Origin of the sequence: Enterobacter sp. V89_11, from assembly GCF_029967775.1 — a bacterium.
Classification (GTDB): Bacteria; Pseudomonadota; Gammaproteobacteria; order Enterobacterales; family Enterobacteriaceae; genus Enterobacter; species Enterobacter ludwigii.
This window is the reverse complement of sequence record NZ_JASCAN010000002.1, coordinates 57,672-112,369: the sequence shown is the minus strand read 5'-3', so window position 1 is coordinate 112,369 and position 54,698 is coordinate 57,672. Positions and strand designations below refer to the sequence as shown.

The window sequence follows — 54,698 nt, the reverse complement described above, 5'->3', positions numbered from 1 at the left end:
TTTGCGCACCTGATGTGCAAATTCCTGCTCATAAAAATCGTTCGTAAGGTTTTCTTTGCCAGCCATAAACAGGATGTCCCGCTGGAAAAAGATCGCCGCATAGCCGAAAAGCTGTCGAATTTCATTCCGGTTATTATCGTTTATTACGTCCTGCAGTTTATGCCCAATATGCCAGCATCGCTGGTGACGGCAATAAATACCATTTGTGGGATTCTATTCTTTATTTTTCTGTCGATTTTCTTCAATGAGATGCTGGATATTGTCAATAGCTCATATTTACGCAAGACGAAGCGTAAAAATCACTCTATCAAAGGCTATATCCAGATAGGGAAAATATTTATTCACGTCATTGCCGCGATCATGATCCTTGCCGTCATGTCGAATAAATCCCCCGCGATTATTATTTCCAGCCTCGGTGCCGTGGCGGCCGTGCTGATGTTAGTCTTTCAGCATACCCTGCTTTCGCTCGTTGCCAATATCCAGCTTTCGTCAAATGACGTCCTGCAGTTGGGGGACTGGATTGAAATGCCCGATAAGAACCTGAGTGGCGAAGTGACCGACATTGCGCTGCACACCATTACTATCCGTAACTGGGATAACACGATCTCGCGTATCCCGACCAAAAACTTTCTGACCGAAACGTATACCAACTGGCAGGCCATGTTTTCGTCAGGCGCACGCCGGATTATGCGCAGCACCACGATCGATCAGCACTCCGTTACATTTCTCACGCAGGAAACGTTGGCCCCGATGCTGGCCCTGCGCGGCACGAATGAACCACTGGCAAAACTCATCGACGGGCGTGATCCCCTGGGCGTACCGGACAGTTGGTTTATGGATAATGGCCTGACAAATTTAACGCTTTTTCGGCACTACCTGATGGCCTGGCTCGCCGATCGGCCTGATATTATCAAAGATATGTATATTGTGGTTAGAACGCTGAAGCCTACGCCGTCGGGTATTCCCCTGGAAATTTATTGCTTTACCTCTTCCGTACTGTGGATGGAGTATGAAAATACTCAGTCAGCGATATTTGAATACATCACCGCTGTCGCTGGTCAGTTCTCGCTCCGCTTATATCAGTATCCGGCAGGACATGATTTCTGGCGTTTATCACAGGAACACAGCCTTCGGGACCGCACCCCACCTCCGGGTGAAGGTTAAGCTTTTTTTGAAAACAGGCCGGTCAAACGGAATAATAGACAGCCTATCACCATCCTGAAGCCATAAAAAAACCCGCACTCGGCGGGTTTTTTATTATCGGTGAAGCTTAACTGCTCAGACTCGCGTCTTCATCGCTATCGTAAGGCTCACCGACAATGTGCGCGACTTACAGCGGAGAAACGTTACCCGCTGCTGGGCCTTTAGCGCCATTTTCAATGGTGAAGGACACTTTCTGGCCTTCATCAAGAGATTTGTAGCTGTCGCTCTGAATAGCAGAGAAGTGTACGAATACATCTTTGCTGCCGTCGTCAGGAGTGATAAAGCCAAAACCTTTATCAGAGTTAAACCATTTTACTAAACCAGTCATTTTATTAGACATAGATAATTCCTTATTTTTTGAGCCACTAAGCGCGGCGATGATGGCCTGTATTTAGAGAGTAACTTATTTGGCACTTAGGAGGAGGCTCACGAAGAAGAGTATCTATTGATAACACCTGAACTGAGGACTGCTTTACTAAACTGCTTTAATAAGGTCTGTATTCCAAACCGATGACGCTATTTAGGCACAGAAAAATTTTTTAAGCAAAGTTTTTATTTTTTATTATAACCACTTAAACACCCGGACGGCTGAATGGCTATGAAAATTAAGGCGCTGGAGCAGCGTATTCACGCCCTGTTTAGCTAAAGCATACTTCCCCTTTTGAGGGTGGATACCCGTCTGATGATGGGTCATCGTATGCGCGTGACTGCTCAACCAGAGGCTGATCTCGTGTGGCATGGGGTTACATCGCGCAGACGACTTACCACCTGGATTTCTGATGCAAGGCTGAAGTCTGATGTGAAAAGGTAATACGCCCTCGCTAAGTAGCTCATAATGCTTAAAATTCATGCCTATAGCGCACAAAGTGAAATAGATTTTCGTTCGAAGCCACTTATCATAGGTATTTTGAATGAAAGTGGTGGTGTTAATGTCTGTGCTCAAAAGCTTTTTCTTCTTTCTCTTCGCGTCAGCAGCCTGCACTGTGCCCGTGCTTTGCCTGTGGGCGGATATCTATTTATTTAATCTGGATATACCGGAGATATCGCTGACCGAAATTGTGCAGGAAACAGTTTTAGGGGGCATCGTATTTATACACTTCCTGCTGGCGAAGAAATGGGCATTCATGCGCTATTGCAACATCCTGATTGGCGGCTTTTTCCTCTCCATGCTGATTAGAGAACTGGATGCATTTTTCGATCTTCTGGCTCACGGAAGTTGGGTATGGTTTGCACTGCTTTCCGCCGTTTGTGCTTTGCTTTATCCCGTTATCCATTATCGTCTTACCCTTACGCAACTGGCAGACTATACCCGTACCCCGTGGTACGGCGTGATGCTCAGTGGTCTGTTGGCAGTCCTGGTCTTCTCCCGGCTGTTTGGAATGCACGGGTTATGGTACGCGATACTTGATCAAAGCTACGTCAGGGTGGTCAAAAATGTCGTGGAGGAAGGCAGCGAGTCATTCGGGTATATGCTCTGCCTTATAGCATCTGTAGGGTACTACTGCTCTTTCCGGTCGCTCCCCCACCAGAAATGATTCTGGTATTCGGAGGAGGGATAAACACTACTGGTAAACGAAGCACCGGGGTGTAAAACCGGAAACCTCGATGTTGGCTATGCAAGCTTTGCCAGCGCCTCGCTGATGCTTTTTGCTCCGCCGTAAAGATCGTGGCCGCTAATAATGTGCTCAGTGCTGTCAACCGTAACCAACAGCAGTGGAACCCCTCTGAAACCTTTTTGATTCATAAGACGCTTTACGTCAGCGATCCTGTCGTCTGTCAGGCTGCGAAGCCCGTCATCGGCATCAAGCCGCCCGACAAAGTCGTTAGGGTTAAGGTCAAGGTGATTTTCCCGAGCCCAGGCAATGCCGACCTCTTCCACTACGTTACTTTGCGCGGTATCACGCCCCAGTACATAGCGGGCATGTTGCAGTGCACGAAGCAGCCCTGCTTCTGCCGCCGGGCTGATTTCATGGAAAGCCGTGAGTGCCCGGTTCATAAATGTCGAATCAAAGCGCGCACCTGAGTTCAGGAGCTGGTGATAACGCTCACTGAATGGCTGGCCGGTCAGCGAAGCAATCCGCTGATCGTTTGTCCACGCATATTCTGCCCATTGGGGGGTGATGTCCCTGGCTCCCTCATCACAAAATAGACCACTGGGCATTAACGTGAGTTTTTCGCTGTAATGTTGCGCCAGGTAGTTCAGGGCAGGCGAGCTGGCATAGCACCAGCCGCAAAGTGGGTCAAAAAAATACTGTAGATTGTCAATGCGCATGCGGTATCCCCCTGGTAAGTATCAGCACTCATCATAATGAGATTCCTCAATGCGAAAAACAGCCCTCCAGTAAATTCAGTGTTTCATGGAGCGGACGAATGGACAGAATGTCCCTGCCCGCCTCTCAATTAGGATAGGTCATCGGCGTCCGGTTTCTGCGCACGGTGGATCTTGTCACGGATCTTATCAACTGATGCTTTGATGTCAGCAATGATGTCGGCATCCATCCCAAGGGTATCCACGATACAGCGCGTGATAGTGCTGGTCTCGCGTTTCAGCGCCTCACCCTTCTCCGTTAGGTGGATAAGCACTTCGCGCTCATCCTTCGGATTGCGTGTCCGGGTGATCAACCCCGCAGTCTCCAGCCGCTTCAGTAAAGGGGTCAGCGTGCTGGACTCAAGAAAAAGAATTCCACTCAGTTCCTTCACTGTTCGCCCATCCTGATTCCACAAGGTGACCATTACCAGATACTGGGGATAGGTCAGGCCAAGCTTATCGAGCATGGGACGATAGAGCTGGGTAAAAGCATGTCCCGCTGAGTAAAGAGAGAAACAGAGCATACCGTGCACATCGGGCAGGGAATCCTCGGAAGTAGTGTGTTTAGTCATATGTCCTCCAGTCCCCCTAAAATAATTTGCATACGATTTAATTGCAAGCGATTGACAAAGACAAAAAGGGCTGTCATATTTATTTGCACACAAACAAGTCGTACACAAACTAATAGCACAACACATGACAGGAGAACGAAATGACAACTTTCACCACCACAGACGGAACCGGCATTTTCTACAAAGACTGGGGTTCAGGTCAGCCTATCCTCTTCGCTCATGGATGGCCGTTATCGTCTGATGCCTGGGATCAGCAGATGCTGTTTTTCAGCCAGAAGGGTTTCCGGGTCATCGCACACGACCGTCGCAGCCACGGGCGTTCGGACCAGACTTTCCACGGTAACAATATGGATCAGTATGCGGACGATCTCGCTGAGCTGATTGAGGCGCTGGATCTGAAGGATCTGATTTTAGTGGGTCACTCAACAGGGGGCGGCGAAGTTGCACATTATATCGGTCGTCATGGTACCTCACGTGTGGCTAAAGTCGTTCTGGTCGGCGCTGTCCCTCCTCTGATGCTCCGGACGGATGCCAATCCTGACGGCACCCCGATGGAGGTGTTTGATGCCATCCGCGAAGGCACGGCCAAAAACCGCTCACAGTTTTACTTCGACCTGACGGTTCCGTTCTATGGATTCAACCGTGACCATGTCCCCACCAATGACGGGTTGCGGGAAAACTTCCGCAGAATCGGCCTGCAGGGCGGTATTAAAGGGCAATATGACTGCGTCCATGAGTTCTCTGAAGTCGATTACACACACGACCTGCAGCAGATTGATCGCCCCACCCTGATTATTCATGGCGACGACGACCAGATTGTCCCCATTAAGGCATCCGCACACCGCGCCGCTGAGATCGTCGCGAATGCGACGCTGACGATATATGCCGGCGGTTCACATGGACTGGCGGAGACAGAAGCCGATCGCTTTAACGCTGACGTACTGGCCTTTATTCGCAGCTAACAAGGTGGCCTGTTCCAGACAGGCCGCAACCATCATACGCATAGCCTTTAAACTGAATTGAAAAGAGGAACGATCATGTCCAAATTTGCTGCCTCCCTTGCCGTTGCCACCGTTTTGCTGTCTGCCAGCGCTATCGCAGAAACCGCTAAGCCGACTGTTGTCCTGGTTCATGGTGCCTTTGCCGACTCTTCTAGCTGGAATGGCGTTACCCAAATCCTGCAAAAGGACGGGTATAACGTCGTCGCTGCGGCGAATCCGCTGCGCAGTGTTTCGACTGATGCGGCTTACGTCTCTTCCGTGGTGAACAATATTAAGGGGCCGGTCGTCCTTGTCGGCCATTCCTATGGTGGCCAGGTCATTACGAACGCGGCCCGTGATACAAACAATGTGAAATCGCTGGTGTATGTCGCCGCATTTGCTCCGGATGCCGGTGAAGCGGCGGCCGACCTGGCCGGAAAATTCCCTGGCGGCACGCTTGGTCAGGCGCTCGCCGCACCGGTGAAGCTGGCTGATGGTAGCGTCGATCTCTCCATCGACCAGGCGAAGTTCCACCAGCAATTCGCGCATGACGTTTCAGCTAAAGAGGCGGCGCTGATGGCCGCAGGGCAAAGACCGATTACCGAAGCGGCTTTAACTGAAAAGTCAGGGGCACCTGCCTGGAAAAAACTGCCCTCTTACTTCATTTACGGTGACGGCGACAAGAATATCCCCGCCCAGGGTTTGCGATTCATGGCTGAACGCGCGGGCTCAAAACACACCGTGGTGATCAAGGGCGCATCCCATGTCGTGATGGTTTCTCATCCGCAGGACGTTGCCACACTTATTGAGGAAGCGGCGAAGTAAACATCGCTCTTCCCCTGAACGCCATCCCTCGTCTGAGGGATGGCCGTATAAGTAATGCCTCGTATGTTCCTGCCGGTATCCGTGAAAATGACATCAGCGGTATTCTTAATAATCCCAGGGACCCGGGATGCAACGGAACGTATCGCCGTCGACAGCAACATGGCAGACAGACGGGAATGAGAGATGAGTAGCGATCAATGACTCCCTGTTATCTGCCAGTTCCTGCAGCAGACGAATGCGAATCTGTGCCGCTTCTTCGGGATAATGGTCGAAACCATTGAACCAGTCAGGATGTTCAAACCCAACCTGGAAAATGGCATCGCCGGCAAAGGTGAGTCGTTCCCCCTCAGAGGCCAGCCTTACCACGCTGTGTCCGGGAGTATGCCCGCCTGTACGAACGACACGCACGCCGGGAGCAACCTCGTATTCCTCTTCGAATGTGTGCAGTTGAGTCTGGTACGCTTGCAAAAATTGGGTAGCGGTTTGGCGCAGTGCTTCCGGGAAACCTGGCGGCATGGATACCTGTGAAAAATCGGGGTCACGCCAAAATTCCACCTCAGCAGCAGCGACATGAATGCGAAGGTCTGACCGCATGCGCGCTTTCACACCCTCAATAAGCAGCCCACCAACGTGATCCATATGCAGATGTGTGATAATCACATCCGTGACGCTGGCAAGATCTATCCCCGCTGACGCCAGGCGGTTAACCGTTCGCCCGGCGCGGGGTAAATCAGGGAAAGCCTCCCCCATCCCTGCATCAACCAGGATCGTCCGGTCACCGCTATGCACGAGAACCACATTTAATGCCCAGTCGAGAAAATCGGCAGGCAGAAACTTATCTTCAAACCAGTGGGTACGTTCGGAGGCCTCCGCGTTATGACCCAACATGGGTCCAGGTAATGACAACACGCCGTCACTGATCACCAGAACATCAATCTTACCGACCTGTAGTGCATAACGTGATGGCACCATTTCATAAACGGCTTCCACATGCGAGGTACCATTAACAGGTGCTAACGACGCTGCATCATTCTTAGATATCGCCATATTTCCTCCAGACAACATAATTAATCGATTTAAGGGTATACACACCGTAGAAATGACTTTTTCCCCTCTGTTATTTCCCATCATCAAAAATAAACATGCAGACAGAACACAATGAAACAGGGTTAAAACATCGCTATACTCTTATTATGCCCACTGTTATTAACAGGTATACTCATGAAAAATCATGACATTCCTCTTGACGATGCCGTTCATAAAATGGCTCAGGTATTAAAGAACCGACCTGAATTAGGCATAGACAGTGGAGATGCGCTGCAAATTCGCTGTTATCACTGGCCGCATGGGCCATTGCATGAAACTATCCCGCCACTCGATCAACATGTGATTATTGCTCACGTTGGACATATGCAGCGTGTTGAGCGAAAAACAGAAAATAAAATCGTTAAAAACACGATCCGGAAAGGCGCCATCACGACAATTCCTCAGGGAAGTACATCTCGCTGGGATATTGCTGGTCTTGTAGATGTTATGCATTTATATATTCCTGATAATATTTTCGCCGATCTTCTGAATCAAATGGAGATACCCACTGCAGAGTTACTCTTACGCACAGCGCATTTTGATGAAACGGCATCAAAAATTACGCTGGCCGTTGCGGAAATCATTTCGGACAATAACAAAATTAACCAACTGCTCTGCGAGCACTTAACGCTGTCATTAATATTACAGTTAATAAAAAACCACTCCAACACGCTGACAGCCGCAGGTCAGTCGCAAGGAGTATTGTCTTCGCGCGCATTAAAAATGGCGCTGGAAAAACTGGATAACAGCCCCATAGGGGATGTCACGATTAAATCACTGGCTCTTGAGCTGGGAGTTTCCTCAGCTCATTTCTGCCGTGCCTTTAAAAACAGTACCGGCTTAACCCCGTACGGGTGGCTTAAGCAGCGCGTAATGGAACGCGCTTTCCACGAGTTACAACACTCCGATAAACTGATTACAGAAATTGCCATTGAAAGCGGCTATGGCTCGCAAAATGCATTTACCCAGGCCTTCAGAAAAATAACAGGCTTGACCCCTGGTCAATGGCGTGAAAAAAAGAACACACGTTGATGCTGCCAGCCGCCAGGCAGCATCAATAGAGATGCCCTGTTACGGAACAATAATATAATCAGGGTTAGCAACAGAAAACATTTTCTCTCTGTCGGGTTCTGGCGGATAAATCCACTGAGTATTAATTTCCTGCTTTATTTTTTTCGCTTCCATGCCCTGGTACATAACCTGATGATCCCAGCCTTCCGTGTAGATCGCCCCCCATTTGCCCAGATCAAGACAGGTAACATATTTTGGCTGGCTGTAAGGATGCAGCGGTAATCCCAGTATTTCTGCTGCCGCGTTATGACCGGCGACGCGCCCCAGGCTCATCGCATGCTGGCAGGACATGACGTTATAATTACCTTCATCATCCGTAGGGACTTTTACAGTATCGCCGGTAACGAAGATACCCCTGGCGGCAGGTGCCCGCAGATACGCATCCCCTATAACACGACCCAGATTATCGTGGTCGCCCGGGATGAGAGCGGCTAACGCGCTGGCCCGCATTCCCGCCGTCCATATCACCGTTTTGCTGGGGATAAATTCATCGTCCGAAAGCATCACCCCCTCAGCGTTGATTGCGCGCACTCTGACGCCCGTTCGAACAGTCACGCCATTACTGGCCAGCGCCTGATTGATGATCTCACAGGCATCCTCGCCCATCACCTGACCAATTTTGTTCGAACTATCCACAATAATAACCTGCAAATGGCGCTCCGAACCCAAGAGGTCTCTGAGGCGTTCCGGCATTTCAGTGGCGGTCTCAAGCCCGGTCAGGCCCCCACCGGCGACAACAACAGTATTTCGTGCGGGAGAATCAGGCTCTGAAGCTAACGACATGAGGTGTTGCTCCAGTTCATGAGCAGCATTCAATGAGTTCACGTCAAAACTGTATTCCGTGATCCCCGGCAGTTCTGGGTGAAATGCCTGGCTTCCGGTGGCCAGTACAAAACTGTCAAAATTAACCGAGGTTTCACTACTCTCTTTTTTTACCGAGATCGTTTTATTTTCTGCATCAATACCGGTGACATAACCGGCAATATAGTGCACACCCGCAGCCTCAAGAACATGCAGAATAGAGGGTGCCATATTTTCAAGCACGGCTTCATACAATCTTGGACGAATGGTTAATGCAGGTTCCGGTGAAACCAAAAAAATCTCAATCCGATCATTTGCCTTTTCCATTTGTACCAGCCTTGCTGCTGAAATGGCGGCCCACATACCTGCAAAACCCGAACCGGCAATAATAATACGTTTTTTCATAGCGATACCTGTTAACAGCGGATGATGAAAATGTCGTTACCGCACCAAGAGTAGTGAAAGTCAAACCTGCCTGCTCTAGCAAAATTGATGTGCTTTAATCAAATTTGATGTTTTTTTTATCAGCGCTGCACGCGCCGCTAAATTTGCCCCATCCCGCCATCGACAGACAGGTCGATACCCGAAATAAAACTGCTTTCATCCGATGCAAGAAACAGCGCTGCCGCGGCCACCTCGTCAGGTTTACCTAAACGACCTAACGGAATACGACTTGCGATGCTGGCGTCAAAAATCTCGCGATCGCTCAGGGAAACGCCCATTTTACTGATAATCGGTGTGGCGACGGGTCCTGGGCTCAGGCAATTCACGCGGATCCCACGGCCTTTAAGGTCGGTCGTCCAGCTGCGGGCAAAAGATCGCAGCGCGGCTTTTGAGGCGGCATAGATATTGTGTCCATCGAACCCTTTATAATGCGCAATGGAGGACGTTAATATTATCGAGCCACCGTCGGACATTAACGGGAGGGCCTGTTGCACGGCGAAAAACGTCCCTTTTACGTTGATATCAAACTGAGTATTAAAATCATCTTCGGTGGAGGCCGGGAAATCGGAAAGCACAATAACACCGGCATTTGCAAACATCACATCCAGCTTGCCGTATTTTTCGTTAATAATGCGAAAGAGGTTTTCATGGCTTCGTATGTCACCGATATCGTGTTGTATTGACAGTGCATTATCGTCACCGAGTTCATTCATCGCCTGCTGCAGGGTTTCTGCATTCCTGCCAGTGATAATCACCTTTGCACCTTCTTCAATAAACCGTTTGGCCGTGGCCAGCCCGATACCGCTACTGCCACCGGTAATTAACGCGACTTTATTGTCTAACTGTTTCATGATGATATTTCCTGTTATTACTGCTCAGACAGAGCGATCACTCGTAGGCGTGAATACGCGTGGCAAGTGTATTTCTGCGTTCATTAAGTAATTCGATAAGCGTGTCCAGTGCCCGAAGTTTTTCTCTGTGCTGCGCCAGACACTGGATAAAACGCGCATCATCCATGTCGCTTACCTGAGAAAACTTTTCCAGCTCTGCAATCTGTCGGGTACTGAACCCACATTTTAAAAGCGAGATTATCCATCTCACTTTCTCGACGTCTTTCGCGTCGTAATTCCGATAACCGTTGTCCAACCGCTGAGAAACAATCAGTCCTTTAGCTTCATAATGTCTGAGCACTCGGGTGCTGACGCCAGTGAGCGCCGCCAGTTCAGATGGTCGCATACCTTTCTCCTCGTCATAGATGCACTCTACAACATTGACACTAGTGTCAATGTAAAGAGCATAGCGTTAGCTGGAATGTAAGCAGATATTTCCTGAGACAGGCAAAATTAACTCCGCCAACGAAGATTGCAGCAATCTTGATTTTGCCTTGACCGTTTATTGATTAACGGTCGGGATAATCAGCCTGTTCAGACAGAACTGCCCGGCGCTGACAGCGCCCTCTGATGAGATTGCAAGGAGAAACAATAATGGGCTTCAGACATTCGCTTTTTGGATGGGAACGTTCAAACTTCACGCATTACCAGGCGGCTTATTATAAGTACGGCGGCAGTGTTAATACTCACCCCGACATTATCAATTTCTTTATGCAGAAGAAGGAAAAAGAATTCGCATTCTGGCATTACCGACGCGATGGCGAGGTCACCGCAGCGTACTTTACCAGTGATGAAAATACCTTCGGCCTGAATGTCTGGCGCGATTACCCGGTATCTTATGATGAAATTATTATCCCCATGGCTGCCGATCAAAAAATCGTTCTGCCAGTAAAAACAAACCGGCTGTCTTCATCGCTGCGTGGGAATATAATAAATGCCACCTATGCTTTTCGTGAAAAACGTAAGGTTTGCCTGATTAAAACGTCTTTCTCAGGTAAAACGGTGAAAAAAAGAAATGGCGAGCTAAAAAAAATGCTGGCTGCGGGCGGAGAATGCATACCGCTCAGAGAGATGTCACCGGCGGATATTGCTGATATTTACGTGCATCTTTTCAGGCTGCGTTTTGCTGACAGCGTCAGATGCTATAACAGGAAAAACATCACTGAACTGTTAACCGCCCTGCCACATATGGTCACCGGCAATGTACTTTTCTTTGAAGGTGCTCCCGTTGCGATAGATCTCGTACTGTGTGCCCGTAGTGAAAAAAGCCTGTATTTTGATGTTCCTAACGGAGGGATTGATCCGTCGATCACCGCATTCAGCCCAGGAAGTCTGCTCATGTGGAAAAATATTGTTGATGCACGAGAAGTGTGTCGCAATGAAAATAAGGCAATGCAATTTTCAATCGGATTGTATGATAAAAAATGGGACTATAAACTGCTTTGGGCCGAAACCCGGCCTACAGGTAAATCACTGGTTCTTTGAACTGTATTCGCCGCCCTGCCCTCAACAATTATTTATCTCTTTTCGGCGCATCCAATAAAACAATAATGATAACCTGAAATATGACAATCACCGGTGCGATGTACAGTAAAAAACATCCACATCGTACCATTTTACGAAAGGCAGAAAGCAGTGAGAGAAGTAATTCAGGTGACATGGTAAACCCCCGTTTACCATGTATTTAAACTCAATTTTTACAAGATTCAGTTCACCCTTTGTTAAGGAACCGTCAATGCTGTTCCTTTTCGCTTAGCGGTATCGTCATCGTGAACGATAGCCCTCCGCTGGCATTCCGTTCTGCAAAGACAGTACCGCGATGCGCCTCGCATATCGCTCGGGCAATAGAGAGCCCAAGCCCGGAACCACCGGTATGTCGTGAACGGGACTGCTCCTCACGCACAAACGGTGAAAATATGGTTTCAAGCAGTGCGTCCGGGACTGCCGGACCGTTGTCGCGGAAAATAACGGATACCTTTTTATCGCTGACATGATAACGAATATCCAGGATGCCCCCTTCCGCAGCGTAGCGCAGAGCATTGTCCATCAGGATCAAAAAGACCTGGCCTATCCGGTACGGATCAACCCGACAGGTCACAGATTCCCCCTCATGGTAGATAATGTTCACTCCCACCCTTTGGGCTGAAGGCATCGTCCATGCCACTTTCTCACGGATTATCTGGTCCAGGCTGGTTGATACCAGGCTCAAATTCAGCTGGTTGGCATCAGCCAGTTTTAACAGATGCAGATCGTCAACCAGTCTGTTTAAATCATTCATCTGCTGCATGATCATGTTCAACTGGGCCTGACTGGGTTCAAATACGCCGTCCATAATGCCCTGCAGACGACCGATGGCAGCCGTCAGCGGCGAGCGCAATTCATGTGCCATGATCACATGCGATTTTTTCAAATCTTTCTCGTAGCGTTCCAGCTGCATCGACATCCCGTTAAAGTTCTCGCTGAGGCTACGCAATTCAAGCGGCAGATTGTCCGGCACGGGCACGCGGGTCCCAAACCCGCCTTCAGCAACAGACCGTGCCGCACCGGCAAGCCGGCTAATATGATGGGAAATGGGTCGCGCTGTTTTCAGCGTAAGCATAAAAATAATCGGTATGAATATCAGAACCAGGATGCCAAGAATCACCCAGTCCTTAATCCCCATCGTCGGATCTGAGTAGGACAGCCCATACCAGGTGTCGATAATTTCATGATAGCGGTTGATGTTCTGTTCAGGGTGCTTGCTCAGAACTGAGAGTTCAGCCCTGACGGCCTCTGGCATCCGGTAGGCGTGCCATTTGTTTTCAACAAAAAATCGCACCCACATAAAAAAGGCGATAAGAATAATACTTCCGACTGCCAGGGATATCAGCCGCTTGCATATCCAGTTCCACAGCGTACTCGGTTCGCCTCGTGGAGATAACGTAAACTTTTTCATGCATTTGCAAATCGGTAGCCGATCCCTCGTACGTTTATCAGCAATTCAGTCTGCCCCGCTGACTCGAGTTTTTTTCGCAAGTTATAGATATGCGTGTCCACAACGCGCTCCAGGGCTTCACTTTCTGGGAGACACGCTTCAAGAAGCGCCTGACGGGTGAAAGCCTTATTAGGCGACTTAAGAAATGTCATCAGTAGCAGCAGTTCCGTCGGCGTTAAATCCAGCGCTGTCCGTTGCCCGTTCTCGCTCTCAACGCTTACCGTCATGGACTCTGTATCTGCCTGCAGTCCCCGGTACTCAATAAGCGTGCTGCTGCGCTCGCCGGAATAACGACGGAGTACAGCATGGACTCTGGCGACCACCTCACCCGGGTTATAGGGCTTCACCACATAGTCATCCGCGCCAAATCGCAGGGCACTGATTTTGTCGCTGCCGTCGCGGATGGCGGTGATCATAATCACGGGAATATCACTGCGCCGGCGCAGGGCCAGCAGAACATCGTTCCCGCTCATGCCGGGCAACATCACATCCAGTAAAATAATGTCGGGCTTCCAGCTGAATGCCAGTTCGAGCCCCCGGTTACCGCTGCTGGCCGAAGAGGTCTGAAACTGATCGCGCTTAAGGTAAGCCTCAAGCACATTCGCGGCATCCAAATCGTCTTCAATAATTAAAACACGTTTCACATTCGCACCTTGATGGAATCTTGATTAAATCTTGCAGGAATATTGATTGACCGCCCGCATACTCCGCAATTCATAGATATAAGCATAATTCATTCAGGAAGTTTTATGAAGGAAATAAAAATCGCCTTAGTAACACTCATCGCTGCATCGTTCGCTTCACAGGCATCATCAGATAAAAAAGCATCTTATGTCACGATTGGCGTGGGTTCACAATATGCGCCTGAATATACCGGCTCGAATAAATATGATGTCAATACGCTGCCGTATTTCGGATGGACTTACGATGACTGGTCCGTCAATACCGACAAAGGTATCGTCTATTCCCATCAGTTCAGTAATGGCGTTTACCTTGGGCAAGCTCTGGGGTATTCCCTTGGCCGCACGGATAGCGGAAACGCCTGGCTTCAGGAAGGCTCTGATAAACTTAAAGGTATGGGTAAGATTAATACCGTAATGAATACCACCACCACGGCAGGATGGTGGATGGCACCCTGGATAGGCTTTGAGGGAAATATTACGGCACCGCTGACTGAAAGCCAGGGAATGCAATATAAAATTAAACTTAATGTCGTTCTTTTTGCTAACGATACAGATACTCTGCTAATCAGTACCGAAAGAAAATACGGCGACGCACGGTATAATAATACCTGGTTTGGGGTGAGTGAAAATCAAAGTACCCATTCCGGATATAGGCCTTTCAACGCGGGTAGCGGATTAAACAGTGTGAATTACGATATTAACTGGCAACACACATTTAATGATAACTGGTCCGGCTATGCAGATTTAGGGTATATCACGCTTGCAGACCGTGTAAGCAACAGCCCCATTGTGCAAAAGGATGAATATCTTCTCTTTACCGTCGGGGCATTTTATACATTCTGATGCAGGATATCGGTTATCTGGTGCTCTGACCGCCAGATAACCTGGTTTACTGCGTTTTAAGCTTATTAATAAACCAGCGTCCGGCTGGCCCTGGAGGATATTGCGTCATATGTACCGCATGCATGGAAAAACCAGGGCCAACATCGGGCTGTATCTCCAGGTTCAGGATAACCAGTCTGCCATTAGCAAGATCGTCCTCAACCATAGGCAAAGGCATATAACCCCAACCGAGGCCCGCACGCAAGAATGCATGTTTTGCCCCCATGTCACCCAAACGCCACGTCTTAGCCGACATCACGCCAAAGTTGCGACCCGCCGTGAGTGATGAGCGGTCAGCCAATACAAGCTGCACAGCGTTCTCCATAACCGGCCGAAGAATTGGGCCAGCCATTTTAGCCAAAGGATGATCGGGTGAGACCACAGCCACGGCAGGAACACTGAGCAGGAACTCAGAGGCACACCCGGTCGGAACATCCGGTAGCGAGCCGATAATCGCGACCCGACAGTTGCCGGCCAGCAATGGCTGAAGTACCGCGCCCAGCGCCTCAACATAAAGACGCAACGGTGTGCCGGGAAAGGCCAGATGAAATTCCTTCACGACTGCGGTCAGGATCTCTATCGGAAACATCACATCCACAGACACGGCGAGTTCGGGTTCCAGGCCTTCTGCCAGGATACGCGCCTTAGCCTTAAACGCGTCCATTCCGGCAAGCGTATGGCGTGCGGCCTCCAGTAAGGCTGCCCCCGCCTCCGTCAGTTTCGGGTAACGTCCCGTTCGCTCAAATAAAGGAAAACCTACCTGAGATTCCAGATTTGCCAGCGTAGCGCTAACGACGGACTGCGCCCGGCGAAGTTTGCGACCTGCGGCCGAGAAACTGCCTTCATCAACCGCAGCAATGAAAGTACGCAGTTGATCAATCGACATACCATCCAGCATGTATCGCTCCTTTAGATGTATACCATCTAATTATATAGGCTACACAGATAGATCGGTGAGCACTATTCTCCTTTCATGTTCTCAAGCAACGTCGCCAAACACATCAACGCATCTGTTCATTTAAGGAAACAAACTATGAAAACAAATACTGTCGGCATTATTGGTGCAGGCGCCATCGGACAAGCTTTTGCCCACCAGCTGGTCAACGCAGGCGTGAATGTCATCCTCAGTAACAGTCGTGGCCCGGACAGCCTGGCTGAAGTGATTGAGGCATTGGGCGACAAAGCCCGCGCCGGAACGGTACAACAGGCTGCCGAAGCCGAAATCGTTTTTATAAGTACCAACTGGAACAGAACCGAGGCCGCATTAAGTGGGGTGAACTGGGAGGGTCGTATTCTGATTGACGCGACTAACCCGGTACTTTTGCCGGGCTACACCCTTGCAGATCTGGGGGGTAAAAACTCATCCCAGCGCGTTTCAGAATGGGCAGCGGGAGCCCGGGTCGTCAAAGCCTTCAACACGCTTCTGCCAAACGTTCTTGCGCAAGATCCGTCCCAATCTGGCGGGCGCCGCGTGGTCTTTATGTCCGGTGACCACGCTGATGCAAAAGCGGACGTTGAGGAATTAGCCACCCGAATGGGCTTCGCCAGTATAGACTTAGGGAGTCTTGAGATTGGGGGATATCTGCAACAATTCCCGGGTGGTCCCCTTCCCGCGCTAAACCTTGTGAAACTGGCTTAAGAGACGTTATTGACAAATATGGCTCAACGTACTTCCGCTGAATCATTCGAAGCGTACATTCCGGGCGAATTGCTCAAGGAACATCGGGCACAATCTTCCCGGGATGTCTTCATTCAAATTCTGGCGCGCCGGCAGAGACAGGACAACGTTATTATCCCGGCCGTGCCAGAGCCTTTCATTGTCTGGATACTCTCTGGGCGGGCCGTCGTTGAAGAACGGCCTCTGGGCGGAGAGTGGTCAGAAAACCACGTTACCGCAGGTGATTTTTTTCTCACGACCGACACCTCTCCGACAGAGATGAGATGGCAAGCCGAGCCAGACAGCCCTTTCATCGTTATGCACGTCTATATTGGTGTGTCCTTGATGCAGGGTATTGAGCTGCGGGAAGTGTCGGGCGAACGCGATGAAACACTGTCAGCCCTGCTGGAACTTATGCGCGCAGAGCTTTATTTTCAGCACCCACCCAGTGGACCTTACATCCAGGGTATCGCTCAAGCCCTTGCCGTACATCTCTCCCGTGCTTACCGGACATCGGCAAAGCGACACCACGGCGGGTTGCAGGCATATAAATTACACCGGGTATTTAAGGCGATGCATGAAGAGCTGGCTCACCCCTTTGACTTAGCACGTCTGGCTGGCCTTGCCGAGCTTAGTGAATTCCATTTCAGCCGGGTCTTTAAACAGTCTACCGGGCTTTCGCCTTCCCATTATTTTATCCGCTTGCGAATGGAAGAGGCGCGCCGCCTGTTGTCCGAGACAGAGGATTCGATGATCAGCATCGCCCTGACCGTGGGCTACAACAGCCCCAGCCATTTTGCTGCCATATTCCGCAAGCACACCGGTATTTCGCCCTCCCAATATCGCCACGAAAATATGCGTAGCAAAACACCGACAGTGTGAGCAAACCACCGCGCGAAGAGAGTGCCTTTTGCAGACATGATTGACCCGAACTTCAGATGTTCTTTGCTGAAGCGCTGAAACAAACGCATAAGAGGATTAATCATGGAACTCAACGGTAAATCAGCCATCGTGACCGGTGCATCAAGCGGTATTGGCGCAGCCACCGCCATTAAATTGGCCAGAGAGGGGGTCAAAGTGGGACTCGCGGCCCGCCGCCGGGATCGTCTCCAGGCGCTGGTGTCAGAAATCAAGGCCTTCGGCGGAGAAGCCATTGCGCTGGAAATGGATGTGACTGACCAGGCGTCAGTCTTCGACGGCGTGAAGAAACTGCACGACGCCTATGGCCACATTGATATCGCCTTTAACAATGCCGGACTCATGCCCATTTCAGACATCGCCAGTCTCAAACTGGAGGAGTGGCATCGTATGGTTGATGTCAATATTAAGGGCTTAATGAACACGGTTGCCGCGGTACTCCCTGTGATGCAAGCGCAAAAGTCAGGGCATATCATCAATACTTCCTCGATTGCGGGCAGAAAAACGTTCGCTGGACTCGGGGTATATTGCGCGACGAAACATGCGGTAGCCGCATTTTCAGATGTATTACGCATGGAGCTTTCTTCTCAATACAATATTCGCGTAACCTCACTTCAGCCAGGCGCGGTTGAAAGTGAATTATTCGAGCACATTACTGACGAAAACTACCGCGCACAGATGGAAAACCTGAAGGAACACATGACGTTCCTGAAGTCAGAGGATATTGCTGATTCCATCCTTTATGTGCTGCGCGCGCCGGACCATGTCGACGTGGCAGAATTGTTCATCATGCCCACAGAGCAGCAGTGGTAAGTTTGCCATGCGGGCCAAACCGGTTGTCTGGCCCGCGTTATGACCTTTTCAATACACATACAATTTTCACCCTGCACTCCGTGACGCGAAAAAAAAAGCTGCCTTACAGGCAGCTTTCGTGATGCATATGCGTTAGCCAGTTCAGTTCGCAGACGCGGTAGGTCGAATCGTGATTTCTGTTGTATCAACATTTTCAGGCGCTTCAATCACTTGCCGAACAGCGCGGGCGATATCAGCCGGCTGGAGTGCAATGGAACGGTATACCTCCATTGCCGCCTGCGTTTCCGGATGAGTAATGGTCGAGGCAAGTTCGCTTTCCACCACACCGGGGTTGACGCAGGTGACACGGATGCTGGCACTTTCCTGTCGCAAGCCATCTGAAATCGCCCGAACGGCGAACTTTGTGGCGCAATAGACGGCAGCTGTCGGCACCACAGAGAGAGCACCGATAGAGCCAATATTGATTATCTGACCGGAGCCCTGCGCTTCCATGGTGGGAAGCACGGCGCCAATCCCCCATAGTACGCCCTTGATATTCACATCAATGGTACGTTCCCATTCATCATATTTACCCGCTGCCAGCGGAGAAAGGGGCATTATTCCCGCGTTGTTGATCAGAACGTCAATACGCCCCCACGTAGTCAATGCCGCCTGCACGAAATCAGACATCGACTGGCGATTTGTGACATCCAGCTCGCAGGCTTCCGCATGCCCGCCTGTACTGCGAATTTCTGCAGCGATAGCTTCAATACGATCTTTCCTGCGTGCCCCAAGTAACAATTTCGCGCCTGCATTGCCAAGCTCTCGTGCAATACCCTCTCCGATACCGCTGGATGCACCGGTGATCAAGATGACTTTATCCATGACTTACTCCTTCAGTTGAGTTCAGAGGGATAATAGAACGAAGGCATTGTTTCGTGTATCCTGCCACTGGTGTACACACTGGTTAGCAAACCTAAACAATGAAAATTGACCTTAATCTTTTACCTCTGTTTCTGGCTGTCGCGGAGGAACGTAGCTTCAGCGCTGCCGCCGAACGTCTTGGCGTGACGCGATCGGCGGTCAGCCAGGGGATCAGACGCCTGGAGGATACGTTCGGGACCCTGCTTGTCATGCGCACCACGCGTTCGGTAAACCTGACTGAAGCGGGAGAACGGCTGCGAAAATCGTTGTCCGTACCGCTATCGACGATTGACGCGGCGTGCGAAGACGTTCTCTCTGACAACGGGCCGCGAGGGCATCTGAAAATTGCTGTCACCTCAATTGCAGAAGAATTTCTTTCAGGCCCTCTGCTCGCGTCCTTTACAGCCGCTAACCCTGCCGTCACCATCGATATCGTCGTGTCGGATGACGAATTTGATATCGTGGCAGCGGGCTTTGATGCCGGCGTAAGGCTCGGTGACGTGATCGAAAAAGACATGATTGCTGTCCCTCTGACGGGACAGCAACGGGAAGTGGTGGTGGCATCACCAACGTATCTGGCGGCCCACAGCGCACCGCGCCATCCGCGAGAGCTTATCCGCCATCGCTGTATCGGCTGGCGCCCATCGCCAGACGTCGCGCCCTATCGCTGGGAATTTGAGGAAGCGGGAATACCTTTCGACGTGGCGGTTGAACCGCATATCACCACCAACGATCTCCGTCTCATGCTCAGGCTCGCGCTTGCGGGGGGAGGAATTACCTTTGCAACCTATGAAACATTCAGGCCATTTATTGAAAAAGGACAGCTTGTTTCATTACTGGATGATTTTCTTCCACCTTTTCCTGGGTTTTATCTGTACTTCCCGCAACGTCGAAATATGGCCCCCAAGCTGCGGGCTCTGATTGAACACGTCAGGCAGTGGGGGAAGACGTCACTGCAGTAGTTTCAAACCCGCGCAGAATATTTAGCTTCCGGAGAGTTGCCGCACCGTAGCAGCGAATGACGCATGCTCGACTGGGCAAGCCATTAACCGGGTGTACCTCAGGCAGGCAAGAAATTTTGTTCAACCGTTTATTTAACAGCCTCGTATTCCAGCTTGAGAACTATGGCTGCCCTTTTGTTACCGAACGCGTAAGGCTTGTGCGAAGTTCGTTTTCAAGGAAAGCGACACATGCTCGTGTTTCAGCGGAGATGATATTAGCCGGGGGATAAAGTAGATATGCAGGGAATGAAGGAACAATGTAGTCGGGTAACACAGGTACGAGATGCCCGTCGGCAATCTCCTGTCGGCAAACCGGAGACTGCAATACCCCGATTGCCCTTCCTGCCAGAAGCACAGTACGTAACGGCCGCCAGTGGCTGGAAGTGAATGTTATTCTCACAGGGACGGTGAGTAACGCGTTGTCAGGCGCGATCAGCGTCACATGGTTATTCATAAACAGGCCCGAAACACGAGCAAACGCATGTCGGGCGAGCTCACCCGGTGTACGGGGCATATCATAACGCTGCAAATATTCGGGAGAGGCCACCAGCAACCGCTCAATTTTCCCCAACGGGCGGGCAACATAATATCCTTCCCCCGCCTCACCAAGACGTAGCGAGATATCCACACCTTCGGTGACCGGGTCCGTCACTCTGTCACTGAGCACCAGATCTATGTTTATGCCCGGATAGGCCAATTGCAGTTTAAGCAGGGCGGGCATAAGTAACTCTTCCCCGGCTCCATAGGGTGCGGCAATGCGCAGGGTTCCACTAATTGCCTCACCATTATCCGCGATTGCCAGCGCATGGTCAGCCGCTGCAACAGCGCTTTTGCTCCGTTCATAGAACAGCGTCCCGCTATTCGTGAGAGACATTCGGCGCGTGTGACGTCGCAGCAGGCGGGTATTAAGATGAGCTTCCAGACGCTCTATCCTTTCACTGACCGCCGGCTGTCCGATGCCGAGATCGCGCGCAGCGGCAGACATGCTTCCGCGCTCAACCACCCGAATGAAAATACGCATTGCCGTAAGTAAATCCATTCACCGATTATATTGGTAAAACCGATAAATGAAAGTGGTCCCGCCCCTCTACTGCTAGGCCCTTCTGTTAATGAAAATCTGTGCGTCCACGGCTGTTGTAGCTATGGCGTACAGAAGATTTCATTTTTTACGGGAAAAGAAGCATGTCAGATATCAGGCTTTATATGTTCCAGTCGGGCTATCAGCGTTGTAAATATCACGATATCAGGATGAATCAGGGTGAAGGCGCCGACTACATTATACCTGTCCCCTGGTTTTTACTGACGCATCCGCAGGGGAATGTTGTTATTGACGGTGGGCTTGCGGTGGAAGGGCTGAAGGATCCCCGCGCCTACTGGGGACCGGCTGTTGACCAGTATCAACCCATCATGGATACAAACCAGGGCTGTAGAAGACAACTGGCAAATCTCGGAATAAGGCCAGAATCGGTGCGTTATGTTTTACTCTCCCACCTCCACTCTGACCATACCGGCGCGATTGGCCGCTTTCCTGAAGCCACTCATCTTGTACAGCGTGCTGAGTACGACTATGCCTTTTCACCGGACTGGTTTACCGCCGGGGCCTACTGTCGGAAAGATTTTCATCGCGAAGGTCTCAAATGGCAGTTTCTGGCAGGAGATGCCGATGACGGTTTTGATCTGTATGGCGACGGCGTTCTGAAAATCATTTACACGCCAGGCCACTCCCCGGGTCATCAATCTTTTGTCGTCTCCCTTCCGAGTGGAAAATCGTTCACCCTGGCGATAGATGCTGCCTATACGCTTGACCATTTTCAGGATAAAGCCCTGCCTGGCTTGATGACATCGGCCAGTGAGGTGGCACGATCGGTGGCAAAACTAAGAGTGGTTACCCAGATGCATAATGCGGAAATTATTCCCGGGCACGATCCTGACATCTGGCCGCATTATGCGATGAAGACGGAGGGCTATAACTGATACGAACGGTGATAGTGACTATACCTCTTCCCTGAGGCGATAACCCTGGTCATTTATGCTTAGCGCAGAGGCAAGCCTTCGTCTCTATCACTCATGAATTTTAACCACCACTTTCCCCTTTGCATGCCCGCGAGCCAGATAGGCGAAGGCGTCGCCAGTTTCGGCAAAGGGGAAAACGTTGTCGATAACAGGCTTGATGCGTTGAGCGTCCATGAGTTCAGCGATTTGGCTAAGCTGGCTGCCATCAGGGCGGACAAAGAGAAACGAATAGGTTAATCCTCGTTTTTTTGACAGTCGCATGATTTTGCGGCTCAACAGTCCTAATACAAAACGCAGGAAAACATTGAGGTGTCTTTCCCGTGCGAAAGCCGTATCTAACGGCCCGATCAGGGAAACTATCTTCCCTCCCGGTTTAAGGATTTGGGTGGATTTCTCAATCGCGTCACCTCTGATAGTACCGAGGACAATATCGTAGCCGCTCAGCACTTTTTCGAATTCCTGCTTTTTATAGTCAACCACCTCATCTGCACCAAGGCGGCTCACCCAGTCAATGTTGGCGGTGCTGGTTGTCGTCCCTACCGTTGCGCCAAGGTGTTTTGCCAGTTGGATAGCAAAACTGCCAATTCCACCGGAGCCGGCCGGGATAAATACTTTCTGCCCCGCTCGCAGCTTCGCGCGTTCCGTCAGCGCTTGCCAGGAGGTGAGACTGACCATCGGAAGCGACGCTGCCTGTACGAAATCCAGGGTGGCGGGTTTTAACGCTGCAAGGTTTTCAGGCACCCGCACAAATTCAGCAAGCGAACCCGTTCCCCTGTCAAAAATACTGGCGAAAACCTCGTCGCCTGCTTTGAAACGCCTCACGCGGCGTCCTGTGGCAACGACAACGCCGGACACGTCACTGCCCAACGTCGCGGGGAGACTGAAATGCAGAACACGTTTGAACATGCCGGTCGGGATCATGTTATCGATCGGGTTCAGACCTACTGCATACACTTTGACCAGAATTTCATCATCACCAGGGGACGGAAAATCGACGTCGTCGAATCCCAGTTCAGGGGATTTACCATAGCGTTTGAACGTAAATGCTTTCATCGTCTTCTTATTCATTTGTCTTTTACTCTGCCGGGTTTGCCGGTGGCGTGTTTCTTACCAACGCTGTTGCTGAGTAAAAAAGCGATACCCAGGAATAGCTCGATAAATACTGCAATAACGATCTGCCCATTAACGTGTCCTGCATACCACTCAACAACGCCGGACACGGCTAAAATCAAACATAACGTACCGATCCCTGCTGCCAGGGCATAGCGGGCCAGCGTGGGCTCTGCATGCCTGGCGAATAAACACATCACCCCCAGGCCCGCGTACAGGGCGGCAGAGCGATGGCCGAGCACATCAGTTCCCGGTGTTGGCGTGATTCCCCACTGCGTTAACAGCAGTTGCGGGCAGAACATCCATATCGCCGCCAGGATGAAAAACAACCCGGCAGTCAGAATAGCCAGTTGAGAAAATTTCATATTCTTATTCTTTCGCGTCGAGCTGAAGACTGTTGCGTACTACCTTGTCCAGAAGTGAAGCCGGCGCAAAGCGGCGAATGAAATTCAGTTTCCCCGCCAGCGTGCCCGCCGTATAACGCACCTTAGGCCGTAAAGACTGGGCAGCCTTTACCACCACATCAGCCACCACTTCCGGACGTTCCGCCTCGTCCATTGCCTTGCTGACGACGTTGTTCAGCTTAGCCCGGAGCGGTTCATATTCTTCTAGCTTCGCGTCAGGTTCTAAATTGTTTACGTCGAACTGTGTCTTTATATAGGCCGGCTCGATCACGGAAACCCTGATACCCTGTGTGCGCAGTTCATGGTCCAGCGCGCCCGTATACCCTTCAACCGCATGCTTACTGGCTGCATACAGTGCCACGTAAGGTAGCGGGACAATCCCTAATATCGAACCAATGTTGATGATGCGGCCACTGCCCTGACGGCGCATGTGCGGGATCACTGCCCGCGTCATTCTGACCAGGCCAAGAAAGTTGGTGTCGAAAATACGCCTGGCCTGATCAATCGAACTTTCTTCCGCGGCCGCAGGAGCAACCCCAGAGCCCGCATTATTCACCAGCAAATCTATCCGCCCTTCCAGGTGCAGTAACGCCTCAATGGCGGCGCTCACGGACGCATCGTCCGTCACATCAAGCGTTAATAACGCAAAGGGATGTGTACCTGCCTGCGCACCGCGCCGGCTGGTGCCATAGACCGTATACCCCGCGGCCAGCAGTTTTTTAGCCGACGCCTCACCGATCCCCGAAGAAGCTCCGGTCACCAGTGCTACACGTTTTTTTGTCATTCTCACTACGCTCTCTTGATGGAGTCCTGCTCACCCTGCAGCGCAACAACACGCGGCAGGGAAACAACGCGGCATAGGGTTATGCCGAATCCCCGTGGCTACACTGTGTACCGTTCTGCCGCTTTAGCCTGATTGATATCCGCCAGCAACGCCTGACGCGCCTTCTCCAGGTCATCCCAGTGGGCAGCATTTTGTAAAGGAGGGATGGTGACGAGTTCGCGACGATCAAAGCCGGCCAGGGCTGCGTCAACTAACTGACCCACTTCCATCATCTCGGGCGCCTTACTGATATCAATACCTGCACGTTCCCAGATTTCGGTGTAAGTGCCGGCCGGAAGTACCGCCTGGACGTAAACGCCCGCAGAGGACAGCTCAAGATGCAATCCCTGCGACAGGAAAAGCACAAAGGCTTTGGTTGCACCGTAAACCGTCATGGCAAATTCCGGGGCGAGCCCAACGACGGAGCTGATATTGACGATTGCGCCTTCTCCGGTTTTGACAAACCGTGGCGCCGCGGCACTGGCAAGCCTCGTCAGCGCAGTGACGTTCAGGGCGATAAGACGCTCAATTGCCTCAGGCGTCTGGCCGGTAAAATTGCCCGACTGTGCCATGCCTGCGTTATTAATCAGCACCCCTATTTTTTCGTCTTCACGAAGACGAGCTTCCACCGTCGCTAAATCCGCTGCCTGAGTGAGGTCGGCTGGCAGAACATCTACAGAAACGCCCTTCTCCTGTCGCAGACGCTCGGCGAGTGCGTCTAATTTTGTTTTATCGCGGGCAACCAGAACCAGGTCATGTCCACGGCTCGCAAATCTTTGCGCATAAACAGCACCAATACCCGTCGATGCACCTGTAATGAGAACTGAAGTTTTCGTCATATGTGATCTTCTTTATTAAATGTTGAACAGAATCTGCACTGTTCGATGCAGGTAAATCCGGGGATATGTCCGGCTCTTTTTGCTGATCTCAGTCAAACTGACGGAGCGCGCATACCTCTGCGAAGCGCCGTCGGGGACATGGATTTAATGATGATGATCATAATCTATAAAGTCAACTGGTTTGATTATGATCATCATCAATGTATAATTGAGCCTTGTTTTGTAAGGGGGCGGGAAAGCATGAAAGTGTCAAAAGAGCAGGTTCGGGAAAACCGGATGCGCATTGTTGAAACGGCATCAGAACTTTTTCGTGAGCGCGGCTATGACGGCGTGGGCGTGGCGGAGCTGATGTCTGCGGCGGGTTTAACCCACGGCGGGTTTTATAAGCACTTTGGTTCAAAGGCCGACCTGATGTCAGAAGCCATGAATTGTGGTTTTGTACACGCCGCGGAAAACCTGGCGGGTGTGGACCGAGAAAAATTCATTGAATATTACCTCTCCCGACAGCATCGCGATGATATGGCCAGGGGTTGTGTGATGTCTGCCCTGGGCACCGACACCGCCCGTCAGTCTGAGTCCATCAAAGAGACATTTGCAGCCGGGGTTGAACGTCAGCTGGCAATGTTAAGCGACGAAAATGTCTCACGTGCTGACCTGATAGACACCTTTGCACATCTTGTCGGGGCTCTGGTGTTGTCCCGTGCCTGCCCGGATAATTCTGCGCTCGCTGACGAAATTCTGGATGTCTGCCGCTCGCGTATTCTGCGTGAGGAGCCGCGAAAAGAGTGAATATTTTGCAGCCGGGTGAGTGATTGCCAGGAGATATCAGGAAGATTTGATGACGGAGGTCATAAAAAAGGTAGGTATTTTTGAGAAAAGTTTTGGAGAGGTTTTGGAGAAAGAAAAAAAGTTATATATTCCAGCCCGTTAAATCCAAATATACCTTCTGAGTTCAGAGGCTTACTCATGTCATGGCAATACTTCAAACAGACTTACCTGGTTAAGTTCTGGTCACCTGTACCCGCCGTTATCGCAGCGGGGATCCTGTCTACTTACTATTTCGGCATTACCGGTACGTTCTGGGCTGTAACCGGCGAGTTTACCCGCTGGGGTGGACAGCTGCTGCAGCTTGCCGGTGTGCATGCTGAAGAGTGGGGTTACTTTAAGCTCATTCATCTGGAAGGCACTCCGCTGACCCGCATCGACGGGATGATGATCATCGGCATGTTCGGCGGCTGTTTTGCCGCCGCGCTGTGGGCAAACAACGTTAAGCTGAGAATGCCAAAAAGTCGGATCCGCATCGTACAGGCGGTCATCGGCGGCATGATTGCCGGTTTCGGTGCGCGCCTGGCGATGGGCTGTAACCTTGCCGCCTTCTTTACCGGTATCCCACAGTTTTCGCTACATGCCTGGTTCTTTGCCGTCGCTACCGCCATCGGTTCTTACTTTGGCGCAAAATTTACCCTTTTGCCGCTGTTCCGTATTCCCGTCAGGATGGTTAAGGTCAGCGCCGCATCGCCGCTGACGCAAAAACCGGCTCAGGCACACCGTCGTTTCCGCCTGGGGATGCTGGTCTTTTTCGCCATGGTGGCATGGGCACTGTGTACAGCGCTCAATCAACCTAAACTGGGTCTGGCAATGCTGTTTGGCGTGGGCTTTGGTTTGCTTATTGAACGCGCGCAGATCTGCTTTACTTCAGCGTTTCGCGATATGTGGATCACCGGGCGAACAATGATGGCAAAAGCGATTATTGCCGGGATGGCGGTGAGTGCTATCGGCATCTTCAGCTATGTTCAGTTAGGTGTTGAACCGAAAATCATGTGGGCCGGCCCGAATGCGGTGATTGGCGGCCTGCTGTTTGGCTTCGGGATTGTGCTGGCTGGCGGTTGTGAAACCGGTTGGATGTACCGCGCCGTTGAAGGTCAGGTGCATTACTGGTGGGTTGGCCTGGGGAACGTGCTCGGGTCAACTCTCCTTGCGTACTACTGGGATTCCCTTTCTCCTGTCCTCGCGACAAACTGGGATAAGGTCAACCTGCTCAGCACGTTCGGCCCGCTCGGTGGCCTGTTAGTAACGTACGCCCTACTGCTGGTCGCTTTTTTACTGGTGATTGCGCAGGAGAAACGGTTCTTCCGCCGTGCCGCTGTCAAAAATGAAACGCAGGAGAATGCCGCATGAAAGAGATCGTGCCTGACTATCGTCTGGATATGGTGGGCGAACCCTGCCCTTATCCCGCTGTCGCTACGCTGGAAGCCCTGCCTCAGCTCAGGAAAGGGGAAATTCTGGAGGTGGTGAGCGACTGCCCGCAGTCTATCAACAACATTCCTCTGGATGCTAAAAACCACGGTTACACCGTGCTGGACATTCAACAGGATGGGCCAACCATTCGTTATTTGATACAGAAATAATCCCGCCACAGACGCTCCTTAACCGGGGGCGTCTCCTGCCCCAAAAATCCGCCTTACGTCCCACTTTGGCGGTAAATACAGTCCCCTGCTCTCCCCCGGAACTACACTTAAAGTGGATAAAAAACAAACAGGAGGTGTGGCATGTTTGCGTCAATTCTCGTTCCTGTCGATATTTCAGAGCGTCGCCTGACCGAACAGGTGATTCCCTATGTTCAGGCGAACGCAGCAATCAGTAACGGCAAAGTGCATTTTCTGACTGTCGTTCCTTCTTTCCCCTACTATTCCTCTCTTGGTCTGGCCTATTCCGTTGAGATGCCAAAACTGGAAGAAATGCAGCAGGAGGCGCTGGCGAAATTGAATGAGATCGTTACGCAGTTCAATTTACCGGCCGACCGCATTCAGACCCACGCCATTTCTGGCACGCCTAAAGATCAGATCCTGAAACTGGCTGAGAGTATCAATGCAGACCTGATAATTATTGCGTCTCATCGACCTGATATTTCGACCTATCTGTTAGGCTCTAACGCTGCGGTCATCGTGCGCCACGCAAAATGCCCGGTGCTGGTGGTGCGTTAGCGTGCCTGCGAGGAAAGATAAGCCCCGGGCTATCGGGGCTTATTTACTGTGAAAGTGACCGTTTCTGTTTGACGGCTTTTATTCGGTGATAAACACCATAATTGCACGGCACGCAGCGTTTCGCGTTCAAACACCCCTTCAGGCTGTGCAGAGACAATACGTATATCGTGTGGATGACCATCGTCGCCCACAGAAAAAGAGAAAACAACGTTACCCTCAATGCCCAGCGCCTGTGCCTTTACGGGCATGGCAGGGAAAGGCTTATTCGTTATTCCATTGCACGGTTTCTGCGCCGGTTCAGGTTGCATGGGCTGTTGATGGCAGCCAGAAATGAGCATAACCGCAGCCGCAATAATTATTCTTTTCAATATTATGTCCTGTAAAATTTAACGTCTCGCTTTTCGAGAACAGTATATTGCGGCATCTGGCATTAATCTCCTCCCAACTCCGATAGCCTGCTTGCGGAATAACTTTCATAAATGGACTTTCTCATGAATCAAATTCTTCCGTCAGTGTGTATTACTGCTGCGCTTGCCGGATGTGTTCCCCTTCCCCCTAAACGCTGTCACAAACAACGTGCCCCCGATGCCTGTACTTATAAGCGTTCCGGTAAAGTCTCGGATAACAATATCCACGGGCTACAGGCCTGCGCCATTGAGCAATCACTGGACGCCGCATTGACCGAGCCTCACGCATGAAGCGGTAATCGGTGCAATCTGCACCTCGACTTTAGGAATGGTGTGAATAGGTTATGTTCAGGCGTTGGCTGACGGGGCTAAACGGGCAGTATTTCCGCCGTTTACGGTTCAGCATGTATTTGATGAGATGAGTTCAGCACGCTGGAATATGGAGGGGCAACCTTAATCGCCCCCCGAAGCAAGACTGGCCATAACCAGGCCAGTCTCAAGGGATAAATCAGAAACGATAACCCGCGGAGAACATAAACACCCACGGATCGAGGCGAGTGCTGATACTTTGCTGTTCACCGCCCGCTTTAAAGCGAACGTCGGTATCAATGTCCATGTACCAGACCGAGGCGTTAATTAACCAGTCACGGTTAATCAGATAGTCCAGCCCCACCTGCCCCGCAACACCCCACGAGTCTTTCAGGCTGAGATCGGTAAGCCCGGCTTCTTTACCGGTATCGTTAAATTTCTCGTCGAAGAAGGTGGTGTAGTTCACCCCTGCGCCAATATACGGACGCACCTTACTGTTAGCATCACCAAAGTACCACTGCGCCATCAGTGTTGGCGGTAAATGGTGCACCGTCGCGATATCCCCGGTTGGCCCTAAACCGACGCGATGACGGAATGGCGTTGCTGCCAGAAGCTCAACACCAATGTTCTCCGTCGCCATATACGTAAAGGTCAAACCGAGCTGGGTATTGTTGCTGACGTTAAAACCGCCCATACCCAGTACGCTATCAGAGCCTTCTGTTGGACGCACCGTTGCCGAACCGGCACGAATAAAGAATTCACCTGCTTCATGCGCATACGCGCCGCCAGAGAGACTGCTTAATACAAGGGCTGCCACCGCTAATTTTTTCATATCCGCTCCATCGTTGTGGTTTTAGTCGCGGAGGAGAATATACTCACAAATGAGTAATAAGTGATCTGCTACAGATCACATTAAAACCAGTAAGTTAACATTCATTGATCTGGGTTAATTTTTGGTGACACACCGTAAAGCGATAAGTTGTCGTCAGGTCAATTTCTGGCATTTCGGCGTTACAAAATTTTCTCTTTTCACCCTCTTGCTCTTCCTCTCGCAGCTGGATAATTTAGCGCTCTCACAAGTTGATTTGATGCGTTCTTCTTTTGCAGGTGTGCCATGAGTGATGTTAACCCGTGCATGACGTGCGGAGCCTGTTGTGCGTATTTTCGAGTCTCTTTCTACTGGGCCGAAGCCAGCGATGGCGGCGGTACCGTTCCGGTTCATCTCACTGAACCGTTAACGCCTTTTCTGCGCTGCATGAGCGGCACCAACCAAAAACCGTGCCGATGCGCTGCGCTGCAAGGTGAACCTGGGGTGTCCACCCGGTGCTCTATCTACGAGCACCGCCCCAGCCCGTGCCGGGAATTTTCCATGTCAGGTGAGGATGGGCAGGTCAATGAAGCCTGTAATCGTGCCCGTGCGCGCTTTGGATTACCGCCGCTTTACAAAGATATGCTTTTCCATACAAGCCTTGATGCTGCCACGACAGTGTTATCCGGTGTACAATTGCCGGCTAATTAACACCTGCAATACTCAAGGAGAGTGCATGTCTATCACGGCGAAGTCTGTCTACCGTGACACGGGAAACTTTTTCCGCAATCAGTTCTTAACCTTTTTACTGATCGCGTTGCTATGCGCCTTCATTACAGTGGTGCTTGGTCATGCGTTCTCGCCAAGTGACGAACAGATTGCCAGCCTGAGCCAGGGCGACAACCTTGCAGATAGCGTGGGGTTGTTTGAACTGGTACAAAACATGACGCCGGAGCAGCAACAAATCCTGCTGCGGGCTTCCGCTGCTTCGACATTCTCTGGTCTGATCGGCAATGCGATTCTGGCAGGTGGCGTTCTGCTGATGATTCAGCTGGTTTCCGCCGGTCAGCGCGTCAGCGCCCTGCGGGCGATTGGTGCCAGCGCACCGGTATTACCGAAGCTGTTTATCCTCATCTTTTTAACCACCATGCTGGTGCAGATGGGGATTATGCTGGTCGTCGTGCCGGGTGTATTACTGGCTATCGTGCTCTCTTTCGCGCCGGTAATGGTCGTGCAGGATAAACTGGGGATCTTTACCGCGATGCGCAGCAGCATCCGGCTCGCCTGGGCAAATATACGCCTGGTGGCGCCGGCTGTTATCGGCTGGCTGTTGGCGAAAACGCTCCTGCTGCTGTTTGCCCCGAATTTTGCGGTACTCACGCCAAATGTGGGCGCGGTGGTGGCAAATACGCTGAGCAACCTCATTTCAGCGGTACTGCTGGTCTATCTGTTCCGCCTGTATATGTTAATTCGTCAGTAATCCTGTGGCCGGGAACGTCAGCCCGGCCCTACACAGAAGATGGAATCACAGAATGAAGCAGTTTCTTGATTTTTTACCGCTCGTGGTCTTTTTCGCTTTCTACAAGCTGTATGACATTTATGCCGCCACGACTGCACTGATCGTGGCCACAGCGGTTGTGCTGATCTACAGCTGGGTTCGCTACCGTAAAGTTGAAAAAATGGCGCTGGTGACCTTCGTCCTGGTCGCGGTGTTTGGTGGACTCACCCTGTTCTTCCACAACGATGAATTCATCAAATGGAAAGTCACGGTGATTTACGCTCTGTTTGCGGGTGCGTTACTGATTAGCCAGTGGGTGATGAAGAAGCCGCTGATCCAGCGCATGCTGGGCAAAGAGCTGACGCTGCCTCAGGAAGTGTGGTCTCGACTGAATATCGCCTGGGCGATCTTCTTTATTCTCTGTGGTCTTGCCAATATCTATATTGCTTTCTGGCTGCCGCAGAATATCTGGGTCAACTTCAAGGTCTTTGGCCTGACGGCTCTGACGCTCATCTTCACGCTGTTAAGTGGCGTTTATATCTATCGCCACATGCCACAGGACGACCAGCACTGATCGTTCACCGACCAGAACGTGTGCAGCAGGCGTTCTGGTCTATTCTCTCCAGCCTGAAATCATAGTAGCATCCCGCCTGAAGTCTTCAGTTACGAGTTAAAACAATGACAACAAATAACGCCCCTCAGGGCGAACTGGTTTTACGCACACTGGCAATGCCCGCTGACACCAATGCCAATGGCGATATTTTTGGCGGCTGGCTGATGTCGCAAATGGATATGGGCGGCGCTATTCTGGCAAAAGAGATTGCACATGGCCGGGTAGTGACGGTGAGAGTGGATGGCATGACCTTCCTGCGCCCGGTTGCAGTGGGTGATGTGGTTTGCTGTTACGCGCGTTGCGTAAAACGTGGCAATACCTCCATCTCCATTAACATCGAAGTGTGGGTGAAAAAGGTCTCGTCCGAACCCATTGGACAGCGTTATAAAGCGACAGAAGCGCTGTTTATTTATGTGGCCGTGGACAATGAAGGTAAACCCCGACCACTTCCTCAGGCCTGATTGCCCGGTAAAAAAAAGCCTCCTTGCGGAGGCTTTTTTTATTCCATCTGTGCCCCGCCATTCAGGCGGAAGACAATATTCACGATCAGTCCGTTGCCCGGTTTACCGGCTTCATAACGCCATCTGCGCATCGCCGTTTTCACTTCTCTTTCGAACATATTAGACGGCTGCGCGGACAGTATTTCCACGTTCTCAACACGCCCTTCCGGCGTAACATCGAATTTCACCCGTACACGGCCCTCAATACGTAATGCCTGAGCACGAGCCGGATACTGCGGCTGATTACGGCTGACCGCACGCGGTCCCGCAGGTGCGGTGACTGTCGGTTTGGCTGTCGTCGTGGTGTTATTCATCACCGGACGCGAAGGTGCTGCGTTTTCTACCGTCTGCGTGGCGCGGGGTTCAACCGGACGCGTTTCGCGTTTTGGACGTTCTTCTACCTTCTTCACCGGTTTTGGCTTCGGCTTAGGTTTCGGCTTCGGCTCGGGTTTGTGGATCACCACCGGAGCTTCTTTTGGCGGTTCCGGCACAGGTTCAGGTTCGGGTTCCGGTTCGGCGACGGGCTGTGGCGGCGGAGGCGCAACCTGCGGCGGTTCGAGATCCGCTGGCGAGACCATCGTCACAGAAATAGGCTGTGCGGGCGCTGGCATTTCAACAACCTGATGAACCGAGGTATAAAGCAAACCCGCCACAACAGCACCGTGAATAACGACAGAAAGCAGCGTCGGCCAGGGAAAGCGGCGAGGTAAATCAAGGGTCATCGAAGTCATAATCATCAACGTTAAAAAACCGAACACTGATTTTAAATGCAAATAGCAATCATATTCAATAAGACACTTTGTCCTGGCGCAATTTAAGCGCAAGAGAGGCCAAAAAAGGCGCATTCAGATCAGGGTTTTAACATTGTTTTTATCTTTACATTGCAGTCAGTTGCCCTTTCACATAACGTTACTGACACTTTTAATGGTTAAGGAGCTTCACCGTGCTTTACGTGATTTACTCTGAAGATGTCGCTGATTCCCTCGAAAAACGCCAGTCCGTTCGCCCTGCCCATCTGGCGCGTTTACAACTGCTCCAGGATGAAGGTCGATTACTGACCGCGGGTCCAATGCCTGCGGTAGACAGCAATGACCCTGGCGCTGCCGGTTTCGCGGGCTCCACGGTGATTGCCGAGTTTGAATCCCTGGAAGCGGCTCAGGCCTGGGCTGATGCAGACCCGTACGTTGCCGCAGGTGTCTATGCGAAGGTGACGGTTCGCCCGTACAAGAAAGTGTTTTGATGCAAAAGTGGCTCCGAAAGGAGCCACTCATCTCTTCAGTTCTCTTCAGTGCAGTGACGCTAAGCGCGCCGCAAATCCGACAAACAGCAGCCCAATCAGCCCGTTCCCCAGCTTTGCCAGTTTCTTTTTGGTTTTCAGATAACGCGTGACAAACGCACCAGAGAAGATCAGGAAGCTCATATACATAAAGCTAATCAGCTCCAGCGTGGTCGCGAGGATCAGGAAAGACGTGCCCGTGTTTTTCGCATTCACATCGATGAACTGCACAAAGAACGAGACATAGAACAAAATAGCCTTCGGATTCGTCAGGCTCAGCACCAGCGAGCGTTTCATGATCATGCTCGCAGGCTCGGTTCCGCTCTCATGGCTATTCTTCTGACGGGTGATGACTGACCAGAGCATTTTGCCGCCGAGCCACAGGAGATAGAAAGCGCCGAGGTAGCGCACAATATTAAACAGAACCGGGGTCGTCTGGATTAATGCTGCGACGCCCGCCCAGGCCAGAAACATCAGCACTGCATCGCCGATAAACACGCCAGTGGCGGCGAGATACCCTTTTTTAACACCGTGCCCAATACCGGTTTTCAGTACAAACAATGTGTTCGGTCCAGGCACCAGCACGATAAAAAATGCCCCTACCACATAGGTCCAGAAATTAAGTACACCAAACTCCGCAAACACCTCTCCCTCCTTTTGCTAAAAAACGACGGGAATATCGCTGCAAATACGATATCCCCAAAATCAGACGCTATTGTACGCCGTTATAGCCATCAAGATAAGTCGTAGCCAGTTCGTTACCAAATAAAACGGCGTCCTTCTCTTCCATTTGAGACGTCCATTTATCCGCGGTATTACCGTCGAAAGCATGCTCCGTTTTCGCCTGATTCTTCAGTTGATCGCGAATGCTTTGGGCGTACTGGTTAGCCTCAGACAGTGTGCGTCCTGCAGCGCGATCGGTTTTCCCCTGCTCATACAGCTCACGGAACTGAGGGACATTCAGACGATAATTTTGCGATACACTTGACGTAAAATTGCCGCCAGTAAAATTGGTTTTATGCGACACGAAATAATAAGCATGCCTTTCCGGTGACGTTTTACTGCTGGCACAACCGCTCAACACGGCAATCCCAAGAAGGGCAGCAACCACTTTTCCGTTCATCTCTTTTCCTTTTTAGTTTATCCGGTGCGATATCCCGCTGAGCAGTAAATTAATCAACGCGGATAATGACGATAATCCTGCGTTTTCCCTGATCGCATCCAGCGCAAGCAGCACAATAAATACCCAGAGATAAGGATTCATCTTTGAAATGCATAAGATTAAGAGGGCGGAGTATATCGCGGAATGAATCGGGGGAGAGACTGCAAAAAATGATAGCCTGAAAATCAGTGGGCACCTTAACGGTGCCCTGATGGTTCTCAGATAACCTGTGTAGCGAACAGCAACGCGTTACGGTGTCTGGTCATTCCACATTTTCTGATGGCGTGTATACGCATATTGCGGCGGGATTGTGCTTCCAGCCAACGAGCCTTGCGACGACTCACCTGTCGCAACATGCGCCAGCGCCCTACTTCTGTTCTACTGCGCTTCATGTTTACAACTCTTTCTCTAACAGAAACCCCATTATAAACCCAACCCCGCAGCAAACCAGCGCTTTTAACTGGCGTTTTTATTTGCCAGATGATTCCTGATGCGTACACTCATAACAATACGCTTTCAAAAGGATTTTTTTACCTATGACAACCTTCTACACCGTGGTGAGTTGGCTGGTCATTCTGGGATACTGGCTGTTAATCGCGGGTGTGACTTTGCGCATCCTGATGAAGCGCAGAGCCGTACCCTCTGCCATGGCCTGGCTGCTGATAATCTACATCCTGCCGCTGGTGGGAATTATTGCCTATCTCTCTTTCGGTGAGCTTCATCTGGGTAAACGCCGTGCCGAGCGTGCCCGCGCCATGTGGCCTTCAACCGCCAAATGGCTCAACGATCTCAAAGCCTGCAAACATATCTTTGCCGAGGAGAACAGCAGTGTTGCCTCCTCGCTGTTTAAGCTGTGCGAACTCCGTCAGGGTATTGGCGGCGTTAAGGGCAACCAGCTCCAGTTGCTGACCTCCTCGGATGACGTCATGCAGGCCCTCATCCGCGATATTCAACTGGCTCGCCATAATATCGAGATGGTGTTCTATATCTGGCAGCCTGGCGGCATGGCCGATCAGGTTGCTGAATCGCTGATGGCCGCTGCGCGTCGGGGCATTCATTGCCGCCTGTTGCTGGACTCCGCTGGCAGCGTCGCCTTCTTCCGTAGCCCCTGGGCGGGCATGATGCGTAATGCCGGTATTGAAGTGGTTGAGGCGCTGAAGGTCAATCTCTTGCGTGTGTTTCTGCGCCGGATGGACCTTCGCCAGCACCGTAAAATGATCATGATCGACAACTATATTGCCTATACCGGCAGCATGAACATGGTTGACCCGCGGTTCTTCAAGCAGGACTCGGGTGTCGGGCAATGGGTAGACCTGATGGCGAGAATGGAGGGGCCCATTGCCACCTCGATGGGCATCGTTTATTCCTGCGACTGGGAGATAGAAACCGGGAAACGTATCCTGCCGCCGCCACCGGATGGCAATATCATGCCATTTGAAGAGGCCAGCGGGCACACCATCCATACTATCGCTTCCGGACCGGGCTTCCCGGAGGACTTGATCCATCAGGCGTTGCTGACGGCCACTTACGCAGCGCGTGAATATTTGATCATGACCACCCCCTACTTTGTTCCCAGCGATGACCTGCTGCACGCCATCTGTACCGCGGCACAGCGCGGTGTCGATGTGAGTATCATCTTGCCACGCAAAAATGACTCGCTTCTGGTGGGCTGGGCCAGCCGGGCATTCTTCAGTGAACTGCTGGCTGCGGGGGTGAAAATCTACCAGTTTGAAGGCGGATTACTCCACACCAAGAGCGTGCTTGTCGACGGCGAGTTAAGTCTGGTGGGTACGGTTAACCTGGATATGCGCAGTCTGTGGCTGAACTTTGAAATCACACTGGTGATCGATGATGCCGGCTTTGGCGGCGATCTGGCCGCGGTCCAGGATGATTATATCTCCCGCTCGCGACTGCTGGATGCCAGACTGTGGGTTAAACGCCCGCTGTGGCAGAGAATTACCGAACGACTGTTTTACTTCTTTAGTCCGTTGCTGTAAAACGTGCCCAACGATGTTAAACAGGTAGTCATCATGGAAATGGATCTGAACAATCGCCTGACCGAAGACGAAACGCTCGAACAGGCCTATGACATTTTTCTCGAACTGGCGGTTGATAACCTCGATCCCGCAGACGTGATCCTCTTTAATCTCCAGTTTGAAGAGCGCGGGGGCGCCGAGTTGTTCGACCCTTCTGAAGACTGGGCTGAACATGTGGATTTCGACCTTAATCCTGACTTCTTTGCCGAAGTGGTGATTGGCCTGGCCGATGAAGATGGCGGTGAAATTAACGACATCTTCGCCCGCGTCCTGCTGTGTCGCGAGAAAGACCACAAGCTGTGTCATATTCTCTGGCGCGAATAATAAAAAAGGCTGCGATTGCAGCCTTTTTTATTTAATCCGGTAACTCACTTCCGCACTGATTACAAAACCGCGCGCTGTGTTCATGTTCACCCTGGTGACATTTCGGGCATTTTCGTTGCGCCTTACGGTTCTGAAAGGCGCTGCTCATGTGCGTAGTAATGAGCCCTGTCGGGACCGCAATCACCGAATAACCAATCAGAATCAGTACCGAGGCGACAATCCGTCCCAGCGGAGTGTGAGGGGCTATATCACCATAGCCAACGGTTGTGACGGTCACAATCGCCCAATAAACAGAAGCATTCAGCGTTGAGAAGCCATTCTTCGGCCCTTCTATCAAATACATCAGCGCGCCGAATATCACCATGACGATGGCAATAAATGAATAAAACAGGATCAGCTGATGCCGCGCGCTGACGATGGCACTCCAAAATATCCGCAATGACGGCATAAACCGCAGCAGTTTAAGAATGCGTAACACCCGAATAACGCGCATCGCTCGCCAGGCAAAAACATAGCTCAGACTGATTTCTGGCCATAGCCACATGACATAGAGCGGCAGGATCGTGGCCAAATCAATAAATCCCCAGAAGCTGAAGACATATTTGGCCGGGTTAGGCCAACAGAATACCCGCAGGAAATATTCAGCGGTAAAGACCAGCGTAATGACCAGCTCCAGCCAGACAAAAAGATGCCATTCTTCCAGCGTCAGGTGATACTGCGTTCCGACGCCCGATTCGATAAAAATGATCACCACGCTGAGCAGCGCAAACAGGGCGCAGAGGGCTTCAAAACGCCGTCCGGTTACCGTTTCAGGATCGAATAAAAGATGATAGAGCCGCCGACGGACGGAGGTGAATAATCGCGACACGTTAACCTCGCAAATAATAAGGGCTGACATCATGTCAGCCCTTGCGATTATAACGGGTCTACTTTCAGGCAGGAAACCGCATGTCGGAAACTGCCCTCCAGAACCGGACGTGTTTTTGCACATTCCGGCCCGGCCATCGGGCATCGCGTACGGAATACACAACCGGACGGCGGGTTAATCGGGGACGGTAATTCACCTTCCAGAAGCTGGATGGTTTTATTTTTTTCCAGATCCGGATCGGGAATCGGTACCGCAGACATCAGTGCCCGGGTATATGGGTGCAATGGGTTATGGTACACCTCATCGTAAGTCCCTAATTCCACCGCATGGCCAAGATACATCACCAGTACGCGGTCAGAAATGTGTTTCACCACCGCGAGATCATGCGCAATGAAAATCAGCGACAGCCCCATTTCACGTTGCAGTTTCTGCAGCAGGTTAACCACCTGCGCCTGAATAGAGACGTCCAGCGCCGAGACGGGCTCGTCACAGATAATCAGCTTCGGCTCAAGGATCAGTGCGCGGGCGATACCGATACGCTGGCACTGACCACCGGAGAATTCGTGCGGGTAACGGTTGACGAGGTTAGGCAACAAGCCCACTTTCATCATCATTGCCTTCACACGGTCGCGTACTTCCTGACGCGGCATCTTCGGATGATAGGTCCGCAGTGGCTCAGCAATGATCTCCCCGATGGTCATACGCGGGTTCAATGAGGCCAGCGGATCCTGGAAAATCATCTGGATGTCGCTACGGACATCGCGCCACTCGTCTGGCTTCATGCCCAGCAGATCTTTACCCAGCCAGGCAACTTTGCCGTCGGTGGCTTTCACGAGGCCTATGATGGCACGCGCAAACGTGGATTTACCGCAACCGGACTCACCCACCACCCCCAGAGTTTCCCCTTCATACAGACGAAGCGTTACGCCATCGACCGCTTTCAGGGTTTTCGGCGGCTGCCAGAACCACTGTTTTCCGTCTTTAATGTCGAAATGCACCTTAAGGTCAGCAATTTCGAGCAGGACATTTCTTTTTTCATCTAATGCGTTCATACCAGATCCTCCTGCGGCTTAAAGCAGGCGCGCAGACGGCCTGGTGCAAACTCTTCCAGCGGCGGCGCGGTATTGCAGATTTCCATCGCGTGCGGGCAGCGTGGCTGGAACGGACAGCCTTTCGGCAGGCGCAGCAGGTTTGGCGGGTTGCCAGGAATGGTCAGCAGGGATTCCCCTTCTGCATCGAGGCGCGGCACCGCATTCAGCAGACCAATAGAGTAAGGGTGTGCAGGCTGGTAGAACACGTCGCGCGCCTTACCATATTCCATGGTGCGGCCTGCATACATCACCAGTACCTTGTCACAGATACCGGCCACTACGCCCAGATCGTGAGTGATCATGATAATCGCGGTGTTGAACTCACGCTTAAGCTCGTTCAGCAGCGTCATGATCTGTGCCTGGACGGTCACATCAAGCGCGGTGGTCGGTTCATCGGCAATCAGCAGTTTTGGCCGGCACATCAGCGCCATCGCAATCATGACACGCTGACGCATACCGCCGGAGAACTCATGCGGGAACATGCGCATACGCTTGCGCGCTTCCGGCATTTTCACCGCGTCGAGCATTTTGACGGACTCCTCGAAGGCTTCCGCTTTGCCCAGGCCTTTGTGCAGCATCAGCACTTCCATCAGCTGCTCGCCGACACGCATATACGGGTTCAGCGAGGTCATCGGGTCCTGGAATATCATCGAAATCTGCTCAGCGCGCAGCTTGTTCAGCTCGTATTCCGGCAGGTTGAGGATCTCACGCCCGTTGAATTTGGCGGAACCGCCAATGACACCGTTAGACGCCAGCAGCCCCATCAACGCAAAGGCGGTTTGGGATTTACCGGAACCCGACTCGCCCACAATCCCCAGCGTTTCACCCGCACGCAGGTTGAAGTTGAGATCGTTCACGGCGGTCACATCGCCATCCGGCGTTTTAAAGGTCACGCGGAGGTCTTTTACGTCCAGCAGAAGGTTACCCTGCTGTTGCGCCTGTGGCGCAGTGGCCGTTTCAATAATCGTCATGACGGCGCTCCTTAACGGTCTTTCGGGTCGAGGGCATCACGCAGGCCATCGCCGATAAAGTTGAAACAAAACAGGGTGACGACCAGGAAGCCCGCCGGGTACAGAAGCAACCACGGTGAGACTTCCATTGAGTTTGCACCATCACTCAGAAGCGCGCCCCAGCTGCTCAGTGGCTCTTGTGTACCCAGACCCAGGAAGCTCAGGAAAGATTCAAACAGGATCATGCTTGGTACCAGCAGCGAGGCATATACCACCACCACGCCGAGCACGTTAGGAACGATATGGCGAACCACAATATTACCGGTGGAGACACCGCCCACCTGCGCCGCTTCGATAAACTCTTTACGCTTAAGACTCAGCGTCTGACCACGAACGATTCGCGCCATATCCAGCCAGGACACCATCCCGATTGCCACGAAGATCAACAGGATATTCTGGCCAAAGAAGGTCACCAGCAGGATAACGAAGAACATGAACGGGAAGGAGTTTAAGATTTCCAGCATACGCATCATGACGGAGTCCACTTTACCGCCAAGGTAGCCTGAGAGAGAGCCGTAAAGCGTACCCACGATCACCGCCACCAGGGCGGCAGCAATACCAACCATCAGCGAAATGCGGCCACCGATAGCGACACGCACCAGCAGGTCGCGCCCTGAGGAATCCGTACCAAAATAGTGCCCGGACGTCATATCGGGTGCGCTGGACATCATGCCCCAGTCGGTGTCGAAATAGGTAAATTGCGACAGAATCGGCGCCAGGGTGACAAACAGCGCGATGAGCACCAGAACAACCAGGCTGGCGACCGCGGCGCGGTTATGCATAAAGCGACGACGGGCGTCTTGCCAGAGGCTACGACCTTCTACTTCCAGTTTTTCACTGAAGTTTTCCAGCGCCTCGCTGTTTTTCTTACTCAACATCATGGCGTGCTCCAGTATCAGTAACGGATTTTCGGGTCGATAACGGCATACAGCACATCGACGATAGCGTTAAACAAAATGGTCAGTGCGCCGACGAGGATTGTCAGGCTCAGTACCAGTGAATAGTCGCGGTTCAGCGCGCCATTAACGAACAGCTGACCAATGCCCGGCAGACCGTAGATGGTTTCGATAACCATTGAGCCGGTGATGATCCCAACGAATGCCGGCCCCAGGTAGGAGAGCACGGGCAGGAGCGCAGGCTTGAGTGCATGGCGGAATATAATCCGGCGCATCGGCAGCCCTTTCGCACGCGCGGTACGGATGAAGTTCGAGTGCAGGACTTCAATCATGGAACCGCGGGTGATACGCGCGATACTGGCGATATAAGCCAGGGAGAGAGCCACCATTGGCAAAATCATGAACTTCAGTGCCCCGCCATTCCAGCCGCCCCCAGGCAGCCATTTCAGCGTAATGGCAAATATCATCACCAGTAATGGCGCGACAACGAAGCTGGGTATAACCACCCCGGTCATCGCCACCCCCATTACGGTATAATCCCATTTGGTATTTTGTTTGAGCGCGGCAATAACGCCCGCGGTGACGCCGAGAACGACGGCAAGGATGAATGCCGCAGCACCCAGTTTCGCCGAGACAGGGAAGCTGGACGCCACCAGGTCGTTAACGGAATAGTCTTTGTATTTGAATGACGGCCCAAAATCACCGTGCGCCAGTTGCTTCAGATAGTTGAAGTACTGCGTGGAGATAGGATCGTTTAAGTGATACTTCGCTTCGATATTGGCCATCACTTCCGGTGGCAGCGTACGTTCACCGGTAAATGGACTTCCCGGCGCGAGACGCATCATAAAGAAGGAAATCGTAATTAGAATAAATAACGTTGGTATCGCTTCTAAGCAGCGACGCAGGATAAATTTCAACATTGCCCGTACCTTCTGGCGTGTGCCTGATGAATGTTACAAAGTAGACACAGTGGGGCAAGCCAGGCCTGCCCCACGTATTGCCATTAATGCTTGATAATATAAAGATTCTTAACGGAAATATTATCCAACGGGTCTTTGCCGGTATAACCCCCTACCCACGGTTTCACCAGGCGGGCGTTAACGTAGTAATAGACCGGTACAATTGCAGAGTCTTTATCGAGCTGCTCTTCTGATTTCGCGTACAGATCAGCGCGCTGCGCATCGTCTGTGACTTTCAGCGTATCAGTAATGATCTTATCGAATGCCGGGCTCTTATAGTGCGCGGTGTTATTCGAACTGTCACTCAGCATGGTGTTCAGGAAGGATGTTGGTTCGTTATAGTCCGCACACCAGCCGGCACGCGCCACGTCGAACGTCCCCTGATGGCGGGTATCCAGGAAGGTTTTCCACTCCTGGTTTTCCAGCTTCACGTTCACGCCCAGGTTTTTCTTCCAGATAGACGCGACGGCGATAGCCAGTTTTTTATGCAGGTCAGACGTGTTGTACAGCAGGTTAAACGTCAGCGGCTTGTCAGCGGTATAACCGGCTTCAGCCAGCAGTTTTTTCGCTTCTTCGTTACGTTTTTCCTGTGACCACTTGAACCACTCAGGCTCAACCAGTTTCATACCGTCGGTATAAGGAGGGGTATAGCTGTATGCCGGCAGGTCGCCCTGGTTTTTCACTTTGTTCACGATAATATCGCGATCCAGTGCCAGCTTGAGCGCTGTACGCACGCGCACATCAGTGAATGGTGCTTTCTGGTTGTTGATTTCGTAGTAGTAAGTGCAGAGATACGGATCAACATGCACTTCTTTCGGGATCTCTTTTTTCAGCTTCTGGAACAGTTCAATCGGCATGTTGTTATAGGTCATGTCGATTTCGCCGCTGCGGTAACGGTTAACGTCAGTAACTTCAGAAGAGATTGGCAGGTAGGTTACCTGATTAATGACGGTTTTCGCGTTATCCCAGTACTGCGGGTTACGCTCCAGAACCATACGTTCGTTGACCACCCAGTCTTTCAGTTTATAAGCACCGTTGGTCACGATATTGGCAGGCTGAGTCCATTTTTCACCAAATTTTTCCACCGCGGATTTTGGTACCGGGGAAACGGACGGGTGAACCAGTAATTTGTAGAAGTACGGAACAGGCTCGCTCAACGTCACTTCAAAGGTATTGGCATCAATCGCTTTCACACCCAGGTCGGTGACCGGTTTTTTACCGGCGATGATGTCATCAATATTGGCGATGTGGCCATATTGCAGGTAGCTCGCATACGGAGAGGCGGTGGTTGGATTCGCCAGACGCTGCCAGCTATACACGAAATCTTCGGCGGTAACCGGCGTACCGTCGGACCATTTCGCATCTTTACGCAGATGGAAGGTCCAAACTTTGAAATCTTTATTTTCCCATTTTTCCGCCACACCCGGTGCAGGGTGGCCGTCTACATCGGTCACCAGCAAGCCTTCGAACAGGTCGCGGTTGACGTTAGACTCCGGAACACCTTCAATTTTGTGCGGGTCAAGAGACTGAACTTCCGCACCGTTGTTACGAACCAGCGTCTGTTTCTCAGCCAGTTGAACGCCTGCAGGAACGTCCGCAGCCATTGCAGCGTTGCCCGCGATTAGCGCAGTTAAAATCCCCGCCGCTACCAGATTTTTTTTTGTGATGATGGACATTGTGTTGGTACTCCACTCATTATAATTACTGGCCTTCGCCAGCTGTGTAATCCCCTGTTGGGGCCTGTACAGCGCAGGAGTTTTTTTTGCTGCTGTCAGGTTCTTCTTTTTACTTCTTGCTATCACCGACTTTTTTATTACTGACCGCTCGTATGGCCGTCTTGCGTCGATTCTTCACAGGTCTCCCCTGTCTGAGGCCTGCGCTGGATATCTGAGAAGAGGACTATATGAAAATAATTCTCATCTGCTTGTTTTATGCTGCAAAATATTAGGCCGGAAAGTATCAAATGGCGTAAACGCGCGCCAATACATTTTGCAAATTTGTTAAGCAATTCTCTTTTACGGTGAGTACCGTATCTCGGGGGGCAGCCCTGCCTGACATCAAATACCGCATAAAAACATTGGTATTCAATATGATAGAGAAAACATTCTCTACAAGCGCGTCGCTGCGCTATCATCAAGTGGTTTTGTACAAAAATTTAACAACTGATTATTATTTAGCACATTCCTCTAGGGGAACGTTGAAATTACTAATATCATTTCGGTTATGACTCAGCAAGCCCCAGAGTATCATGTGAGTAAAATAACAGGTCGATTGAAGGTTTTATGCGCAGAGAGGCACGAGGTAAATTGATAACTTATTGAAATATAAGAAAAGCGGATTATTAGTAGAATTTATTATGATATGTGAGCATTTCAACTTTAGTTATATGATTTGCTGATAATCACGTAAAAAAACGGAGCCGCAGGCCCCGTTCTTTCATTTGAAATATTAGTGCAGTAAGCCGGGGAAAATGCTTTTAATACCGGTGACAATAAATTCGATGCCTAACGCCATCAACAACAGCCCCATGATACGCGTAATGACGTTGATGCCCGTTTGCCCAAGCCAGCGCACCAGCCAGGGGGCCATGCGGAAAACACCCCAACAACACAGTGCGAAGATAGCGATGGCGACAGAAAAGCCAATCAGGTGCATCAGGCTATGGTAACGTGTCCCCCAGACAATGGTGGAACTGATCGCACCAGGCCCTGCCATTAAAGGCAACGCAAGCGGGACCACGCCGATACTTTCGCGAATGGCGGTTTCTGATTTCTCCTGTTTGTTCTGCTTATCCTCACCTAGCTTACCGCTGATCATCGACATGGCAATGGTCACCACCAGGATGCCACCCGCGATGCGGAAAGAATCAATTGAAATGCCGAACAGCTGGAGAATGGCATCACCCAGGAAAAGCGAGGTGAGCAAGATAATGGCCACTGACAGGTTAGCGGTGAGGTTGGTTTTGTTCCTGGCCGCCGCCGTCTGGTAACTGGTCATACTAATGAAGACAGGGATGATCCCTACCGGGTTGACCAGGGCAAACAGACCAATAAAAAATTTAAAATACGTTGGAAAATCAAAGAGCGTTTGGATCACGTTTTGCTCCGCTTATGCACATGCCCGGGACTGACACTTTGTCATGAAAAATCGCGCTGAAGATACGCTTTTTATGAGCATACTTCACCAGAAATCTGTGCCTAAACGTTATCCTTTCAGGATGTTAAACAGATGTAGAATCAGTGATAGCATCACTTCCAATAGTTACTTAATTATTTAACACTGGAAATATCTACAATAAATAACCCTGCTGAAAGGTATCAGCTTGGGGAAAAATTGACGCAGATCATGATTTTCGTACTCAGAAGTGAGTAATCTTGATTACGCCCCCCAGGAAGGTCACCTGTCACAAAGGGATGATGTTAAGGTAAGGCTCTTTTAGTAAGTTAGCGCGCCAGAGCATAAAGTAACTCTTTGTTTTACTTTATCTAACGCAAGTCGTAGTGGCTCTGTCTATACTGTCAGACGTATCGAGCGCTGGTTTACTAAAAGAGTTTAAACATTATCAGGAGAGCATTATGGCTGTTACTAATATCGCTGAACTGAACGCACTCGTCGAGCGCGTGAAAAAAGCCCAGCGTGAATACGCCAATTTCACCCAAGAACAGGTTGATAAAATCTTCCGCGCGGCCGCTCTGGCTGCTGCAGATGCTCGAATCCCTCTCGCTAAAATGGCCGTTGCTGAATCCGGCATGGGTATCGTTGAAGATAAAGTGATCAAAAACCACTTTGCTTCAGAGTATATCTATAACGCCTATAAAGATGAGAAGACTTGCGGCGTCCTGGCTGAAGATCATACCTTCGGTACCATCACCATTGCTGAACCTATCGGTATTATTTGCGGTATCGTTCCAACGACTAACCCAACGTCTACTGCCATCTTCAAATCGCTGATCAGCCTGAAGACCCGTAACGCAATCATCTTCTCCCCTCACCCACGTGCTAAAGATGCCACCAACAAAGCAGCGGATATCGTGCTGCAGGCTGCTATCGCTGCGGGTGCGCCAAAAGATCTGATCGGCTGGATCGACCAACCGTCTGTTGAACTGTCTAACGCCCTGATGCACCACCCGGACATTAACCTGATCCTGGCAACCGGTGGTCCTGGCATGGTTAAAGCAGCATACAGCTCCGGTAAACCGGCTATCGGTGTAGGTGCGGGTAACACGCCTGTTGTTATCGACGAAACGGCCGATATTAAACGTGCTGTTGCATCTGTACTGATGTCTAAAACCTTCGACAACGGTGTTATCTGTGCGTCTGAACAGTCCGTTGTTGTTGTAGATTCCGTCTATGATGCGGTTCGCGAACGTTTCGCCAGCCACGGCGGCTACATGCTGCAGGGCAAAGAGCTGAAAGCCGTTCAGGATATCATTCTGAAAAACGGCGCGCTGAACGCCGCCATCGTTGGTCAGCCAGCCTATAAAATCGCTGAACTCGCCGGCTTTACCGTTCCGGCAACCACCAAGATTCTGATCGGCGAAGTTAAAGTTGTCGACGAAAGCGAACCGTTCGCTCACGAAAAACTCTCGCCTACGCTTGCTATGTACCGTGCGAAAGATTTCGAAGACGCGGTAGTAAAAGCGGAGAAACTGGTTGCAATGGGGGGTATCGGTCATACCTCTTGCCTGTACACCGACCAGGATAACCAGCCAGAGCGCGTTGCTCACTTCGGTCAGATGATGAAAACTGCGCGCATCCTGATTAACACCCCGGCTTCTCAGGGTGGTATCGGTGACCTGTACAACTTCAAACTCGCACCTTCCCTGACTCTGGGTTGTGGTTCCTGGGGTGGTAACTCCATCTCTGAAAACGTTGGTCCAAAACACCTGATCAACAAGAAAACCGTTGCTAAGCGAGCTGAAAACATGTTGTGGCACAAACTTCCGAAATCTATCTACTTCCGCCGTGGCTCTCTGCCAATCGCGCTGGATGAAGTGATTACTGATGGCCACAAACGTGCGCTCATCGTGACTGACCGTTTCCTGTTCAACAACGGCTACGCAGACCAGATCACTTCTGTTCTGAAAGCGGCTGGCGTTGAAACTGAAGTGTTCTTTGAAGTTGAAGCTGACCCAACCCTGACCGTAGTACGTAAAGGTGCTGAACTGGCGAACTCCTTCAAACCCGATGTGATCATCGCACTGGGTGGTGGTTCCCCAATGGACGCCGCGAAAATCATGTGGGTTATGTACGAGCACCCAGAAACACACTTCGAAGAACTGGCGCTGCGCTTTATGGACATCCGTAAACGTATCTACAAGTTCCCGAAAATGGGCGTAAAAGCGAAAATGATCGCCGTTACTACCACTTCCGGTACAGGTTCAGAAGTCACGCCGTTTGCCGTTGTAACCGACGATGCAACCGGTCAGAAATACCCACTGGCTGACTACGCGCTGACGCCAGACATGGCTATCGTTGATGCCAACCTGGTCATGGAAATGCCGAAATCACTCTGTGCGTTCGGTGGTCTGGATGCAGTGACTCACGCCCTGGAAGCTTACGTTTCCGTCCTGGCTTCTGAGTTCTCTGACGGTCAGGCTCTGCAGGCTCTGAAACTGCTGAAAGAAAACCTGCCAGCGTCTTATAATGAAGGGTCTAAAAACCCGGTTGCCCGTGAACGTGTTCACAGTGCAGCAACCATCGCCGGTATCGCGTTTGCTAACGCCTTCCTGGGTGTTTGCCACTCAATGGCACACAAACTGGGTTCACAGTTCCACATTCCTCACGGTCTGGCGAACGCCCTGTTGATCAGCAACGTTATCCGTTATAACGCGAACGACAACCCAACCAAGCAGACTGCTTTCAGCCAGTACGACCGTCCACAGGCACGTCGTCGTTACGCTGAAATCGCAGACCACCTGGGTCTGAGCGCACCGGGCGACCGTACTGCGGCGAAGATTGAGAAACTGCTGGCATGGCTGGAAAGCCTTAAAGCTGAGCTGGGTATTCCTAAATCTATCCGTGAAGCGGGCGTTCAGGAAGCTGACTTCCTCGCGCATGTTGATAAGCTGTCTGAAGATGCATTCGATGACCAGTGTACCGGTGCTAACCCGCGCTACCCGCTGATCTCTGAGCTGAAACAGATCCTGCTGGATACCTTCTACGGCCGCGAGTTCAAAGAAAATGACACTGTTGCTGTGAAAGTAGACGCACCTGTCATTAAAGCTGACAAGAAAGCGAAGAAAAACGCGTAACTGACAGCCTGATAAAAAACCCGCCTCTGGCGGGTTTTTTTATGTCTGCATTTTACTGTGAAGGATTATTTGCGGTTGTCAGGCTGAAGCGCCGTCAGTGAGCCGACAATCAACGCTTCCTTATAATGCTTACGGCACACTGATACGTAGCGCTCATTGCCACCTATCACCACCTGCTCGCCATCAGCATAAGGTTTTCCGGCCTGGTCGAGGCGAAGCACCATGCTGGCTTTACGGCCGCAAAAACAGATGGTTTTAAGTTCAACGAGTTTATCCGACCACGCAAGTAAATACTGGCTGCCGGCAAATAGCTCACCACGAAAGTCAGTGCGCAACCCATAGCACAGAACGGGAATATCAAGCTCATCGACAACCTCTGAAAGCGCATGAACTTGCTCACGCGTCAGAAACTGGCTTTCATCAACCAGAACACAATGGATGGGCTGTGAAGCATGCGCTGTGCGGATATCCTCCAGCAGGTCAGTTTGCGGGTTAAACAGCCTTGCAGGCGATGAGAGGCCTATTCTGGAACTCACCTTCCCTGCACCAAAGCGGTCGTCAATTTCAGCCGTATAAACAACGGTACGCATCCCACGTTCCTGGTAATTGTATGAGGATTGCAGTAGCGCTGTCGATTTCCCGGCATTCATTGCCGAATAGTAGAAATAAAGTTGTGCCATTGGCCGTAAAACCCTAATCAATGTGTAATATTACCGATGATTCATTGTACCATATTTTGTCTGGTTATCAGCGATACGACGCACAGACTATGCGGTTCAGCGCGGGGTTTACCACCGGCGTTTTGCAAAAATAATGCGTTAAAACATGAAGTAAACGCATCCAGCCCAGCCAATATGTTATAGGGTCAGCCAAACATAACACTTCATTTTATAGTGGAATCATCGTTCATTAAAATTCACTATTTATTAACTATTTCTGCCTTAACATACCCGGTGTAAACTAATACAAAAGGCTGATATTTATCCGCCGCAACTATAATTCCTGAGGCAAATGTCACAAAAAAAAGATGCAATCGACTGCGTTAAGCCACTTTACGTGATAACAAGCGAGACTGGCGGGTTATGAAATTTAAGTTAGCGTAATTAATAATAGCGGCAATATTCACTATTTTTTGAATTCCTTACATTCCCAGCTATTGCACAACTGAATTTATCGCTCTATTATTAGGACAACAAACCACCCCCCATTATAAGTTTGAGATTACTACAATGAGCGAAGCACTTAAAATTCTGAACAACATCCGTACTCTTCGTGCGCAGGCAAGAGAATGTACCCTCGAAACGCTTGAAGAAATGCTGGAAAAATTAGAAGTTGTAGTTAATGAACGTCGCGAAGAAGAAAGCGCTGCTGCTGCTGAAATCGAAGAGCGTACTCGTAAACTGCAGCAATATCGTGAAATGCTGATTGCTGATGGTATCGATCCAAATGAATTGCTGAACAGCATGGCTGCAGCTAAAACCGGTACCAAAGCAAAACGCGCTGCTCGTCCTGCTAAATATAGCTACGTTGACGAGAACGGCGAAACTAAAACCTGGACCGGCCAGGGTCGTACTCCTGCTGTTATCAAGAAAGCAATGGACGAGCAAGGTAAACAGCTGGATGACTTCCTGATCAAGGATTAATCATCTCGCTTCCAGAAAAATCCCGCGTAATGCGGGATTTTTTTTACCCGCAATTTACCGCAAACATCCCCTTACACTCTGTCATAAAGCGTTATTTGGCTATTTAGTTTGCCTTACAATCGGACGTGATGACGGCGTGTTATGGGCATAAAAAAACCGGTGGGCAGAGCCTCACCGGTTCAGATCAAATGAAGCCTGAGTTATTTCTTAATACCCGCGCTCTCTTTGAGCCAGGCTTTAAATTCTTCACCGAGCGTATTGTGGCGAATGCCATATTCTACAAACGCCTGCATATAACCGAGCTTATTACCGCAGTCATGGCTCTTACCTTTCATATGGTAAGCTTCAACGGTCTCTTTCTCGATCAGCATATCAATGGCATCGGTAAGCTGGATTTCATCACCCGCTCCTGGAGGCGTTTTCGCCAGCAGAGGCCAGATTTCAGCACTCAGGACATAACGACCTACAACCGCCAAATTAGAAGGCGCTACGTCGGCTTTAGGCTTCTCAACCACGCCAATCATCGGCACGCTCTCACCCGGTTCAAGGTTAACGCCTTTGCAGTCAACAACACCGTAAGCGGTAACGTCATCCACAGGTTCAACCATGATCTGGCTGCTGCCTGTTTCATCGAAGCGTTTGATCATCTCAGCCAGATTGTCCTGAGAAAGATCTGATTCATATTCGTCCAGAATAACGTCAGGCAGGATCACCGCAACAGGCTCATCACCTACAACGGGATGCGCACACATGACTGCGTGGCCCAGACCTTTAGCCAGCCCCTGACGCACCTGCATAATGGTGACGTGTGGCGGGCAAATAGACTGAACTTCTTCCAGTAGCTGGCGCTTAACACGTTTTTCCAGCATGGCTTCGAGTTCAAAACTTGTATCGAAATGGTTTTCGATAGAGTTTTTTGATGAATGTGTAACCAGCACAATTTCAGTAATGCCGGCCGCGATACATTCGTTAACGACATACTGAATTAATGGCTTATCAACCAGAGGCAGCATCTCTTTAGGAATCGCCTTAGTTGCTGGTAACATCCTGGTCCCCAATCCCGCTACCGGGATGACGGCCTTTCTGACTTTCGAATTTAGGGCAGCCATTCAAATTCTCCTGAGCTGTTCAAGTTTTGAACTTTTATGCAATAAATAACGCGTTAAGTATATCAGCCTCATCCCGCAGTCCGGGTCTGAAAAGAACGCGTTGCCGATCAATTAGGACAAATACGCATGATTCCGGGCAGCGATAGTAGCACTCCCCATAAATCACAGGTAAAGCAATCTTAAAATTAAGATCCAACTGCTTATTCCGTGGACAACATTAAGCGTAGCCGTCCCCCGGCACCCCAAATTTGGCACTGCCAGGAGGAACAGCGATGGCTAATTTGATTAAGATAAGCCGTACCCAATGTTCCAAGCGGTACACCGTTACTGACCTGAATATGATGTTCCCCGGTATTCAGCGAGGCATTAAGCCCCGCGGAAACGAGGATAAGATTTTTCAAACCGCTGTGGTAATAACCTACCAACAGCGGAAACTGTCCGGGTAAATTGGCCTGACGAAAAAGCTGGTTTACCTGTTTGAGTAAACTGCCTAACTCGGGAAGCCGCTGTCCCTGATGGGAGAGTTGTTCCTGCAGCAACCCGTTAAATAGCGCGCGAAGTAATAACGCGGCTAATACACCATTATCCCCTGCCCGGGTGACATCAAGACAATAAAATGCAAGGTCTGAATCCGATAATGGCGCAATATCGAGCACCAGCCCTGGCTGGTCAGCGGCCACCAGCTGGCGATAATTCACACGACAGTGAGAAATATTTTGTTGCACCGGCGGTTGAAGTTCTTGCAACAGTTTCGCCGCCGCAGGGGGATTACTCACTAAGGCGTCCCAGTCCTGGAAAAGGCGTTCCTCTTCCTCAACCCGGGAATTAAACATATTGGGATAAAGACAGGCTAAGACGGTTTCACGAAGCCGGCTAAGATCTTTAACCGGTTTTAGCAGAATATCCTGAACCCCCAGACGTAAGGCTTTGGCTATATCCGCCATGTTCTCTGTGGCGGAAATCACCAGTATCGGCATCTGGTTGGCTTCATTGCGCAGATGTTCGACCAGCTTCAGTCCATTCATCCGTGGCATCTCAAGGTCACAAATCATCAGATCAGGCGTGATATTGACCATTTTTTCCAGCGCGTCGATGCCATCGTCAGCCAGTGAAGTATTTGCCCCCAGTGATGATAACCACGAATCCAGTAGCGATCGGAAAACGGGCTCGTCTTCAACAATCAAAATGTGTTTTCCGGCCAATGGCTTCGTCATGGTTCCTCCCCTGGCTGACAGTAACTACATAGTGGCATGCTATCGGCACTGTCGCCTGTCAGATTTTGCTGAAGTAGTCAAAAAAAGGTGCTTAACGTGCTGTTCGCACAAAAGGCAGCAACTCATCTATTTTCTTTTCGACGGCTAACGAGCCCGCTGCGATGGCGGCCTCAGCCCGATGGAAATCAAGGGTAGAAATTTGCGGACAATACGGCTGAAGCAGAATATCCGGCGGGTCGCCAGCCATGCGGTTGCGCTTGAGGCGGTTCTCCAGGACCTGGATTGAGGTCGTCATAATTTCAATCGCCGTGGGTGCCGTTACCGCACGCCGGGCGGCCATGCGCCCGAGACGTCCGCGCAGACGCTCATGCCAGGCCAGTTTTTCGCCCTCGGCATCTTCACTCTGAAGATTGACTGGCATCAGGTCTTGTTGCATCAGATGAGCGTCGTGCTGTAAATCCACAGCAATAACGATATCGGCACCCATAGCGCGGGTCAGGGAAATGGGGACCGGGTTAACAACGCCTCCGTCGACAAGCCAGTAACCGTTGTGCGGAACAGGGGCCATTAAGCCCGGCATGCTGCAGGACGCGCGAACGGCAAGATGGATATCCCCTTCGGTAAGCCAGAGTTCGCGGCCGGTACTGAGGTTCGTCGCAACGGCACCGAAGGGTAACTGACAATGACTGAAGTCATCGAGAGGCATAATCTGACGGAACTGGTTAAAGACCCGTTCACCGCGCAGCAACCCACCGCGCTGCCACGAGAGATCCATCAGGCGCAATACGTCCCAGTAACTGAAGGAGCGTACCCAGGTTTCAAGTTCCGGAAGCTTTCCGCACGCGTATGCGGACCCCACAAGCGATCCGATTGAACACCCTGCAACAATATCAACGTCAATGCCCATCTGCTTTAAGGCATTTATCACGCCGATGTGCGACCATCCCCGGGCTGCACCTGAGCCCAGCGCCAGTCCAATTTTAACCTTTCTCATTAGCCCTGTTTTACGTCCCCTGGATTCCTGACATAGCATCAACGCAACTGCTCAGTTAACATGGTGCTACCCGAAGCGTTTAACGCCCTTATTTTTTGTTCCAGGAAGAGAATCGTGTCTCAACTCTGCCCTTGTGGTAGCGCTCTGGAGTATAGCCTATGTTGCCAGCGATATCTGTCTGGCGATCAGGTTGCACCAGACCCGTCACACCTCATGCGTTCACGGTATACTGCTTTTGTGATCAAAGACGCAGACTACCTGATTAAAACCTGGCACCCATCCTGCCACGCTGCCGATTTCAGACAGGATATTGAAGCCGGGTTTGCTAATACCCAATGGCTCGGCCTTACCGTCTATGAATCGTCAACGGGAAGTGATGCTGATGAAGGTTATGTCAGCTTCGTTGCCCGCTTTATCGAACGCAATAAGCCCGGTGCCATTATCGAACGTTCCCGGTTCTTAAAGGAAAGCGGGCAATGGTATTATATTGACGGAACGCGCCCACAGTTTGGTCGTAACGATCCCTGCCCTTGTGGTTCAGGTAAAAAATTTAAAAAGTGTTGCGGGCAGTAATGCCTGACAACCCAGACTTCGCAAATACTCAAACAGGATTTCCCGGCGATGCAATCACTACAACGTAAAGTTCTGCGCACCATCTGTCCCGATCAAAAAGGGCTGATCGCACGAATTACCAACATTTGTTATAAGCATGAACTGAATATCGTGCAGAACAACGAGTTCGTTGACCACCGTACCGGACGCTTCTTTATGCGTACCGAACTCGAAGGGATTTTCAACGACACCACCCTGCTTGCCGATCTCGACAGCGCGCTGCCTGAAGGCTCCGTGCGTGAACTGACACCCGCTGGCCGTCGTCGCGTTGTTATTCTTGTGACGAAAGAAGCCCACTGTCTTGGCGATCTGTTGATGAAAGCAAACTACGGTGGCCTCGATGTTGAAATCGCTGCCGTTATCGGTAACCACGAGACGCTGCGCACGCTGGTTGAACGTTTTGATATTCCGTTTGAGCTGGTCAGCCATGAAGGCCATACCCGTGAAGAACATGACAACCTGATGGCCAATGCTATCGAAGCGCATAACCCGGATTACGTGGTACTGGCGAAATACATGCGTGTGCTGACCCCATCCTTCGTGGCACGTTTCCCGAACAAGATCATCAACATCCATCACTCATTCCTGCCAGCCTTTATCGGTGCACGTCCTTATCACCAGGCGTACGAACGCGGTGTGAAAATCATCGGTGCCACCGCGCACTACGTGAATGACAACCTGGACGAAGGCCCAATCATTATGCAGGACGTGATTCACGTGGATCATACCTATACCGCAGAAGATATGATGCGCGCCGGGCGTGACGTAGAGAAGAACGTACTCAGTCGTGCGCTCTATCAGGTGCTGGCGCAACGTGTGTTCGTTTACGGTAACAGAACGATTATTCTTTAATCGACAAGAAAATGAACTGGTTAGCTTTACAGCTTAACGCGTAAAATTCAGGCAACCAGTTTATTTTTATTGTGGTAAC

At 51.0% G+C, this 54,698-nt stretch carries 61 protein-coding genes and 1 pseudogene (1 of these 62 only partly in view); 29 read left to right on the top strand and 33 right to left on the bottom strand.

Annotated features, from left to right (window positions below; genetic code table 11):
- Window positions 1-328, top strand: a pseudogene (locus QLG09_RS02120) (hypothetical protein) (it extends 93 nt beyond the left edge of the window).
- Window positions 250-1,164, top strand: coding sequence for a mechanosensitive ion channel domain-containing protein (locus tag QLG09_RS02115; RefSeq protein ID WP_224212623.1), 915 nt, complete (start codon window positions 250-252; stop codon window positions 1,162-1,164). The pseudogene QLG09_RS02120 and the gene QLG09_RS02115 overlap by 79 nt, the downstream one beginning before the upstream one ends.
- Before the next feature lie 166 nt (window positions 1,165-1,330).
- Here the strand turns inward: QLG09_RS02115 and cspA are convergent, their stop codons facing one another.
- Entirely contained in the window at window positions 1,331-1,543 is a 213-nt protein-coding gene (gene cspA / locus QLG09_RS02110) for an RNA chaperone/antiterminator CspA (RefSeq protein ID WP_014170400.1), read from the bottom strand.
- A gap of 589 nt (window positions 1,544-2,132) precedes the next feature.
- Here cspA and QLG09_RS02105 point away from each other — a divergent pair.
- Window positions 2,133-2,738 (top strand): transporter, encoded by a 606-nt coding sequence (locus QLG09_RS02105; RefSeq protein ID WP_282488723.1) that lies wholly within the window; start codon window positions 2,133-2,135, stop codon window positions 2,736-2,738.
- Window positions 2,739-2,815: 77 nt separating this feature from the next.
- Here QLG09_RS02105 and QLG09_RS02100 read toward each other — a convergent pair whose 3' ends face one another.
- Both QLG09_RS02100 and QLG09_RS02095 read right to left on the bottom strand, forming a co-directional pair.
- Window positions 2,816-3,475 carry a protein-disulfide isomerase gene (locus QLG09_RS02100; protein WP_113656297.1) on the bottom strand — a complete coding sequence of 220 codons (660 nt, stop codon included), beginning with the start codon at window positions 3,473-3,475 and terminating at the stop codon, window positions 2,816-2,818.
- A 128-nt stretch (window positions 3,476-3,603) separates the two neighbouring features.
- Complete coding sequence (locus tag QLG09_RS02095) at window positions 3,604-4,083, bottom strand: MarR family transcriptional regulator (RefSeq protein WP_047744755.1); 480 nt, start codon at window positions 4,081-4,083, stop codon at window positions 3,604-3,606.
- Between the two features lie 140 nt (window positions 4,084-4,223).
- Here QLG09_RS02095 and QLG09_RS02090 point away from each other — a divergent pair, with 140 nt between their 5' ends.
- The gene (locus tag QLG09_RS02090) at window positions 4,224-5,045 is read left to right on the top strand and encodes an alpha/beta hydrolase (protein ID WP_282488713.1); all 822 of its coding nucleotides are present in this window, start codon (window positions 4,224-4,226) and stop codon (window positions 5,043-5,045) included.
- 75 nt (window positions 5,046-5,120) lie between these two features.
- Window positions 5,121-5,888, top strand: coding sequence for an alpha/beta hydrolase (locus tag QLG09_RS02085; protein ID WP_020882412.1), 768 nt, complete (start codon window positions 5,121-5,123; stop codon window positions 5,886-5,888).
- A 105-nt stretch (window positions 5,889-5,993) separates the two neighbouring features.
- Here the strand turns inward: QLG09_RS02085 and QLG09_RS02080 are convergent, their stop codons facing one another.
- Complete coding sequence (locus tag QLG09_RS02080) at window positions 5,994-6,935, bottom strand: MBL fold metallo-hydrolase (RefSeq protein ID WP_282488712.1); 942 nt, start codon at window positions 6,933-6,935, stop codon at window positions 5,994-5,996.
- A gap of 174 nt (window positions 6,936-7,109) precedes the next feature.
- On the opposite strand from QLG09_RS02080, the gene QLG09_RS02075 reads away from it, so the two are divergent.
- The gene (locus tag QLG09_RS02075) at window positions 7,110-8,006 is read left to right on the top strand and encodes an AraC family transcriptional regulator (RefSeq protein WP_049023745.1); all 897 of its coding nucleotides are present in this window, start codon (window positions 7,110-7,112) and stop codon (window positions 8,004-8,006) included.
- A gap of 39 nt (window positions 8,007-8,045) precedes the next feature.
- On the opposite strand, the gene QLG09_RS02070 is transcribed toward QLG09_RS02075, so the two are convergent.
- From QLG09_RS02070 to QLG09_RS02060, 3 genes are all read right to left on the bottom strand, one after another.
- The gene (locus tag QLG09_RS02070) at window positions 8,046-9,251 is read right to left on the bottom strand and encodes an FAD-dependent oxidoreductase (RefSeq protein WP_049023746.1); all 1,206 of its coding nucleotides are present in this window, start codon (window positions 9,249-9,251) and stop codon (window positions 8,046-8,048) included.
- 137 nt (window positions 9,252-9,388) lie between these two features.
- Entirely contained in the window at window positions 9,389-10,141 is a 753-nt protein-coding gene (locus QLG09_RS02065) for a glucose 1-dehydrogenase (protein WP_049023748.1), read from the bottom strand.
- Window positions 10,142-10,178: 37 nt separating this feature from the next.
- Window positions 10,179-10,526 carry a MerR family transcriptional regulator gene (locus QLG09_RS02060; RefSeq protein WP_020882407.1) on the bottom strand — a complete coding sequence of 116 codons (348 nt, stop codon included), beginning with the start codon at window positions 10,524-10,526 and terminating at the stop codon, window positions 10,179-10,181.
- A 248-nt stretch (window positions 10,527-10,774) separates the two neighbouring features.
- Here QLG09_RS02060 and QLG09_RS02055 point away from each other — a divergent pair, with 248 nt between their 5' ends.
- Window positions 10,775-11,665, top strand: a complete 891-nt coding sequence (locus QLG09_RS02055) for a GNAT family N-acetyltransferase (protein ID WP_049023750.1) — start codon at window positions 10,775-10,777, stop codon at window positions 11,663-11,665.
- Window positions 11,666-11,912: 247 nt separating this feature from the next.
- Here QLG09_RS02055 and QLG09_RS02050 read toward each other — a convergent pair whose 3' ends face one another.
- The gene (locus QLG09_RS02050) at window positions 11,913-13,115 is read right to left on the bottom strand and encodes an ATP-binding protein (protein ID WP_044868160.1); all 1,203 of its coding nucleotides are present in this window, start codon (window positions 13,113-13,115) and stop codon (window positions 11,913-11,915) included.
- Window positions 13,112-13,798, bottom strand: a complete 687-nt coding sequence (locus QLG09_RS02045) for a response regulator (RefSeq protein ID WP_014170413.1) — start codon at window positions 13,796-13,798, stop codon at window positions 13,112-13,114. The genes QLG09_RS02050 and QLG09_RS02045 overlap by 4 nt, the downstream gene beginning before the upstream one ends.
- Before the next feature lie 105 nt (window positions 13,799-13,903).
- Here QLG09_RS02045 and QLG09_RS02040 point away from each other — a divergent pair, with 105 nt between their 5' ends.
- Entirely contained in the window at window positions 13,904-14,680 is a 777-nt protein-coding gene (locus tag QLG09_RS02040) for a MipA/OmpV family protein (protein WP_040017670.1), read from the top strand.
- Window positions 14,681-14,726: 46 nt separating this feature from the next.
- On the opposite strand, the gene QLG09_RS02035 is transcribed toward QLG09_RS02040, so the two are convergent.
- On the bottom strand, window positions 14,727-15,605 hold the full coding sequence (locus QLG09_RS02035; RefSeq protein WP_348994670.1) for a LysR family transcriptional regulator: 879 nt from the start codon (window positions 15,603-15,605) through the stop codon (window positions 14,727-14,729).
- 87 nt (window positions 15,606-15,692) lie between these two features.
- Here QLG09_RS02035 and QLG09_RS02030 point away from each other — a divergent pair, with 87 nt between their 5' ends.
- From QLG09_RS02030 to QLG09_RS02020, 3 genes are all read left to right on the top strand, one after another.
- The gene (locus QLG09_RS02030) at window positions 15,693-16,358 is read left to right on the top strand and encodes an NAD(P)-binding domain-containing protein (RefSeq protein WP_282488711.1); all 666 of its coding nucleotides are present in this window, start codon (window positions 15,693-15,695) and stop codon (window positions 16,356-16,358) included.
- 18 nt (window positions 16,359-16,376) lie between these two features.
- Window positions 16,377-17,258, top strand: a complete 882-nt coding sequence (locus tag QLG09_RS02025) for an AraC family transcriptional regulator (RefSeq protein WP_252069408.1) — start codon at window positions 16,377-16,379, stop codon at window positions 17,256-17,258.
- Between the two features lie 102 nt (window positions 17,259-17,360).
- Window positions 17,361-18,107, top strand: a complete 747-nt coding sequence (locus QLG09_RS02020; RefSeq protein ID WP_020882399.1) for an SDR family oxidoreductase — start codon at window positions 17,361-17,363, stop codon at window positions 18,105-18,107.
- A 141-nt stretch (window positions 18,108-18,248) separates the two neighbouring features.
- Here QLG09_RS02020 and QLG09_RS02015 read toward each other — a convergent pair whose 3' ends face one another.
- A complete protein-coding gene (locus tag QLG09_RS02015; protein WP_014170418.1) occupies window positions 18,249-18,971 on the bottom strand; it encodes an SDR family oxidoreductase in 723 nt (240 codons plus the stop codon).
- 98 nt (window positions 18,972-19,069) lie between these two features.
- Between QLG09_RS02015 and QLG09_RS02010 the strand changes: the two genes are divergently transcribed.
- Entirely contained in the window at window positions 19,070-19,972 is a 903-nt protein-coding gene (locus QLG09_RS02010) for a LysR family transcriptional regulator (protein ID WP_282488710.1), read from the top strand.
- A gap of 160 nt (window positions 19,973-20,132) precedes the next feature.
- Here the strand turns inward: QLG09_RS02010 and QLG09_RS02005 are convergent, their stop codons facing one another.
- Window positions 20,133-21,032 carry a LysR family transcriptional regulator gene (locus QLG09_RS02005; protein WP_108648191.1) on the bottom strand — a complete coding sequence of 300 codons (900 nt, stop codon included), beginning with the start codon at window positions 21,030-21,032 and terminating at the stop codon, window positions 20,133-20,135.
- Between the two features lie 161 nt (window positions 21,033-21,193).
- Between QLG09_RS02005 and attM the strand changes: the two genes are divergently transcribed.
- Window positions 21,194-21,985 carry an N-acyl homoserine lactonase AttM gene (gene attM, locus QLG09_RS02000; protein WP_020882395.1) on the top strand — a complete coding sequence of 264 codons (792 nt, stop codon included), beginning with the start codon at window positions 21,194-21,196 and terminating at the stop codon, window positions 21,983-21,985.
- Window positions 21,986-22,072: 87 nt separating this feature from the next.
- On the opposite strand, the gene QLG09_RS01995 is transcribed toward attM, so the two are convergent.
- From QLG09_RS01995 to QLG09_RS01980, 4 genes are all read right to left on the bottom strand, one after another.
- Entirely contained in the window at window positions 22,073-23,092 is a 1,020-nt protein-coding gene (locus QLG09_RS01995) for an NADP-dependent oxidoreductase (protein WP_282488709.1), read from the bottom strand.
- Window positions 23,089-23,499, bottom strand: coding sequence for a hypothetical protein (locus QLG09_RS01990; RefSeq protein WP_121339584.1), 411 nt, complete (start codon window positions 23,497-23,499; stop codon window positions 23,089-23,091). Before QLG09_RS01990 ends, QLG09_RS01995 begins: the two co-directional genes overlap by 4 nt.
- 4 nt (window positions 23,500-23,503) lie before the next feature.
- Complete coding sequence (locus QLG09_RS01985) at window positions 23,504-24,322, bottom strand: oxidoreductase (protein WP_282488708.1); 819 nt, start codon at window positions 24,320-24,322, stop codon at window positions 23,504-23,506.
- 98 nt (window positions 24,323-24,420) lie between these two features.
- Window positions 24,421-25,200, bottom strand: coding sequence for an SDR family oxidoreductase (locus QLG09_RS01980; protein ID WP_063156509.1), 780 nt, complete (start codon window positions 25,198-25,200; stop codon window positions 24,421-24,423).
- Between the two features lie 240 nt (window positions 25,201-25,440).
- Here QLG09_RS01980 and QLG09_RS01975 point away from each other — a divergent pair, with 240 nt between their 5' ends.
- The 4 genes from QLG09_RS01975 to uspF all read left to right on the top strand — a co-directional run bounded on the left by QLG09_RS01975 (window position 25,441) and on the right by uspF (window position 28,184).
- On the top strand, window positions 25,441-25,989 hold the full coding sequence (locus QLG09_RS01975; protein WP_032681991.1) for a TetR/AcrR family transcriptional regulator: 549 nt from the start codon (window positions 25,441-25,443) through the stop codon (window positions 25,987-25,989).
- Window positions 25,990-26,166: 177 nt separating this feature from the next.
- Window positions 26,167-27,378: a selenium metabolism membrane protein YedE/FdhT gene (gene yedE / locus QLG09_RS01970; protein WP_014170427.1), complete on the top strand. Its 1,212-nt coding sequence runs from the start codon at window positions 26,167-26,169 to the stop codon at window positions 27,376-27,378.
- Window positions 27,375-27,608, top strand: coding sequence for a sulfurtransferase-like selenium metabolism protein YedF (gene yedF, locus QLG09_RS01965; RefSeq protein ID WP_014170428.1), 234 nt, complete (start codon window positions 27,375-27,377; stop codon window positions 27,606-27,608). The genes yedE and yedF overlap by 4 nt, the downstream gene beginning before the upstream one ends.
- A gap of 141 nt (window positions 27,609-27,749) precedes the next feature.
- On the top strand, window positions 27,750-28,184 hold the full coding sequence (gene uspF, locus QLG09_RS01960; protein ID WP_282488707.1) for a universal stress protein UspF: 435 nt from the start codon (window positions 27,750-27,752) through the stop codon (window positions 28,182-28,184).
- A 29-nt stretch (window positions 28,185-28,213) separates the two neighbouring features.
- On the opposite strand, the gene QLG09_RS01955 is transcribed toward uspF, so the two are convergent.
- The gene (locus QLG09_RS01955; RefSeq protein WP_282488706.1) at window positions 28,214-28,552 is read right to left on the bottom strand and encodes an energy transducer TonB; all 339 of its coding nucleotides are present in this window, start codon (window positions 28,550-28,552) and stop codon (window positions 28,214-28,216) included.
- Window positions 28,553-28,675: 123 nt separating this feature from the next.
- On the opposite strand from QLG09_RS01955, the gene QLG09_RS22385 reads away from it, so the two are divergent.
- Window positions 28,676-28,882, top strand: coding sequence for a hypothetical protein (locus QLG09_RS22385; protein ID WP_318457155.1), 207 nt, complete (start codon window positions 28,676-28,678; stop codon window positions 28,880-28,882).
- A gap of 217 nt (window positions 28,883-29,099) precedes the next feature.
- On the opposite strand, the gene ompW is transcribed toward QLG09_RS22385, so the two are convergent.
- Complete coding sequence (gene ompW / locus QLG09_RS01945; RefSeq protein WP_014170432.1) at window positions 29,100-29,732, bottom strand: outer membrane protein OmpW; 633 nt, start codon at window positions 29,730-29,732, stop codon at window positions 29,100-29,102.
- Between the two features lie 282 nt (window positions 29,733-30,014).
- On the opposite strand from ompW, the gene QLG09_RS01940 reads away from it, so the two are divergent.
- From QLG09_RS01940 to yciA, 4 genes are all read left to right on the top strand, one after another.
- Window positions 30,015-30,419, top strand: coding sequence for a YkgJ family cysteine cluster protein (locus QLG09_RS01940; RefSeq protein WP_032680849.1), 405 nt, complete (start codon window positions 30,015-30,017; stop codon window positions 30,417-30,419).
- A 25-nt stretch (window positions 30,420-30,444) separates the two neighbouring features.
- Entirely contained in the window at window positions 30,445-31,188 is a 744-nt protein-coding gene (locus QLG09_RS01935; protein ID WP_020882388.1) for a YciC family protein, read from the top strand.
- Window positions 31,189-31,240: 52 nt separating this feature from the next.
- Complete coding sequence (locus QLG09_RS01930) at window positions 31,241-31,780, top strand: septation protein A (protein WP_020882387.1); 540 nt, start codon at window positions 31,241-31,243, stop codon at window positions 31,778-31,780.
- A 104-nt stretch (window positions 31,781-31,884) separates the two neighbouring features.
- A complete protein-coding gene (gene yciA / locus QLG09_RS01925; protein ID WP_014170435.1) occupies window positions 31,885-32,280 on the top strand; it encodes an acyl-CoA thioester hydrolase YciA in 396 nt (131 codons plus the stop codon).
- Window positions 32,281-32,318: 38 nt separating this feature from the next.
- Here yciA and tonB read toward each other — a convergent pair whose 3' ends face one another.
- Entirely contained in the window at window positions 32,319-33,041 is a 723-nt protein-coding gene (tonB, locus tag QLG09_RS01920) for a TonB system transport protein TonB (RefSeq protein ID WP_025203933.1), read from the bottom strand.
- 221 nt (window positions 33,042-33,262) lie between these two features.
- On the opposite strand from tonB, the gene QLG09_RS01915 reads away from it, so the two are divergent.
- Complete coding sequence (locus QLG09_RS01915) at window positions 33,263-33,559, top strand: YciI family protein (protein WP_014170437.1); 297 nt, start codon at window positions 33,263-33,265, stop codon at window positions 33,557-33,559.
- A gap of 45 nt (window positions 33,560-33,604) precedes the next feature.
- On the opposite strand, the gene leuE is transcribed toward QLG09_RS01915, so the two are convergent.
- The 3 genes from leuE to QLG09_RS01900 form a co-directional block, all read right to left on the bottom strand.
- Window positions 33,605-34,240 carry a leucine efflux protein LeuE gene (gene leuE, locus QLG09_RS01910; RefSeq protein WP_014170438.1) on the bottom strand — a complete coding sequence of 212 codons (636 nt, stop codon included), beginning with the start codon at window positions 34,238-34,240 and terminating at the stop codon, window positions 33,605-33,607.
- A 67-nt stretch (window positions 34,241-34,307) separates the two neighbouring features.
- A complete protein-coding gene (locus QLG09_RS01905) occupies window positions 34,308-34,718 on the bottom strand; it encodes an Exc2 family lipoprotein (RefSeq protein WP_032678335.1) in 411 nt (136 codons plus the stop codon).
- 257 nt (window positions 34,719-34,975) lie between these two features.
- Window positions 34,976-35,149 (bottom strand): YciY family protein, encoded by a 174-nt coding sequence (locus QLG09_RS01900; RefSeq protein WP_086463573.1) that lies wholly within the window; start codon window positions 35,147-35,149, stop codon window positions 34,976-34,978.
- Between the two features lie 144 nt (window positions 35,150-35,293).
- Here QLG09_RS01900 and cls point away from each other — a divergent pair, with 144 nt between their 5' ends.
- Both cls and QLG09_RS01890 read left to right on the top strand, forming a co-directional pair.
- Window positions 35,294-36,754, top strand: coding sequence for a cardiolipin synthase (cls, locus tag QLG09_RS01895; protein ID WP_014170441.1), 1,461 nt, complete (start codon window positions 35,294-35,296; stop codon window positions 36,752-36,754).
- Between the two features lie 33 nt (window positions 36,755-36,787).
- Window positions 36,788-37,117 carry an HI1450 family dsDNA-mimic protein gene (locus QLG09_RS01890; protein ID WP_006810881.1) on the top strand — a complete coding sequence of 110 codons (330 nt, stop codon included), beginning with the start codon at window positions 36,788-36,790 and terminating at the stop codon, window positions 37,115-37,117.
- Window positions 37,118-37,148: 31 nt separating this feature from the next.
- On the opposite strand, the gene QLG09_RS01885 is transcribed toward QLG09_RS01890, so the two are convergent.
- From QLG09_RS01885 to QLG09_RS01855, 7 genes are all read right to left on the bottom strand, one after another.
- On the bottom strand, window positions 37,149-38,018 hold the full coding sequence (locus QLG09_RS01885) for an ion transporter (RefSeq protein WP_044866074.1): 870 nt from the start codon (window positions 38,016-38,018) through the stop codon (window positions 37,149-37,151).
- A 14-nt stretch (window positions 38,019-38,032) separates the two neighbouring features.
- Window positions 38,033-39,037 (bottom strand): murein tripeptide/oligopeptide ABC transporter ATP-binding protein OppF, encoded by a 1,005-nt coding sequence (gene oppF / locus QLG09_RS01880; protein ID WP_014170444.1) that lies wholly within the window; start codon window positions 39,035-39,037, stop codon window positions 38,033-38,035.
- The gene (locus QLG09_RS01875; RefSeq protein ID WP_014170445.1) at window positions 39,034-40,047 is read right to left on the bottom strand and encodes an ABC transporter ATP-binding protein; all 1,014 of its coding nucleotides are present in this window, start codon (window positions 40,045-40,047) and stop codon (window positions 39,034-39,036) included. The genes oppF and QLG09_RS01875 overlap by 4 nt, the downstream gene beginning before the upstream one ends.
- Window positions 40,048-40,058: 11 nt before the next feature.
- Entirely contained in the window at window positions 40,059-40,967 is a 909-nt protein-coding gene (oppC, locus tag QLG09_RS01870; protein WP_014170446.1) for an oligopeptide ABC transporter permease OppC, read from the bottom strand.
- A 14-nt stretch (window positions 40,968-40,981) separates the two neighbouring features.
- The gene (gene oppB / locus QLG09_RS01865) at window positions 40,982-41,902 is read right to left on the bottom strand and encodes an oligopeptide ABC transporter permease OppB (RefSeq protein WP_014170447.1); all 921 of its coding nucleotides are present in this window, start codon (window positions 41,900-41,902) and stop codon (window positions 40,982-40,984) included.
- A gap of 83 nt (window positions 41,903-41,985) precedes the next feature.
- Complete coding sequence (gene oppA / locus QLG09_RS01860; RefSeq protein WP_020882381.1) at window positions 41,986-43,617, bottom strand: oligopeptide ABC transporter substrate-binding protein OppA; 1,632 nt, start codon at window positions 43,615-43,617, stop codon at window positions 41,986-41,988.
- Between the two features lie 772 nt (window positions 43,618-44,389).
- Window positions 44,390-45,037, bottom strand: a complete 648-nt coding sequence (locus QLG09_RS01855; RefSeq protein WP_014170449.1) for a YchE family NAAT transporter — start codon at window positions 45,035-45,037, stop codon at window positions 44,390-44,392.
- Between the two features lie 479 nt (window positions 45,038-45,516).
- Here QLG09_RS01855 and adhE point away from each other — a divergent pair, with 479 nt between their 5' ends.
- The gene (gene adhE / locus QLG09_RS01850; protein WP_025203929.1) at window positions 45,517-48,195 is read left to right on the top strand and encodes a bifunctional acetaldehyde-CoA/alcohol dehydrogenase; all 2,679 of its coding nucleotides are present in this window, start codon (window positions 45,517-45,519) and stop codon (window positions 48,193-48,195) included.
- A gap of 65 nt (window positions 48,196-48,260) precedes the next feature.
- On the opposite strand, the gene tdk is transcribed toward adhE, so the two are convergent.
- Window positions 48,261-48,875: a thymidine kinase gene (gene tdk, locus QLG09_RS01845; protein WP_025203928.1), complete on the bottom strand. Its 615-nt coding sequence runs from the start codon at window positions 48,873-48,875 to the stop codon at window positions 48,261-48,263.
- 549 nt (window positions 48,876-49,424) lie between these two features.
- On the opposite strand from tdk, the gene hns reads away from it, so the two are divergent.
- Window positions 49,425-49,838 (top strand): histone-like nucleoid-structuring protein H-NS, encoded by a 414-nt coding sequence (gene hns, locus QLG09_RS01840; RefSeq protein ID WP_008502781.1) that lies wholly within the window; start codon window positions 49,425-49,427, stop codon window positions 49,836-49,838.
- A 200-nt stretch (window positions 49,839-50,038) separates the two neighbouring features.
- Here hns and galU read toward each other — a convergent pair whose 3' ends face one another.
- The 3 genes from galU to rssA form a co-directional block, all read right to left on the bottom strand.
- On the bottom strand, window positions 50,039-50,947 hold the full coding sequence (gene galU, locus QLG09_RS01835; RefSeq protein ID WP_014170452.1) for a UTP--glucose-1-phosphate uridylyltransferase GalU: 909 nt from the start codon (window positions 50,945-50,947) through the stop codon (window positions 50,039-50,041).
- A 200-nt stretch (window positions 50,948-51,147) separates the two neighbouring features.
- A complete protein-coding gene (rssB, locus tag QLG09_RS01830; protein ID WP_134178728.1) occupies window positions 51,148-52,161 on the bottom strand; it encodes a two-component system response regulator RssB in 1,014 nt (337 codons plus the stop codon).
- Window positions 52,162-52,252: 91 nt separating this feature from the next.
- Window positions 52,253-53,155, bottom strand: coding sequence for a patatin-like phospholipase RssA (gene rssA / locus QLG09_RS01825; RefSeq protein ID WP_032669742.1), 903 nt, complete (start codon window positions 53,153-53,155; stop codon window positions 52,253-52,255).
- A gap of 114 nt (window positions 53,156-53,269) precedes the next feature.
- On the opposite strand from rssA, the gene QLG09_RS01820 reads away from it, so the two are divergent.
- Window positions 53,270-53,728, top strand: coding sequence for a YchJ family protein (locus tag QLG09_RS01820; protein ID WP_025203926.1), 459 nt, complete (start codon window positions 53,270-53,272; stop codon window positions 53,726-53,728).
- Window positions 53,729-53,776: 48 nt separating this feature from the next.
- A complete protein-coding gene (purU, locus tag QLG09_RS01815) occupies window positions 53,777-54,619 on the top strand; it encodes a formyltetrahydrofolate deformylase (RefSeq protein ID WP_014170456.1) in 843 nt (280 codons plus the stop codon).
- Window positions 54,620-54,698: the final 79 nt, after the last annotated feature.

What these genes read in the sequence shown, in the direction of transcription:
- QLG09_RS02115 (WP_224212623.1), top strand. Translation starts at nt 250, where the DNA reads ATGCTGGATATTGTCAATAGCTCATATTTACGCAAGACGAAGCGTAAA.
- cspA (WP_014170400.1), bottom strand. Translation starts at nt 1,543, where the DNA reads ATGTCTAATAAAATGACTGGTTTAGTAAAATGGTTTAACTCTGATAAA.
- QLG09_RS02105 (WP_282488723.1), top strand. Translation starts at nt 2,133, where the DNA reads ATGTCTGTGCTCAAAAGCTTTTTCTTCTTTCTCTTCGCGTCAGCAGCC.
- QLG09_RS02100 (WP_113656297.1), bottom strand. Translation starts at nt 3,475, where the DNA reads ATGCGCATTGACAATCTACAGTATTTTTTTGACCCACTTTGCGGCTGG.
- QLG09_RS02095 (WP_047744755.1), bottom strand. Translation starts at nt 4,083, where the DNA reads ATGACTAAACACACTACTTCCGAGGATTCCCTGCCCGATGTGCACGGT.
- QLG09_RS02090 (WP_282488713.1), top strand. Translation starts at nt 4,224, where the DNA reads ATGACAACTTTCACCACCACAGACGGAACCGGCATTTTCTACAAAGAC.
- QLG09_RS02085 (WP_020882412.1), top strand. Translation starts at nt 5,121, where the DNA reads ATGTCCAAATTTGCTGCCTCCCTTGCCGTTGCCACCGTTTTGCTGTCT.
- QLG09_RS02080 (WP_282488712.1), bottom strand. Translation starts at nt 6,935, where the DNA reads ATGGCGATATCTAAGAATGATGCAGCGTCGTTAGCACCTGTTAATGGT.
- QLG09_RS02075 (WP_049023745.1), top strand. Translation starts at nt 7,110, where the DNA reads ATGAAAAATCATGACATTCCTCTTGACGATGCCGTTCATAAAATGGCT.
- QLG09_RS02070 (WP_049023746.1), bottom strand. Translation starts at nt 9,251, where the DNA reads ATGAAAAAACGTATTATTATTGCCGGTTCGGGTTTTGCAGGTATGTGG.
- QLG09_RS02065 (WP_049023748.1), bottom strand. Translation starts at nt 10,141, where the DNA reads ATGAAACAGTTAGACAATAAAGTCGCGTTAATTACCGGTGGCAGTAGC.
- QLG09_RS02060 (WP_020882407.1), bottom strand. Translation starts at nt 10,526, where the DNA reads ATGCGACCATCTGAACTGGCGGCGCTCACTGGCGTCAGCACCCGAGTG.
- QLG09_RS02055 (WP_049023750.1), top strand. Translation starts at nt 10,775, where the DNA reads ATGGGCTTCAGACATTCGCTTTTTGGATGGGAACGTTCAAACTTCACG.
- QLG09_RS02050 (WP_044868160.1), bottom strand. Translation starts at nt 13,115, where the DNA reads ATGAAAAAGTTTACGTTATCTCCACGAGGCGAACCGAGTACGCTGTGG.
- QLG09_RS02040 (WP_040017670.1), top strand. Translation starts at nt 13,904, where the DNA reads ATGAAGGAAATAAAAATCGCCTTAGTAACACTCATCGCTGCATCGTTC.
- QLG09_RS02035 (WP_348994670.1), bottom strand. Translation starts at nt 15,605, where the DNA reads ATGTCGATTGATCAACTGCGTACTTTCATTGCTGCGGTTGATGAAGGC.
- QLG09_RS02030 (WP_282488711.1), top strand. Translation starts at nt 15,693, where the DNA reads ATGTTCTCAAGCAACGTCGCCAAACACATCAACGCATCTGTTCATTTA.
- QLG09_RS02025 (WP_252069408.1), top strand. Translation starts at nt 16,377, where the DNA reads ATGGCTCAACGTACTTCCGCTGAATCATTCGAAGCGTACATTCCGGGC.
- QLG09_RS02020 (WP_020882399.1), top strand. Translation starts at nt 17,361, where the DNA reads ATGGAACTCAACGGTAAATCAGCCATCGTGACCGGTGCATCAAGCGGT.
- QLG09_RS02015 (WP_014170418.1), bottom strand. Translation starts at nt 18,971, where the DNA reads ATGGATAAAGTCATCTTGATCACCGGTGCATCCAGCGGTATCGGAGAG.
- QLG09_RS02010 (WP_282488710.1), top strand. Translation starts at nt 19,070, where the DNA reads ATGAAAATTGACCTTAATCTTTTACCTCTGTTTCTGGCTGTCGCGGAG.
- QLG09_RS02005 (WP_108648191.1), bottom strand. Translation starts at nt 21,032, where the DNA reads ATGCGTATTTTCATTCGGGTGGTTGAGCGCGGAAGCATGTCTGCCGCT.
- attM (WP_020882395.1), top strand. Translation starts at nt 21,194, where the DNA reads ATGTCAGATATCAGGCTTTATATGTTCCAGTCGGGCTATCAGCGTTGT.
- QLG09_RS01995 (WP_282488709.1), bottom strand. Translation starts at nt 23,092, where the DNA reads ATGAATAAGAAGACGATGAAAGCATTTACGTTCAAACGCTATGGTAAA.
- QLG09_RS01990 (WP_121339584.1), bottom strand. Translation starts at nt 23,499, where the DNA reads ATGAAATTTTCTCAACTGGCTATTCTGACTGCCGGGTTGTTTTTCATC.
- QLG09_RS01985 (WP_282488708.1), bottom strand. Translation starts at nt 24,322, where the DNA reads ATGACAAAAAAACGTGTAGCACTGGTGACCGGAGCTTCTTCGGGGATC.
- QLG09_RS01980 (WP_063156509.1), bottom strand. Translation starts at nt 25,200, where the DNA reads ATGACGAAAACTTCAGTTCTCATTACAGGTGCATCGACGGGTATTGGT.
- QLG09_RS01975 (WP_032681991.1), top strand. Translation starts at nt 25,441, where the DNA reads ATGAAAGTGTCAAAAGAGCAGGTTCGGGAAAACCGGATGCGCATTGTT.
- yedE (WP_014170427.1), top strand. Translation starts at nt 26,167, where the DNA reads ATGTCATGGCAATACTTCAAACAGACTTACCTGGTTAAGTTCTGGTCA.
- yedF (WP_014170428.1), top strand. Translation starts at nt 27,375, where the DNA reads ATGAAAGAGATCGTGCCTGACTATCGTCTGGATATGGTGGGCGAACCC.
- uspF (WP_282488707.1), top strand. Translation starts at nt 27,750, where the DNA reads ATGTTTGCGTCAATTCTCGTTCCTGTCGATATTTCAGAGCGTCGCCTG.
- QLG09_RS22385 (WP_318457155.1), top strand. Translation starts at nt 28,676, where the DNA reads ATGAATCAAATTCTTCCGTCAGTGTGTATTACTGCTGCGCTTGCCGGA.
- ompW (WP_014170432.1), bottom strand. Translation starts at nt 29,732, where the DNA reads ATGAAAAAATTAGCGGTGGCAGCCCTTGTATTAAGCAGTCTCTCTGGC.
- QLG09_RS01940 (WP_032680849.1), top strand. Translation starts at nt 30,015, where the DNA reads ATGAGTGATGTTAACCCGTGCATGACGTGCGGAGCCTGTTGTGCGTAT.
- QLG09_RS01935 (WP_020882388.1), top strand. Translation starts at nt 30,445, where the DNA reads ATGTCTATCACGGCGAAGTCTGTCTACCGTGACACGGGAAACTTTTTC.
- QLG09_RS01930 (WP_020882387.1), top strand. Translation starts at nt 31,241, where the DNA reads ATGAAGCAGTTTCTTGATTTTTTACCGCTCGTGGTCTTTTTCGCTTTC.
- yciA (WP_014170435.1), top strand. Translation starts at nt 31,885, where the DNA reads ATGACAACAAATAACGCCCCTCAGGGCGAACTGGTTTTACGCACACTG.
- tonB (WP_025203933.1), bottom strand. Translation starts at nt 33,041, where the DNA reads ATGACCCTTGATTTACCTCGCCGCTTTCCCTGGCCGACGCTGCTTTCT.
- QLG09_RS01905 (WP_032678335.1), bottom strand. Translation starts at nt 34,718, where the DNA reads ATGAACGGAAAAGTGGTTGCTGCCCTTCTTGGGATTGCCGTGTTGAGC.
- QLG09_RS01900 (WP_086463573.1), bottom strand. Translation starts at nt 35,149, where the DNA reads ATGAAGCGCAGTAGAACAGAAGTAGGGCGCTGGCGCATGTTGCGACAG.
- cls (WP_014170441.1), top strand. Translation starts at nt 35,294, where the DNA reads ATGACAACCTTCTACACCGTGGTGAGTTGGCTGGTCATTCTGGGATAC.
- QLG09_RS01890 (WP_006810881.1), top strand. Translation starts at nt 36,788, where the DNA reads ATGGAAATGGATCTGAACAATCGCCTGACCGAAGACGAAACGCTCGAA.
- QLG09_RS01885 (WP_044866074.1), bottom strand. Translation starts at nt 38,018, where the DNA reads ATGATGTCAGCCCTTATTATTTGCGAGGTTAACGTGTCGCGATTATTC.
- oppF (WP_014170444.1), bottom strand. Translation starts at nt 39,037, where the DNA reads ATGAACGCATTAGATGAAAAAAGAAATGTCCTGCTCGAAATTGCTGAC.
- QLG09_RS01875 (WP_014170445.1), bottom strand. Translation starts at nt 40,047, where the DNA reads ATGACGATTATTGAAACGGCCACTGCGCCACAGGCGCAACAGCAGGGT.
- oppC (WP_014170446.1), bottom strand. Translation starts at nt 40,967, where the DNA reads ATGATGTTGAGTAAGAAAAACAGCGAGGCGCTGGAAAACTTCAGTGAA.
- oppB (WP_014170447.1), bottom strand. Translation starts at nt 41,902, where the DNA reads ATGTTGAAATTTATCCTGCGTCGCTGCTTAGAAGCGATACCAACGTTA.
- oppA (WP_020882381.1), bottom strand. Translation starts at nt 43,617, where the DNA reads ATGTCCATCATCACAAAAAAAAATCTGGTAGCGGCGGGGATTTTAACT.
- adhE (WP_025203929.1), top strand. Translation starts at nt 45,517, where the DNA reads ATGGCTGTTACTAATATCGCTGAACTGAACGCACTCGTCGAGCGCGTG.
- tdk (WP_025203928.1), bottom strand. Translation starts at nt 48,875, where the DNA reads ATGGCACAACTTTATTTCTACTATTCGGCAATGAATGCCGGGAAATCG.
- hns (WP_008502781.1), top strand. Translation starts at nt 49,425, where the DNA reads ATGAGCGAAGCACTTAAAATTCTGAACAACATCCGTACTCTTCGTGCG.
- galU (WP_014170452.1), bottom strand. Translation starts at nt 50,947, where the DNA reads ATGGCTGCCCTAAATTCGAAAGTCAGAAAGGCCGTCATCCCGGTAGCG.
- rssB (WP_134178728.1), bottom strand. Translation starts at nt 52,161, where the DNA reads ATGACGAAGCCATTGGCCGGAAAACACATTTTGATTGTTGAAGACGAG.
- rssA (WP_032669742.1), bottom strand. Translation starts at nt 53,155, where the DNA reads ATGAGAAAGGTTAAAATTGGACTGGCGCTGGGCTCAGGTGCAGCCCGG.
- purU (WP_014170456.1), top strand. Translation starts at nt 53,777, where the DNA reads ATGCAATCACTACAACGTAAAGTTCTGCGCACCATCTGTCCCGATCAA.